General features: G+C 71.6%; 55 protein-coding genes (2 of these 55 running past the window's edge). 33 read left to right on the top strand and 22 right to left on the bottom strand.

The window, feature by feature from the left end; genetic code table 11:
• The 3 genes in view from J2X46_RS04065 to J2X46_RS04055 are tightly spaced (each overlapping or abutting the next) and all read left to right on the top strand, a layout consistent with a single transcriptional unit that may run on beyond the window.
• Window positions 1-2391, top strand: the 3' portion of a protein-coding gene (locus J2X46_RS04065) for a xanthine dehydrogenase family protein molybdopterin-binding subunit (protein WP_310247198.1). 57 nt of this gene lie to the left of the window's left edge; the window shows 2391 of its 2448 coding nt (coding positions 58-2448); its start codon lies beyond the left edge, outside the window; the stop codon is at window positions 2389-2391.
• Window positions 2388-3233, top strand: a complete 846-nt coding sequence (locus tag J2X46_RS04060) for a xanthine dehydrogenase family protein subunit M (RefSeq protein WP_310247195.1) — start codon at window positions 2388-2390, stop codon at window positions 3231-3233. Before J2X46_RS04065 ends, J2X46_RS04060 begins: the two co-directional genes overlap by 4 nt.
• Complete coding sequence (locus J2X46_RS04055) at window positions 3234-3923, top strand: SRPBCC family protein (protein ID WP_310247192.1); 690 nt, start codon at window positions 3234-3236, stop codon at window positions 3921-3923.
• A gap of 131 nt (window positions 3924-4054) precedes the next feature.
• Here the strand turns inward: J2X46_RS04055 and J2X46_RS04050 are convergent, their stop codons facing one another.
• Complete coding sequence (locus tag J2X46_RS04050; RefSeq protein ID WP_310247189.1) at window positions 4055-4666, bottom strand: alpha-ketoglutarate-dependent dioxygenase AlkB; 612 nt, start codon at window positions 4664-4666, stop codon at window positions 4055-4057.
• Window positions 4667-4785: 119 nt separating this feature from the next.
• Here J2X46_RS04050 and J2X46_RS04045 point away from each other — a divergent pair, with 119 nt between their 5' ends.
• Window positions 4786-5508 carry a GntR family transcriptional regulator gene (locus tag J2X46_RS04045; protein ID WP_310247186.1) on the top strand — a complete coding sequence of 241 codons (723 nt, stop codon included), beginning with the start codon at window positions 4786-4788 and terminating at the stop codon, window positions 5506-5508.
• 1 nt (window position 5509) lies between these two features.
• Here J2X46_RS04045 and J2X46_RS04040 read toward each other — a convergent pair whose 3' ends face one another.
• Together J2X46_RS04040 and J2X46_RS04035 are read right to left on the bottom strand one after the other, a co-directional pair.
• Window positions 5510-6088 (bottom strand): hypothetical protein, encoded by a 579-nt coding sequence (locus J2X46_RS04040; protein ID WP_310247184.1) that lies wholly within the window; start codon window positions 6086-6088, stop codon window positions 5510-5512.
• The gene (locus J2X46_RS04035) at window positions 6085-6972 is read right to left on the bottom strand and encodes an oxygenase MpaB family protein (protein ID WP_310247181.1); all 888 of its coding nucleotides are present in this window, start codon (window positions 6970-6972) and stop codon (window positions 6085-6087) included. Before J2X46_RS04035 ends, J2X46_RS04040 begins: the two co-directional genes overlap by 4 nt.
• 69 nt (window positions 6973-7041) lie before the next feature.
• Between J2X46_RS04035 and J2X46_RS04030 the strand changes: the two genes are divergently transcribed.
• The 3 genes from J2X46_RS04030 to J2X46_RS04020 are packed head-to-tail and all read left to right on the top strand — an operon-like array spanning window position 7042 to window position 9013.
• The gene (locus tag J2X46_RS04030; protein ID WP_310247179.1) at window positions 7042-7398 is read left to right on the top strand and encodes a hypothetical protein; all 357 of its coding nucleotides are present in this window, start codon (window positions 7042-7044) and stop codon (window positions 7396-7398) included.
• 59 nt (window positions 7399-7457) lie between these two features.
• Window positions 7458-7916 (top strand): MerR family transcriptional regulator, encoded by a 459-nt coding sequence (locus tag J2X46_RS04025; protein ID WP_310247177.1) that lies wholly within the window; start codon window positions 7458-7460, stop codon window positions 7914-7916.
• Window positions 7917-7972: 56 nt separating this feature from the next.
• Window positions 7973-9013: an NAD(P)-dependent alcohol dehydrogenase gene (locus tag J2X46_RS04020; protein ID WP_310247175.1), complete on the top strand. Its 1041-nt coding sequence runs from the start codon at window positions 7973-7975 to the stop codon at window positions 9011-9013.
• Window positions 9014-9121: 108 nt separating this feature from the next.
• Here the strand turns inward: J2X46_RS04020 and J2X46_RS04015 are convergent, their stop codons facing one another.
• From J2X46_RS04015 to J2X46_RS04005, 3 genes are read right to left on the bottom strand one after another with little or no spacing between them, the layout of a single operon-like run.
• Window positions 9122-10771 carry a DNA repair helicase XPB gene (locus tag J2X46_RS04015; protein WP_310247173.1) on the bottom strand — a complete coding sequence of 550 codons (1650 nt, stop codon included), beginning with the start codon at window positions 10769-10771 and terminating at the stop codon, window positions 9122-9124.
• Window positions 10772-10781: 10 nt separating this feature from the next.
• A complete protein-coding gene (locus J2X46_RS04010) occupies window positions 10782-11306 on the bottom strand; it encodes a CGNR zinc finger domain-containing protein (protein WP_310247171.1) in 525 nt (174 codons plus the stop codon).
• Window positions 11307-11340: 34 nt separating this feature from the next.
• On the bottom strand, window positions 11341-13608 hold the full coding sequence (locus J2X46_RS04005; protein ID WP_310247169.1) for a helicase C-terminal domain-containing protein: 2268 nt from the start codon (window positions 13606-13608) through the stop codon (window positions 11341-11343).
• A 72-nt stretch (window positions 13609-13680) separates the two neighbouring features.
• On the opposite strand from J2X46_RS04005, the gene J2X46_RS04000 reads away from it, so the two are divergent.
• From J2X46_RS04000 to J2X46_RS03975, 6 genes are all read left to right on the top strand, one after another.
• Complete coding sequence (locus tag J2X46_RS04000; RefSeq protein ID WP_310247166.1) at window positions 13681-14496, top strand: protein phosphatase 2C domain-containing protein; 816 nt, start codon at window positions 13681-13683, stop codon at window positions 14494-14496.
• On the top strand, window positions 14493-15707 hold the full coding sequence (locus J2X46_RS03995) for an FHA domain-containing protein (RefSeq protein WP_310247163.1): 1215 nt from the start codon (window positions 14493-14495) through the stop codon (window positions 15705-15707). Before J2X46_RS04000 ends, J2X46_RS03995 begins: the two co-directional genes overlap by 4 nt.
• An 11-nt stretch (window positions 15708-15718) precedes the next feature.
• A complete protein-coding gene (locus J2X46_RS03990) occupies window positions 15719-16798 on the top strand; it encodes an RDD family protein (RefSeq protein ID WP_310247161.1) in 1080 nt (359 codons plus the stop codon).
• 46 nt (window positions 16799-16844) lie between these two features.
• Window positions 16845-18680, top strand: a complete 1836-nt coding sequence (locus tag J2X46_RS03985) for a helix-turn-helix domain-containing protein (protein ID WP_310247158.1) — start codon at window positions 16845-16847, stop codon at window positions 18678-18680.
• Window positions 18681-18777: 97 nt separating this feature from the next.
• The gene (locus tag J2X46_RS03980) at window positions 18778-19548 is read left to right on the top strand and encodes a 3-hydroxybutyrate dehydrogenase (RefSeq protein WP_310247155.1); all 771 of its coding nucleotides are present in this window, start codon (window positions 18778-18780) and stop codon (window positions 19546-19548) included.
• 47 nt (window positions 19549-19595) lie between these two features.
• Complete coding sequence (locus J2X46_RS03975) at window positions 19596-20966, top strand: MFS transporter (protein ID WP_310247152.1); 1371 nt, start codon at window positions 19596-19598, stop codon at window positions 20964-20966.
• Between the two features lie 57 nt (window positions 20967-21023).
• On the opposite strand, the gene J2X46_RS03970 is transcribed toward J2X46_RS03975, so the two are convergent.
• Window positions 21024-23138: a S8 family serine peptidase gene (locus J2X46_RS03970; protein ID WP_310247149.1), complete on the bottom strand. Its 2115-nt coding sequence runs from the start codon at window positions 23136-23138 to the stop codon at window positions 21024-21026.
• Window positions 23139-23341: 203 nt separating this feature from the next.
• Here J2X46_RS03970 and J2X46_RS03965 point away from each other — a divergent pair, with 203 nt between their 5' ends.
• A complete protein-coding gene (locus tag J2X46_RS03965) occupies window positions 23342-23737 on the top strand; it encodes a cold-shock protein (RefSeq protein WP_310247147.1) in 396 nt (131 codons plus the stop codon).
• 12 nt (window positions 23738-23749) lie between these two features.
• Here the strand turns inward: J2X46_RS03965 and J2X46_RS03960 are convergent, their stop codons facing one another.
• Complete coding sequence (locus J2X46_RS03960; protein WP_310247145.1) at window positions 23750-25228, bottom strand: MFS transporter; 1479 nt, start codon at window positions 25226-25228, stop codon at window positions 23750-23752.
• Window positions 25229-25326: 98 nt separating this feature from the next.
• Here J2X46_RS03960 and J2X46_RS03955 point away from each other — a divergent pair, with 98 nt between their 5' ends.
• Complete coding sequence (locus J2X46_RS03955; RefSeq protein ID WP_310247142.1) at window positions 25327-26121, top strand: DUF3027 domain-containing protein; 795 nt, start codon at window positions 25327-25329, stop codon at window positions 26119-26121.
• Window position 26122: 1 nt separating this feature from the next.
• Here the strand turns inward: J2X46_RS03955 and J2X46_RS03950 are convergent, their stop codons facing one another.
• Entirely contained in the window at window positions 26123-26788 is a 666-nt protein-coding gene (locus tag J2X46_RS03950; protein ID WP_310247139.1) for a methyltransferase domain-containing protein, read from the bottom strand.
• Window positions 26785-27084 carry a DUF2530 domain-containing protein gene (locus tag J2X46_RS03945; RefSeq protein ID WP_310247137.1) on the bottom strand — a complete coding sequence of 100 codons (300 nt, stop codon included), beginning with the start codon at window positions 27082-27084 and terminating at the stop codon, window positions 26785-26787. The genes J2X46_RS03950 and J2X46_RS03945 overlap by 4 nt, the downstream gene beginning before the upstream one ends.
• Before the next feature lie 69 nt (window positions 27085-27153).
• Between J2X46_RS03945 and J2X46_RS03940 the strand changes: the two genes are divergently transcribed.
• The 9 genes from J2X46_RS03940 (at window position 27154) to J2X46_RS03900 (ending at window position 36833) form a co-directional block, all read left to right on the top strand.
• Window positions 27154-28641, top strand: coding sequence for an NCS2 family permease (locus tag J2X46_RS03940; RefSeq protein ID WP_310247134.1), 1488 nt, complete (start codon window positions 27154-27156; stop codon window positions 28639-28641).
• A gap of 168 nt (window positions 28642-28809) precedes the next feature.
• Complete coding sequence (locus J2X46_RS03935) at window positions 28810-29253, top strand: MarR family transcriptional regulator (protein WP_310247130.1); 444 nt, start codon at window positions 28810-28812, stop codon at window positions 29251-29253.
• Between the two features lie 46 nt (window positions 29254-29299).
• Entirely contained in the window at window positions 29300-30556 is a 1257-nt protein-coding gene (locus J2X46_RS03930; protein WP_310247328.1) for an MFS transporter, read from the top strand.
• A gap of 190 nt (window positions 30557-30746) precedes the next feature.
• Window positions 30747-31118, top strand: a complete 372-nt coding sequence (rpsL, locus tag J2X46_RS03925; protein WP_056906817.1) for a 30S ribosomal protein S12 — start codon at window positions 30747-30749, stop codon at window positions 31116-31118.
• The gene (gene rpsG, locus J2X46_RS03920; RefSeq protein ID WP_056906816.1) at window positions 31118-31588 is read left to right on the top strand and encodes a 30S ribosomal protein S7; all 471 of its coding nucleotides are present in this window, start codon (window positions 31118-31120) and stop codon (window positions 31586-31588) included. Before rpsL ends, rpsG begins: the two co-directional genes overlap by 1 nt.
• 74 nt (window positions 31589-31662) lie before the next feature.
• The gene (gene fusA, locus J2X46_RS03915; protein WP_310247124.1) at window positions 31663-33774 is read left to right on the top strand and encodes an elongation factor G; all 2112 of its coding nucleotides are present in this window, start codon (window positions 31663-31665) and stop codon (window positions 33772-33774) included.
• Window positions 33775-33848: 74 nt separating this feature from the next.
• On the top strand, window positions 33849-35042 hold the full coding sequence (gene tuf / locus J2X46_RS03910; protein WP_056906815.1) for an elongation factor Tu: 1194 nt from the start codon (window positions 33849-33851) through the stop codon (window positions 35040-35042).
• A 98-nt stretch (window positions 35043-35140) separates the two neighbouring features.
• Window positions 35141-35731, top strand: coding sequence for a mismatch-specific DNA-glycosylase (locus J2X46_RS03905; protein WP_310247120.1), 591 nt, complete (start codon window positions 35141-35143; stop codon window positions 35729-35731).
• Between the two features lie 37 nt (window positions 35732-35768).
• The gene (locus tag J2X46_RS03900; RefSeq protein ID WP_310247119.1) at window positions 35769-36833 is read left to right on the top strand and encodes an alpha/beta hydrolase; all 1065 of its coding nucleotides are present in this window, start codon (window positions 35769-35771) and stop codon (window positions 36831-36833) included.
• 4 nt (window positions 36834-36837) lie between these two features.
• Here the strand turns inward: J2X46_RS03900 and J2X46_RS03895 are convergent, their stop codons facing one another.
• From J2X46_RS03895 to J2X46_RS03850, 10 genes are read right to left on the bottom strand one after another with little or no spacing between them, the layout of a single operon-like run.
• On the bottom strand, window positions 36838-37257 hold the full coding sequence (locus tag J2X46_RS03895) for a hypothetical protein (protein WP_310247117.1): 420 nt from the start codon (window positions 37255-37257) through the stop codon (window positions 36838-36840).
• Between the two features lie 31 nt (window positions 37258-37288).
• A complete protein-coding gene (locus J2X46_RS03890; protein WP_310247114.1) occupies window positions 37289-38650 on the bottom strand; it encodes an aspartate aminotransferase family protein in 1362 nt (453 codons plus the stop codon).
• 24 nt (window positions 38651-38674) lie between these two features.
• On the bottom strand, window positions 38675-40129 hold the full coding sequence (locus tag J2X46_RS03885; RefSeq protein WP_310247112.1) for an NAD-dependent succinate-semialdehyde dehydrogenase: 1455 nt from the start codon (window positions 40127-40129) through the stop codon (window positions 38675-38677).
• Complete coding sequence (gene gabT, locus J2X46_RS03880) at window positions 40129-41490, bottom strand: 4-aminobutyrate--2-oxoglutarate transaminase (protein ID WP_310247109.1); 1362 nt, start codon at window positions 41488-41490, stop codon at window positions 40129-40131. Before gabT ends, J2X46_RS03885 begins: the two co-directional genes overlap by 1 nt.
• Complete coding sequence (locus J2X46_RS03875; protein ID WP_310247106.1) at window positions 41487-42839, bottom strand: saccharopine dehydrogenase C-terminal domain-containing protein; 1353 nt, start codon at window positions 42837-42839, stop codon at window positions 41487-41489. Before J2X46_RS03875 ends, gabT begins: the two co-directional genes overlap by 4 nt.
• Before the next feature lie 8 nt (window positions 42840-42847).
• Complete coding sequence (locus tag J2X46_RS03870) at window positions 42848-43708, bottom strand: ABC transporter permease (RefSeq protein ID WP_310247103.1); 861 nt, start codon at window positions 43706-43708, stop codon at window positions 42848-42850.
• A gap of 10 nt (window positions 43709-43718) precedes the next feature.
• The gene (locus J2X46_RS03865; protein WP_310247101.1) at window positions 43719-44627 is read right to left on the bottom strand and encodes an ABC transporter permease; all 909 of its coding nucleotides are present in this window, start codon (window positions 44625-44627) and stop codon (window positions 43719-43721) included.
• Window positions 44624-45724, bottom strand: coding sequence for an ABC transporter ATP-binding protein (locus tag J2X46_RS03860; protein ID WP_310247098.1), 1101 nt, complete (start codon window positions 45722-45724; stop codon window positions 44624-44626). The genes J2X46_RS03865 and J2X46_RS03860 overlap by 4 nt, the downstream gene beginning before the upstream one ends.
• Before the next feature lies 1 nt (window position 45725).
• A complete protein-coding gene (locus J2X46_RS03855) occupies window positions 45726-46976 on the bottom strand; it encodes a spermidine/putrescine ABC transporter substrate-binding protein (protein ID WP_310247096.1) in 1251 nt (416 codons plus the stop codon).
• 60 nt (window positions 46977-47036) lie between these two features.
• Window positions 47037-48482: a gamma-aminobutyraldehyde dehydrogenase gene (locus J2X46_RS03850; RefSeq protein WP_310247093.1), complete on the bottom strand. Its 1446-nt coding sequence runs from the start codon at window positions 48480-48482 to the stop codon at window positions 47037-47039.
• Between the two features lie 161 nt (window positions 48483-48643).
• Between J2X46_RS03850 and J2X46_RS03845 the strand changes: the two genes are divergently transcribed.
• From J2X46_RS03845 to J2X46_RS03835, 3 genes are all read left to right on the top strand, one after another.
• Window positions 48644-49114, top strand: a complete 471-nt coding sequence (locus J2X46_RS03845; RefSeq protein ID WP_397212774.1) for an Lrp/AsnC family transcriptional regulator — start codon at window positions 48644-48646, stop codon at window positions 49112-49114.
• Entirely contained in the window at window positions 49111-50490 is a 1380-nt protein-coding gene (locus tag J2X46_RS03840; RefSeq protein ID WP_310247088.1) for an aspartate aminotransferase family protein, read from the top strand. Before J2X46_RS03845 ends, J2X46_RS03840 begins: the two co-directional genes overlap by 4 nt.
• A 401-nt stretch (window positions 50491-50891) precedes the next feature.
• A complete protein-coding gene (locus J2X46_RS03835) occupies window positions 50892-51623 on the top strand; it encodes a tRNA (guanine(46)-N(7))-methyltransferase TrmB (protein ID WP_310247085.1) in 732 nt (243 codons plus the stop codon).
• On the opposite strand, the gene J2X46_RS03830 is transcribed toward J2X46_RS03835, so the two are convergent.
• Both J2X46_RS03830 and J2X46_RS03825 read right to left on the bottom strand, forming a co-directional pair.
• Window positions 51609-51995: a hypothetical protein gene (locus J2X46_RS03830; protein WP_310247084.1), complete on the bottom strand. Its 387-nt coding sequence runs from the start codon at window positions 51993-51995 to the stop codon at window positions 51609-51611. The genes J2X46_RS03835 and J2X46_RS03830 overlap by 15 nt on opposite strands.
• 38 nt (window positions 51996-52033) lie before the next feature.
• Window positions 52034-52744 (bottom strand): tetratricopeptide repeat protein, encoded by a 711-nt coding sequence (locus J2X46_RS03825; protein ID WP_310247081.1) that lies wholly within the window; start codon window positions 52742-52744, stop codon window positions 52034-52036.
• Window positions 52745-52796: 52 nt separating this feature from the next.
• Here J2X46_RS03825 and J2X46_RS03820 point away from each other — a divergent pair, with 52 nt between their 5' ends.
• From J2X46_RS03820 to rplB, 6 genes are all read left to right on the top strand, one after another.
• Window positions 52797-53612, top strand: coding sequence for a hypothetical protein (locus J2X46_RS03820; RefSeq protein WP_310247078.1), 816 nt, complete (start codon window positions 52797-52799; stop codon window positions 53610-53612).
• Between the two features lie 374 nt (window positions 53613-53986).
• Complete coding sequence (rpsJ, locus tag J2X46_RS03815; protein ID WP_008360994.1) at window positions 53987-54295, top strand: 30S ribosomal protein S10; 309 nt, start codon at window positions 53987-53989, stop codon at window positions 54293-54295.
• Between the two features lie 8 nt (window positions 54296-54303).
• The gene (rplC, locus tag J2X46_RS03810; protein WP_310247075.1) at window positions 54304-54981 is read left to right on the top strand and encodes a 50S ribosomal protein L3; all 678 of its coding nucleotides are present in this window, start codon (window positions 54304-54306) and stop codon (window positions 54979-54981) included.
• Window positions 54982-54983: 2 nt separating this feature from the next.
• Window positions 54984-55928 (top strand): 50S ribosomal protein L4, encoded by a 945-nt coding sequence (gene rplD, locus J2X46_RS03805; protein ID WP_310247072.1) that lies wholly within the window; start codon window positions 54984-54986, stop codon window positions 55926-55928.
• Window positions 55925-56230 carry a 50S ribosomal protein L23 gene (gene rplW / locus J2X46_RS03800; protein ID WP_210650185.1) on the top strand — a complete coding sequence of 102 codons (306 nt, stop codon included), beginning with the start codon at window positions 55925-55927 and terminating at the stop codon, window positions 56228-56230. Before rplD ends, rplW begins: the two co-directional genes overlap by 4 nt.
• A 24-nt stretch (window positions 56231-56254) precedes the next feature.
• Window positions 56255-56335, top strand: the 5' portion of a protein-coding gene (gene rplB / locus J2X46_RS03795) for a 50S ribosomal protein L2 (protein ID WP_310247067.1). Its footprint extends 756 nt past the window's final position; only the first 81 of its 837 coding nucleotides appear in the window; it begins with the start codon at window positions 56255-56257; the stop codon falls past the right edge of the window.

The following is a 56335-nucleotide window of genomic DNA, read 5'->3' as shown; positions in this document are numbered from 1 at the left end:
GAGGACCAGCGCCTCATCACCGGCCGCACCCGCTGGACCGACAACATCACGCTGCCGGGGATGCTGCACCTGGCGATGGTGCGCAGCCCGTTCGCCCACGCCACCATCACGTCGATCGACGTGGAGGCCGCGAAGGCCTCGCCCAACGTCGTCGCGGTGCTGAGCGGCAAGGACTTCGGCGAGGAGCTCGGGGTCTGCATCAACGCGTGGCCGATCACTCCCGACCAGAAGACGCCCGGCCACTCGCCGATGCCCGCCGACCGGGTCGCCTTCGCCGGTGAGATCGTCGCCGTCGTGGTCGCCCGCAGCGCCGCCGAGGCTCGGGACGCGGCCGAGCTCGTCGACGTGGAGTACGACGAGCAGCCCGCGGTCGTCGGCATCAAGAAGGCTCTCGAGGACTCGGTGCTCGCCCACCCCGACCTCGGCACCAACAAGTCCGCGCTGTGGGTCTTCGACTCCGGCGACGCCGGCACCGGCGGCGACGTCGAGGCCGCGATCGAGGAGGCCCGCACCAACGGCATCGTCATCGAGCGGGAGTACCGCCAGCAGCGGCTGATCCCCGCCTTCATGGAGCCGCGCAGCGTCGTCGTCGACCCGACCGGTGAGCAGATCACCATGTGGTCGGCGACCCAGATCCCGCACATCCTGCGCTTCGCGCTGGCGGCCACCACAGGTGTGCCCGAGTCCAAGATCCGGGTCGTCGCCCCGGACGTCGGCGGTGGCTTCGGCGGCAAGCTCCAGACCACCCCCGAGGAGTGGATCGCCTGGGCCGTGGCCCGCCGGCTCTCCAAGCCGGTGAAGTACACCGAGACCCGCAGCGAGAGCCTGATGGCGGCCCACCACGGCCGCGACCAGGTCCAGACGCTGACGCTCGCGGCCGACAAGGACGGCAAGGTCACCGGCTTCAAGGTGCACCTGGACGCCGACCTCGGCGCCTACGTCGCGATCGTCGGAGGCGGCGTCCCGGTGCTCGGCGCGTTCATGTTCAACGCGATCTACAAGTTCCCGTCGTACCGCTTCGAGTGCCAGACCGTGCTGACCAACACCACGTTCACCGACGCCTACCGCGGCGCGGGCCGGCCGGAGGCGACCTACGGGGTCGAGCGGATGATGGACGAGCTGGCCGCCGAGGTCGGGGTCGACCCGCTGGAGATCCGCGAGCGCAACTGGATCACCCACGAGGAGTTCCCGTTCACCACGGTCGCCGGCCTGGAGTACGACTCCGGCAACTACGAGGCCGCGACGGCCAAGGCCAAGGCGTCGTTCGGCTACGACGAGCTGCGGGCCGAGCAGAAGGAGCGCCGCGACCGCGGAGACCGGGTGCAGCTCGGCATCGGCGTCTCGACGTTCACCGAGATGTGCGGCCTCGCGCCGAGCCGGGTGCTCGGCAGCCTCGACTACGGCGCCGGCGGCTGGGAGCACGCGACCGTCCGGATGACCCCGCTCGGCAAGGTCGAGGTCGTCACGGGCGCGAGTGCCCACGGCCAGGGCCACGAGACGGCGTTCAGCCAGATCGTCGCCGACCGCCTCGGCGTGCCCTTCGAGGACGTGGAGGTGCTGCACGGCGACACCCAGGTCGCGCCCAAGGGCCTCGACACCTACGGGTCACGGTCGCTGGTCGTGGGCGGCGAGGCTCTGGTGCGAGCCGTCGACAAGGTCATCGAGAAGGCGAAGGTGCTCGCGGCCCACCTGCTCGAGGCCAACGCCGACGACCTCGACTACGCCAACGGCACGTTCACCGTCCGCGGCACCGACCAGGGCAAGGCCATCCAGGAGCTCGCGACCGCGACCTTCGCCGGCCACGACTACCCGGAGGGCATGGAGCTCAGCCTCGACGCCGACGCGACCTACGACCCCGTGAACTTCAACTACCCCCACGGCACGCACCTGTGCGCGATGGAGGTCGACACCGAGACCGGCGCGGTGAAGATGCGGAAGTACACCTGCTGCGACGACATCGGCAACATCATCAACCCGCTGATCGTGGCCGGTCAGGTGCACGGCGGGCTGGTGCAGGGCATCGCGCAGGCGCTCTGGGAGGAGGCGGTCCACGACGAGGCCGGAACGCTCGTGAGCGGCTCGTTCGTCGACTACCTGCTGCCGACCGCCGCCGACACGATCTCCTTCGACGTGGTCCACACCGATGAGCCGAGCGTCTGCACCACCAACACGCTCGGCACCAAGGGCGTCGGCGAGGCGGGCACCATCGCCTCCACGCCGGCGGTCGTCAACGCGGTCGTCGACGCCGTACGACACCTCGGCGTGAGCGACATCCAGATGCCGTGCACCCCCGAGCGGGTCTGGCGCGCGATCCATGCCAACGACGGGGACGCACCCACGCCGGAAGCAGCGATGCCGCACTTCGACGAGTCAGAAGGAGCGGGCCAGTGATCCCGGTGAAGTTCGACTACCTCGCACCCACGTCGGTCGAGGAGGCGCTGGCCGCGCTCGGCGAGCACGGTGACGACGCGAAGATCCTGGCCGGCGGGCAGAGCCTGCTGCCGGTCCTGCGGATGCGGCTCAACGCCCCCGAGGTCGTCATCGACCTCGGCGGCATCTCCTCGCTGCGGGGCATCCGCGACGACGGGGACGCGATCGTGATCGGCGCGATGACCACCCACCACGACGTCCGCGACGACGCGCTGGTCCAGGAGCACGCGCTGCTGGTCTCCAAGGCCGCCGCCGAGGTGGCCGACTCGCAGATCCGGCACCGCGGCACCTTCGGCGGCGCGCTCGCGCACGCCGACCCGGCGGGCGACCTCGGCGCCCCGGCGCTCGCGCTCGGTGCGCAGTTCGTCATCGCCGGCGCAGGCGGGACGAGGACGGTCGACGCGGCGGACTTCTTCGTCGACCTCTTCGAGACCGCGATCGGCGACGACGAGATCCTCACCGAGGTGCGGATCCCCAAGCACACCGGCTGGGGCGCGCACTACGAGAAGTTCGTCCGGGTCGCCCACCAGTGGCCGATCGTCGCGGTGGCGGCGACGGTCAAGGGTTCGATCGACGAGGCGAAGGTGGGCCTGACCAACATGGGCTCCACGCCGCTGCGGGCCAGCGCCACCGAGGCCGCGCTCGCCGGCGCCACGGCCACCGAGGACGGCGTACGGGCTGCGGCCGACCTCGCGTCCGAGGGCACCAACCCGCCCTCGGACCTCAACGGTGCCGCCGACTACCGCCAGCACCTCGCGCGCGTGCTGACCGGCCGCGCGGTCCTGAAGGCGGCGGGCGCCTAGATGGAGCTGAGCCACCAGTTCACCGTCCCGATCGGCGTCGAGGAGACCTGGGCGCACTTCAACGACATCGCATCCGTCGCGGAGTGCTTCCCGGGAGCCCAGGTCACCGAGGCTGACGCCGAGTCGTTCTCGGGCTCGGTGAAGGTCAAGCTCGGCCCCATCGCCCTGCAGTACAACGGCTCCGGCACCTTCGTGGAGAAGGACCCCGAGGCGCACCGGTTCGTCGTCGACGCCAAGGGCAAGGACAAGCGGGGCAACGGTACGGCCGGGGCGAAGGTGACGGTGTCGATGACCGACGCCGGTGGCTCGACCGACGTGTCGGTGGAGACCGACCTCGCCATCACCGGCAAGCCGGCGCAGTTCGGCCGGGGCGTGATGCAGGACGTCTCCGACAAGCTGCTCGGCCAGTTCGTGACCTGTCTGGAGCTTCGGCTCGCGCCACCCGCGGAGCCGTCGGGCGGTGAGCCGGCAGCCGCGTCCCCCGCGCCAGAGGCCGCCGGCTCACCGCCATCCCCGGACGCGCGGACGGCGGCGGCGCCACCCTCGCCGCCGCCTCCGCCCCCACCTCCGCGGCAGGAGGCCCTCGACTTGGGCAGCGCGGTGCTGCCGGTCGTGCTGAAGTCCTACTGGAAGCACGCGGTGGCAGCCGTCTTCGGGCTCGCACTCCTCCGCCGCCTGCTCAAGCGGTAGCTGCGCGCGCCACCGCCGTACACGTGTCCGCGATGTCGCCCTCGCCACCGCAGTCGGAGGGCAACAACTCGGACACGTGTACGACCTGGGGTCGACGCGGGCCGCGAGCAGGGCCGCGCTGACCAGGGAGCTCAGAAGACGTTGGCCGGACGGAACTGCACCGAGAGCCGCGGCCCGGAGTGCGCCACCTTGGGCACCGCGTGCTCCCACGTGCGCTGGCACGAGCCGCCCATCACGACCAGGTCGCCGTGGCCCATCGTGACCGCGATCGACGCACCGCCGCCGCGGGGCCGGAGCAGCAGCCGGCGGGGGTCGCCGACGCTGACGATCGCCACCATCGTGTCCTGCGAGCGGCCGCGGCCGATGGTGTCGCCGTGCCAGGCGACGGAGTCGCGGCCGTCGCGGTAGTAGCAGCAGCCGGCCGTCACGAACGGCTCGCCGAGCTCGGGGAGGTAGTGGGCGCTGAGGTCGGCGCGGGCCCGGTCGAGCGCCGGGCTGGGGAGCGGGTCGTCGGCGAGGTAGGTGTGCACCAGGCGTGGCACGTCGACCACGGCGTCGTACATCTCGCGGCGCTCGGAGCGCCACGGGACCCGCTCGACGAGGGCGGAGAACACCTCGTCGGGGTCGGTCAACCAGCTGCGCTGGACGTCGATCCAGGCGCCGCGCGAGAGCGCGCGGCGCTCCGGCGCGAGCGTCGTCGCGGCCACGGCGGGGTCGGCGAAGAGGGACGTCTGGAAGTCCACGGGACCGATGATACGCCTGAGTTCGAACAATCGTTCGAAGATTAAGAATTCGTCAAGGGATGACCACAGGCTCCGTCAATTCAGTGACGCCGGTCCAGCCCAGTTCTAACCTGTGTGGCATGGAACCGGTGGACCTCGTCGTCCCGCGTCAGCGGGCGCTGAAGCACGTCCAGGTCCGCGAACACGTCCGCGGTCTCATCGAAGCCCAGCCGCCCGGCTCCGCCGCGCCGTCCGAGCGGGAGCTCGTCGCGCGTTTCGGCGTTGCCCGGATGACTGTACGTCAGGCGCTCGACGCCCTCGTCGCCGAGGGTCTCCTCGAGCGGATCCCCGGGCGCGGCACCTTCGTCGCCCAGCCGCCGAAGACGGCCGGGCGCCTCACCTCCTTCACCGAGGAGATCCGTCGCCGCGGCATGCTGCCCGAGTCGCAGACGCTGCTCGCGCGCGTCGAGCAGGCCGGCCCCGGTGTGGCGCGCGCCCTCGACATCTCGCCCGGTGACCCGGTCCTGCACTGGCGCCGCCTGCGCCGCGCCGACCAGGAGATCGTGTGCGTCGAGGACGCCTACCTCAACGAGGTGCTGCTGCCGGGCTTCCTCCAGCACGGCACCCCGACCAGCCTCTATGAAGCCCTCGGCTCCCGCGGGCTGCGCCCGACGGCCGTCGAGGACTCGATCTCGGCCGACCGCGCCAGCGCCGAGGAGGCCGCCATCCTCGAGATCGCCGAGGGCGACCCGGTCCTGCGCCACTCGCGTCGTGCGGTGTCCGACGGCCGCATCGTCGAGGTCTCGCGCACCTGCTACCGCCACGACCGCTTCACGGTCTACCTCCAGCTCGCCGACCGCTGACTCAGCCCTGCGAGAGCTCCGCGATCTCGCGGTCGAGGTTGGCGCGCGCCCGCGCCTCCCACAGCTCACGTGCTCGGGCTGAGTGGAAGAGCGACGGCTTCGACGCGAGGTCCTGCAGCACAGACAGCCGGCCCGCCCGGAAGTCCTCGTCGGCGACGTGGGCGAAGTCGGCCCGCACCCCGGCGACGTAGGCCGCGTAGCGCTCGGGCTCGGCGGCCAGGATGCCCAGGTCGGCGTCGCTGAGGGCGCACCCCGCAGGGTCGTCGTCGGCCGGGCGGTGGTCGACGGTCATCCGCACCAGCCGCGCCACCTCGTCGGCGTACGGCGTCGGGAGGGCGCGTTCGGCCCACTGCGCGGACCGCTCCTCGTCGTCGGCCGCGCCGTCGTACACCCCGTCGTGGAACCACGCCGCCAGCACCACGGTGATGTCGTCGGTGCCGAGCTCGTCGAGGCGCTCGAGGACCTCGCGCAGGTGGGTCAGGTCGTGGTAGCCGTCGCGGTCCCACGCGGACAGCAGCTCGTCGCGGAGCTCGCCGTGGTCGGGGAGCGGCCACAGGTGCTCGAGGTCGACGTGGCTCATGCCCGCGCCGCCTCCCGCAGTGCGCGGGCGTGCTCGTGGCCGGAGGCCATCGCCCAGCGGATCGCGCCCGTCGACACCTTGCCCAGCGCCCGGCCGACGGTCCGGTCGAGCGCGACGTCGAGGACCGGCGGGTGCGGGAGGCCGAGCTCGCGGCGGGCCGACTCCGGCGTCAGCGACACGGCCGCGCCGACCAGCGAGAGGTAGGCCGGCCGCGCCGCGAGCGGCAGGTCGGGATGCCACACCAGGAAGCGGATCGCGTCGCGCGCGGCGTCCGTCCCTCGCAGCTCGGGTGCGTACGACGCCAACGTGGCGCGCAGCTCGTCCTCGGTCTGCGGCGCGTCGACGACCCCTAGGTGGCCGGCCGCGACGGAGGTCTGGGCGACGTACTCGTCCCGTTCCGCACCGACCAGGGGCCGGTGCCCGAACCGGTCGTGGGCGAGCAGGAAGCTGTGGATCTCCGCGGCGTGCACCCAGCCCAGGAGGTGGGGGTCGGAGGCGGTGTAGGGGGTCCCGTCGGGCATCGTGCCCGTCACGGACTCGTGCGCGCGCTGGACGGCGCGGATGATCTGGAGCGCGTCGCGCTCGGTGCCGAAGGTGGTCATCGCGATGTAGGTCGACACCTGCGCCAGCCGGCCCCACATGTCGCCGCGGTAGCCCGAGTGGTCGGCGACGCCCTGCATCGCTGCCGGGTGCAACGACTGCAGCATGATCGCGCGGATCCCGCCGACGAACATCGACGCGTCCCCGTGGACCCGGCAGATGGGCGAGCCCACCTCGAACCACCGCGGGCCGCTGGTGCCGTGCACGCGTTCGCGCTGGCGCTGCCCGTCCGGGCCGGCCACCTTGCGGAACAGCTCGGAGCCGATGCGGTCGCGGATGCTCACGTCGCCGAGCGTAGCGGCGGGCCGACAAACGCGGTGGTGCCCACGGGCGTGCCCGGCGATGCTGTCCGGGTGATCGAGCTCGCCGCCCGCGCCCGGAACCTGCCGGCCCCGCCGGGTGTGGTCTTCGAGTCCCTGACCCGGCCGGAGCGTCCCGGCGCCCGTCCGTGGCTGGACCTCGTGGATGACGAGGTGGCGCCCAGGATCCTGTCCGCGGAGGCGGATCGCCGACTCGTGTGGTCGTCGCTGTGGCCCACCCGTCCCGACGACGAGGTCCACTTCGAGCTGGCTCCCGAGGCCGGCGGCACGCGGCTGCGGTTCGTCCTGCTGACGCCGGAGGAGATGCCGTCGGACGGGGAGCTCGGCCGGCTGCGGTTCCGGCTGAACAAGATCCTGTGGGCCGACCTGCGGCTGTCGTACGGCCAGTGACCGGGTGTGACGTAGCAGACCTTTGACTTCGAGTGCTCGAAGTTCCTACGGTCGATGACGTGACCATCCACGCCACCCGCAGCTACTCCATCAAGGAGGCGGCGGCCCTCACCGGACTGCCGGCCAGCACGCTGCGCTACTACGAGCAGATCGGCGTCATCACCCCGATCAGCCGTGGTGCGAGCAGCAAGCACCGGGTCTACGACGAGGACGACCTCGACCAGCTCATGGCGGTGTCCTGCCTCGCCGCGACCGGGATGTCGGTCAACGACATGCGCCAGTACATGGCGAACTCACGGCTCGGCGCGCAGGCCGCGGCCGACCAGCAGCAGCTCCTCGAGGAGCAGCAGCGACGGCTGGCCACCGAGTCCGAGGCGCTGGTCCTGCGCCAGCGCTACGTCGCGCTCAAGGTCACCTACTGGCAGGCCGTCGCGGCCGGCGACCGGGCCCGTGCCGAGCAGATCTCGGTGCAGGCCTCGACGCTGGCCGACGAGCTGCGCCAGGTCGGCAAGGACTAGTCACGGCCCGGGACCGGAGTCCCGTGGCACCACCCCCGAGAACGAAGGACTTCAGCATGCGCGTTAACGCCTATGCAGCACCCGCGGCCGGCGAGCCGCTCGCCCCCACCACCATCGAGCGCCGCGACGTCGGTCCCCACGACGTGCTCATCGCGATCGAGTGGGCCGGCATCTGCCACTCCGACATCCACACCGTCAACGGCGACTGGGGCCCGCAGCCCTTCCCGGTCGTGCCCGGCCACGAGATCGTCGGCACCGTCACCGAGGTCGGCCCGGAGGTGACCACCCACCGCGTCGGCGACCGCGTCGGCGTCGGCTGCATGGTCAACTCGTGCGGCGAGTGCGCCAACTGCCGCAACGGCGACGAGCAGTATTGCCTCAAGGGCATGGTGGGGACGTACGCCGCCACCGACCGCGACGGCACCACCACCCAGGGCGGCTACTCGACCCACGTCGTCGTCGACGCCGGCTTCGTCCTCTCCGTGCCCGACGGCATCGACTCCGCCGCGGCCGCGCCGCTGCTGTGCGCGGGCATCACGACGTACTCCCCGCTGCGCAGGTGGAACGCCGGCCCCGGCAAGAAGGTCGCCATCGTCGGCCTGGGCGGGCTCGGCCACATGGCCGTCAAGATCGCCCACGCCATGGGCGCGGAGGTCACCGTCCTCTCGCAGTCGCTGAAGAAGCAGGAGGACGGCCTGCGACTCGGCGCCGACCACTACTTCGCGACGTCCGACCCCGACACGTTCGACGCCCTCGCCGGTTCGTTCGACCTGATCGTGAACACGGTCAGCGCCTCGATCGACGTCAACGCCCACCTCCGACTGCTTGCAGTGAACGGCACGCTGGTCAACGTCGGCGCGCCGCCGGAGCCGCTCCCGGTCAACGCGATGTCGCTCATCGGCGGCCGGCGCTCCTTCGCCGGCTCGATGATCGGCGGCATCGCCGAGACCCAGGAGATGCTCGACTTCTGCGCCGAGCACGGCATCGCGGCCGAGGTCGAGGTCATCGCGGCCGACCAGGTCAACGAGGCCTATGAGCGGGTGCTCGCCTCCGACGTGCGCTACCGCTTCGTGATCGACGCCAGCACGCTCGCCTGACGTCGTACCCCTGACGCTCCACCATGGGATGTCGGCAGATGGGCACTTGCCTGCGTCAAGTGACGTGGGCAAGTGCCCGTTCAGCCACATCCCATGGTGAACAGGCAGTCAGGCGGACTCCGCCGGCAGGTCCCCGGCGTCGATGATCCGGTAGGCGTAGCCCTGCTCGGCGAGGAAGCGCTGGCGGTTCTGGGCGAAGTCGGCGTCGACGGTGTCGCGGGAGACGATCGTGTAGAAGTGCGCGCTGCGGCCCTCGGTCTTGGGGCGCAGCAGCCGGCCGAGGCGCTGGGCCTCCTCCTGGCGCGAGCCGAAGGAGCCGCTGACCTGGATCGCCACCTCGGCCGAGGGCAGGTCGATGGAGAAGTTGGCGACCTTGCTGACGACCAGGAGGCCGATCTCGCCGGACCGGAAGGCGTTGAAGAGCCGCTGGCGCTCCTTGACCGGCGTCTCGCCCTTGATCACCGGGGCGTCGAGCAGCTCGGCGATCTCGTCGAGCTGGTCGATGTACTGCCCGATCACCAAGGTCGGCTGGCCGGCGTGCTGCCGCACCAGGTCGCGTACGACGTCGATCTTGGCGTGGGTGCAGGAGGCCAGGCGGTAGCGGGTGTCGGGGTCGCTGGTGGCGTAGGCCAGCCGCTCGCCGTCGGGCAGGGTGACCCGCACCTCGACGCAGTCGGCGGGCGCGATGTAGCCCTGCGCCTCGATGTCCTTCCACGGCGCGTCGTAGCGCTTGGGGCCGATGAGGGAGAAGACTTCGCCCTCGCGGCCGTCCTCGCGCACGAGCGTCGCGGTCAGGCCGAGGCGGCGCCGCGCCTGGAGGTCGGCGGTCATCCTGAAGATCGGCGCCGGCAGCAGGTGCACCTCGTCGTACACGATCAGGCCCCAGTCGCGGGCGTCGAGCAGCTCGAGGTGCGGGTAGACGCCCTTCCGCTTGGTCGTCAGCACCTGGTAGGTCGCGATGGTGACCGGGCGGATCTCCTTCACGGCACCGGAGTACTCGCCGATCTCGTCGGGCGTCAGCGACGTCCGCGCGACCAGCTCGTCCTTCCACTGGCGCGCGCTCACGGTGTTGGTGACGAGGATCAGCGTGGTCGCCTGCGCGTGGGCCATCGAGGCCGCGCCGACGATCGTCTTGCCCGCCCCGCAGGGGAGTACGACGACGCCCGACCCGCCGTCCCAGAACGACTCGGCCGCCTCGCGCTGGTAGGGGCGCAGCGTCCAGCCGTCCTCGGCGAGGTCGATCGCGTGCGCCTCGCCGTCGACGTAGCCGGCGAAGTCCTCGGCCGGCCAGCCGAGCTTGAGCAGCGCCTGCTTGAGGTTGCCGCGCTCGCTCGGGTGCACCGCGACCGTGTCGTCGTCGAGGCGGGCGCCGACCATGCCGGCGATCTTCTTGGCGCGCAGCACCTCCTCGAGCACCGGGCGGTCGGTGCTCGACAGGACCAGCCCGTGGACGGGGTGCTTCTCCAGCCGGAGCCGGCCGTAGCGACCCATCGTCTCGGCGACGTCGACCAGCAGCGCATGCGGGACGGCGTACCGGCTCCAGGTGAGCAGCGCGTCGACGACCTGCTCGGCGTCGTGGCCCGCGGCGCGCGCGTTCCAGAGGCCGAGCGGGGTGAGGCGGTAGGTGTGGATGTGCTCCGGTGAGCGCTCCAGCTCGGCGAAGGGCGCGATCGCCTTGCGGGCCTCGGGGGCCGACGGGTGGTCGACCTCGAGCAGGAGCGTCTTGTCGGACTGGACGATCAGGGGGCCGTCGTTCACGGGTAAGACCTCACTGGGCGGCGGCCTTCTGGCGGGCGCGGAAGGCGGCCACGTTGGCGCGCGAGGAGCAGCGGTCGGAGCAGTAGCGGCGCGACTGGTTGGGCGAGGTGTCGACGAAGACGTTGTCGCAGCGCGGCTCCGAGCAGATGCCCAGGCGGGTGGCGCCGAGGTCGCACACCAGGTTGGCCAGGCCCATCAGCGACTCGGCGATCAGGAGCTCGGCCACCGACGAGGCTCGGTTGGTCACGTGCATGTGGAGGTGCTCGGGGTCGTGGTCGGAGATCATCGGCGTCACCGGGTGGGTGGCGAGTAGGTCGTTCAGCGAGCTCACCACGAGGCGTACGTCGTCGACGTCGGAGGCCTCGAACACCGGGCGCAGCTCACGCAGGAAGGCGTGCAGGGTCGGCACGTCGGCCTCGACGAGGGAGCGGTGCAGCCACGAGCGGTCGGCCAGGTGCTCGCGCAGCGCCTCCTCGTCGGGGAGGTCGGCGTTCACCAGCGCGGCAGCACGCTCGGCGTAACGGATGAAGTCCACGGGCACCAGTCTACGGAGGTGCCCCTTACATCCGTCAGGCGCGGCGGACCCCGGTGATGCGGTGCACAGCGAACTCCCGCACGTCGTCGGCCCGGTGGTCGTACGCCGACAGCCGCCCGCCGTCGAGCCGCCGCGGGTCGACGACCCGCTCGCCCGTGGCGCCGTGGTTGTCGACGTAGCCGATGACGACGGTGCTGCCACCCTCGATCGCCTCCCGCAGCGCGGCCAGCGCACCCGAGGGCGTGGTGGTCTCCACCGCCGAGGGCCGCGACGACTCCGCGCGGTCGCCGGCGCGGATCGCGGTCGCGACCGCCTGCACCTGCGCCGCCTGCCGCGCCTCGACCGCCCCGGCCGGACGACGCCCACGGCGGCCGCGGGCGCGCTGGAGGTCGGGCCGGCTGACCCGCACGGTGCCATCGGCGGCCTCGACCACGGGTGCGGCGCCGAGCTCGCGCAACCGCGGCAGCAGCACGTCGAGGGGTGAGGTCGCGATGGCGACGGTCGGCGCGAGCAGCCGCAGCCCCAGCGTGCGGGCGCGCGGATCGTGGACGAGCGCCGCCAAAGCGGCCTCGTCGTCGGCGCGGAGGAACGCCTCGGCGTGCCCGACCCGCACCGTGCCGAAGGTGCGCGCCACGTCGTCGACGAGGAACTCGAGCGGCTGCGGGACCGGCGTCTGCGAGACCGAGGTGAGGAAGTCGCGCACCTCGAGGGCGGTCCGGCCGGCGTCGAAGCCGCGGCGCAGCGAGCCGGAGGTGAACCGGTAGACGGTCGCCCCGCCGCGCGACTCCACGTCGGCGAGCAGGTGCAGCCGGCGCGCCACCTCGGTCTCGAGCGGCCCGGGGGCGACGGCGGTGAGGTCGGCCTGGAGCAGCACGTGGTCGACCGGGCGGGGGAGGTGCGCGTCGATCGCGGACGCGGCTCCGGGCAGGTCGCCCGCGGCCACGAGCCGGCCGCTCGGCGGCAGCCCGCCCGCTCCGCTCACGCCCATCGCCGCAGCCTCCGCGAGGGCGGCGGCGACCAGGTCGGAGAACACCGTCGGTCGGCGCGGGCGCAGCCAGCCGATCCGCTGCACCACCGACGCGATGCCGGTGCCTGCTGCCAGCACCTCGCCGTCGGGCACCTCGGCGAGCACCTGCAGCGCCAGGCGGCGGGCCTCCTCGGCGAGCCCGCTCGAGAGCTCCGGTGCGAGCGCGTTCCAGGTCTTCCCGGCGGCGTCGCGGCGACCGACCAGCGACGGCACCCGGCTGCTCGCCAGCCAGCCGCCGACCAGCCGCGCCCACCGCTCGGAGATCGGGCGGCCGGACCAGACGTCGAACTCGTCGGTCGGCAGCCACGCGGGCGAGCCGTCGGGCTCGGTGCCCTCCGCGACCAGTCCGGCGGCCTGGGCCGCCTCGACGATCAGCGCGGCGCCGGGCTCGTCGACGTGCAGCTCGCGCGCCACCGCCTTGAGGTCGCGCACGGCCAGGCCGCCGCTGCGCAGCACGCCCGGCGGCTCGACGCCCCAATGGTCGAGCAGCAGCTCCACACGTCGTACGACGTCGAAGGCGGCGCCGGCCGCCGTGCGGGCGACCAGCGCGGCGTCGCGCGCGGACGTGGCCAGGGACGGCACGTCGTCAACGGGCTCCGTCGTGGTGCGGCCGCCGCGCAGCGCCAGCCCGACCTCGCCGGGGAGGACGACGCTGTCGCCCTCGCGCGGGACCAGCAGCCGACGGCTGAGGAGCTCCTCGGCGGGCGACGCGGCGTCGGCGGGGGAGACCGTACGCCGCGCGGCCCCGGTGGTGCCCTCACCGCCGTGCTCGTCGACGTGGCGCAGGAGGGCGGCGGCAGCAGGGCTGAGCTCCCCGAGCCGCGCGGCCACCTCCTTCGGTGTCGCGGGCTCCGGGCTGCTGGGCCGCAGGCCGCTGACCAGGCCCGGCATCCCACGCATCGCGTCGGCGATGCCACTGAGCGCCCGGATCCCACCGGGTGCCTCCCACGCCAGGGCGAGGTCGAGCAGTCGCTGGAGCGCGCGGGCGGTGCGGTCGGGGTCGGCGTGGACGATCGAGATCAGTCGATCCGTTGTGGTTTGACCTGCAACCAGCAGGGCATCAAGGACGGAGAGCTCGAGGCGGTCGAGTCCGTCGAGGGCGCGGTGGAGAGACGAGCGCGTGGCGGCCCGGGAGGCCAGCTGCGAGGAATCCTGAGGGGCGGGCGTGGCGAGATCGGGACGAGCCCTCAGCAGCGCGACCAGGCGCTCGTCGGGCCAGGCCCGCAGCTGGTCGGCAAGGGTGCGTGCGGGTGTCGCCCGCCCAGAACTGGACATCCCTCTTACGCTACTCGCCGGACCGGCACCGCCGCCGGTCCTCACGACAGCGGGGATCGATGAGGGCAACGCATGAAGAACGTTGATCTGCACCACGGAGCGGCGAGCGACGTCGGCCTGGTGCGCAAGGTCAACGAGGACTCCTTCCTCGTCGCGCCACCCGTCTTCGTGGTCGCCGACGGCATGGGCGGCCACTCCGGCGGTGACGTCGCGAGCCAGATGGTGGTCGAGGAGTTCCAGCGGCTCGCCGAGGCCTACGACCCGGCCCGCGGCGCCGAGCACGTCGCCGACGCGTTCGCCCGCGCGCAGGCCCGGATCATCGACTACGGCGACGCCCACCGGGCGATCTCGCCGGGCTGGCACGCCGGCACGACCGCCGTCGTCGCGGTGCTCGTCGACGACAACGGCGTGACGAAGTGGCTGCTGGCCAACCTCGGCGACTCCCGCATCTACCGGATCACCGAGGGCCGCCTCGAGCAGGTGAGCGTCGACCACTCGGTCGTCCAGGAGCTCATCGACGCCGGCGAGATCACGGTCGAGGAGGCCGCGGTCCACCCCGAGCGCCACGTCATCACCCGTGCGCTCGGCAGTCCCGAGGGCATCCACCCCGACTTCTTCCTCCTCCCGCTCGGCTCGGTCGAGCGCCTCCTGCTCTGCAGCGACGGCGTCACCGGGATGATCGAGGACAAGGAGATCGAGGAGATCCTCGAGTCGGTCGCCGACCCGCGCGACGCCGCTGACCGCCTCGTGCGGGCAGCGGTCGAGGCCGGGGGCCGCGACAACGCCACGGCGATCGTCGTCGATGTGGTGGGATTGGTGAAGGACGCCAGTTACGACTCGCAGCGGCAGCTGCAGAGTCTCGAATCCAAGCTTGGGGGACGACAGTGAGCGCAGAGGCCAGGTTCGCGCCGGGGGACTGGTACGCCGTCGTCGGCGAGCACGCGACCGTGCTCCTCCCCGCCAGCCAGCGCGCCCGTGTGGCCGCGCTCTGGGAGCTCGCGGACTCCGGCGCCGATGCAGACGCCCTGCTCGACGCCCTGCTCGCCGGCGGTCTCTCCACCCTCGACCACGTCGCGCTCGTCGCCGCGAGCGACGAGGCCACCCGCCTGATCGTGCGCGGCGCGGCCAGCGCCCACGTCTCCTCGGCCGCCGGCGACGAGGTCGTCACGGCCGCCCTCGGCACCACCTGGAGCGAGCGCGTCCTGACCGGCGCCGCCAGCGTCCGGGTGACCCTCGCCGGGGACGGAGAGGTCGAGCACGTCCTCACCCCGGGCCTCGCTCGCGTCTCCGTCGTCGAGTTCGGTACGCCGTCCGCGCCCGCCGCCGCCCCGGTGGACGAGCCGGTGGACGAGCCGGTGGACGAGCCGGTGATCGAGCCGGAGCCGGTGATGGCCGCCGAACCCGAGCCGACCCCGGAGCCCGAGCCCACCCCCGAGCCCGAGCCGCAGCACGAGCCGGTGATGGCCGCCGAACCCGAGCCGGCCCGCGACCCGCTGTCCGACCCGCTGTCCGTCCCCGAGCCGCCGACCCCGCCGGTGCCCCCGGCCGCGCCCGAGCTGGAGCCGGTCCCGGCCGCCCCACTGAGCTTCGGCGAGCCCGAGGACGACCCGACCCCGACCGGCGAGACGCCCGTGGTCGCCGATGACTGGACCGACCGCGACGGCCAGACGATGGCCGGCACGCCGCACCCCGACTTCGACCGCCCGCCGATCCCCGGCCAGGAGATCGCCCCCGACGTGGTGTCGCGCCCGGTGGCCTCGCTGGTCTTCTCGACTGGCGACGTGGTCGCCGTCGACCGCACCATCCTCATCGGTCGCGCGCCCGAGGCCCGTCGGTTCGCCTCCCACGACCAGCCGCACGTGGTGACCGTGTCGAGCCCCCACCAGGAGATCTCCTCCACTCACCTCGAGATCCGACCCGGCGCTGGCGTCGACCACGGCTCGGCGATCGCCACCGACCTCGGCTCGACCAACGGCACCGTGCTCGCGCTGCCCGGCCTCGACCCCGAGGAGCTCAAGCCCGGCATCGCCGTCAGCCTGGTCCCCGGCGCCGTCCTCGACCTCGGCGACGGTGTCACCATCCAGGTGACCAACCCCTGAGCCTGACCGCCGTGACCCAGCAGCCACACGCCATGACCTACCCGATCGCCCAGCTCGAGCGACGGTTCACCGCCTTCGCCGTCGACCGCATCCTCGCGTGGGGACTCCTCGCGCTCGTCGGCTTCCTCACCGTCGCCTTCGTCACCGACGACGTGTGGACGGTCGTCGGCGTCGTGGCCGGAGCCACGGTGCTCCTCTGGCTGGTCCTCGCCGTCCTGCTCGGAGTCGCCGGCACCTCCCCGGGCAAGGCCATGACCGGCCTCCGCGTCGTCCACCACGGCACCGGCACCCCGATCGGCGTCGGCCCGGCCCTGCTGCGCTCGCTCGTCCTCGGCGTCGCCGGCCTGCCGACCTTCGGCATCGGCGTCGCCACCCTGGCCTGGACGTCCGTCGAGGACCGCAGCCGTCAGCGTCGCGGCTGGCACGACCACCTGACCCACACCGTCGTGGTCGACGTACGACCTGTGGTGGAGGTGGCGAGCGCGGCCGTCGACGAGGGCCCGCGCCACATCGTCAACCTCACCGCGATGCGCCTGATCCCCGCGCCGCCGGTGGAGGTCGTCCGCACCCCCGAGCGCTCCGAGGTCTCGATGCGGCGCCAGCCGCTGCCGCCCGAGGTGGTCGCCCCGCCGGTCCAGCAGGCTCCGCCCCAGCAGGCCCCGCCCCAGCAGATGCCTCCGCAGCAGGCCCCGCCGCAGCACCGCGCACCCGCTCCGCAGACGGCGCCCCCGCCCGCCGCGCGACCTCAGGCCCAGCCGCCGCGCTGGCGCGTGCACTTCGACAACGGCGAGAGCTTCGTCGTCGCCGGGATGGCCCTGGTCGGCCGGCGTCCCGAGCCGCGCAGCGGCGAGCAGGTCGCCCACCTCATCCCGCTCGCCTCGGCCGACATGTCGGTGTCGAAGACGCACGCGCAGTTCGGCCCCGCCCCCGACGGCACGATCGTGGTGATGGACCGCGGCTCCACCAACGGCACGATCCTGGTGCGGCAGGGCGTCTCGCGACAGCTGGCCGCCGGCAAGCCGGCCGCTCTCGTCCACGGCGACAAGGTCGTCTACGGCGACCGCGAGATGACGATCACCCGCGAGGCCTGACCCGCCACGGGTGCGCCCGCCCGTGCCCGGCGGCCATGATGTGCGCGTGCCCTCCTTCCTCGACCTGCTCTACGACGAGGCGCCGCTCAGCGCCTTCGACGAGCGCCTCGCGCAGGCCGAGCAGGGCCTCGACGAGGGTGAGGCGGCGGTCGTCCGCTCGGAGTACGACGTCGCGCTCCGGCTGCGCGACCTGATCACCCGGATGCGGTCGCGCGAGGCCGAGCTGTCCGCGCTCTACGAGACCGCCTCCGACCTCACCGCGATCCGCGACGTCGACACCATCCTGGCCGCGATCGTGCGCCGCGCCCGGCAGCTGCTGCACTGCGACATGACCTACCTCTCGCTCAACGACGAGGGCGACGGCGCCTCCTACATGAAGGTCACCGACGGCGCCCTGACCCGCGAGTTCCAGACGCTGCGGCTGCCGCTGGGCACCGGCCTGCTCGGCCTGGTGGCGCAGACCGGGGCGGCGTACTTCACCGAGGACTACGCCACCGACGAGCGGTTCGTGCACAAGGGCTACATCGACGAGGCGGTCGCCGGCGAGCAGATCCGCGCCATCCTCGGCGTCCCTCTCGTGCTCGACGGCGTCGTCATCGGGGCCCTGCTGGCGGTGCACCGGTCCGTGCGGCGCTTCCCACAGTCCGAGGTCAGCCTGCTCACCTCCTTCGCGGCCCACGCGGTCGTCGCCCTGGAGAACGCCCGGCTCTTCGCCGAGCTCGACGAGGCCAACCGCTCGCTCACCCGGCACACCGAGGCCGTCGACGCCGCCGCGCTCGCCCACGACCGGCTCACCGACCTGCTGCTGGGCGGCGGGGGAGTGGCCGAGGTCGCCGACGTGCTGTCGGCCGTGCTCGACGGCTCGGCATCGGTCTGGACGCCCGCCGGTGAGCTCCAGGCGGGCGAGGACCCCGGCCTCGACTGGTCCACCGCCGTCCCGGCCGCGGTGTCGTCGGGCCGGTCGGTGGTGATCGACGGCGGCCTGGTCGCCGCGGCCCTCGCCGGCACCGAGCACGTCGCCACTCTGGTGCTGCGACGCGACGACCCGCTCGACCTCGCTGGTCGTCGTACCCTCGAGCGCGGAGCGCTGGTCACCGCGCTCGTGCTGCTCTTCGCGCGCTCGGTCACCGACGCCGAGGAACGTCTGGGCGGCCAGCTCCTCGTCGACCTGCTCGAGGCCGACGCCGACTCGCGTGAGCGCCTGCGCGACCGCGTCCGCCGCCACAGCGCCAGCCTCGACGGCCCGGTCGTGGTCGCCGCGGCCACCATCGACGGCGCCGACCGCCACCGTGCCAGCCGGGCCGCGGTCGCACTCGCCCGCCGGATGTCCGGCCTGGCAGGGGAGCACCGCGGCGCCGTGGTGCTGGTCGTCCCGAGCGAGGACGCCCAGAAGGTCGGTGCGGAGCTGCAGGCGGCGATCGAGGCGCTGGGAGGTACGGCGACGGTCGGCGTCGCGGCGACCAGCGACGCGCTGCACGAGGACCGGCTCGTCGCCGCCCACGGCGAGGCGCGCCGCTGCCTCGACACCCTCGTCCGCCTCGGCCGCCGCGGCGAGGTCAGCGACCCGGCCGGCCTCGGCGTGGCCCGGCTGCTGCTCGGCGACAACGATCCCGAGCACGTCAGCGCCTTCGTCGAGGCGATGGTCGGGCCGGTCCGCGAGTGGGACGCGCGCCGCGGGACGGGCCTGGTGGAGACGCTCGAGGCGTGGTTCGCGACCGGCGGGCACCTCAAGGACACCGCGACCGCGCTGCACCTGCACCCCAACACCGTCACCCAACGGCTGGACCGCATCGGGGAGCTCCTCGGCGCCGGGTGGCGCGAGCCCGGACGTGCCCTCGACCTGCAGCTCGCGCTCCGGCTGGCGAGGCTCCAGGACGTCTGACACCGCGTGGTCATGTGAACCCGACACATGGTAGGCCGTGAAGTATGGCCATCAGGGCCATGTGCCGTGCGTCACTCGGTTCCCTACGGTGGAGCGCATGACCACCGCCACCCACTCCACCCCGCCCGCCCTGAGCGGTCGCCGGGCGCTCGTGACGGGGGCCGCCAGCGGCATCGGAGCGGCGGTCGCCGCCCGTCTTGCCGAGAGCGGCGCCGAGGTCCACCTGCTCGACCGCGACGAGGAGGGCGTGGCCAAGGTCGCCGCCCAGGTCCACGGCACCCCGCACGTCGTCGACCTCACCGACGAGGCGGCGATCGGGGCCCTCGACCTCGACGTCGACGTCCTGGTCAACAACGCCGGCATCCAGCACGTCGCGCCGGTCGAGGAGTTCGACCCCGAGCGCTTCCGCACCATCCACGCGCTGATGCTGCACGCGCCGTTCCTGCTCGCCCGCCGCGTGCTCCCCGGCATGTACGCGCGTGGCTGGGGTCGGCTGGTCCACGTCTCGAGCGTCCACGGCCACCGCGCGTCGGCCTACAAGGCGGCCTACGTCAGCGCCAAGCACGGCCTCGAGGGCCTCTCGAAGGTGATCGCGCTCGAGGCCGCCGACAAGGGCGTCACCAGCAACACCGTGTGCCCGGGCTACGTCCGCACCCCGCTCGTCGAGGGCCAGCTGGCCGACCAGGCCCGCACCCACGGCATCCCCGAGGACGAGGTCCTCGACTCCGTCCTGCTCGCCCGTACGCCGCTCAAGCGCCTCGTCGAGCCCGAGGAGGTCGCCGACGCGGTGGCCTTCCTGTGCAGCCCCGCCGCCACCTCGATGACCGGCTCGTCGCTGGTCCTCGACGGCGGCTGGACCGCCGCCTGACCCCTCAGCCCACCCACCGCACCGATCTCCCCGATGAAAGGCACGCCATGACCACCGAGACCACAGCACGGGCCGGCACCGGCCCGACGGGCACCGAGCCCGGCCGCACCAACATCGTCAAGGTCGTCTTCGCGTCCCTCATCGGGACGGCCGTCGAGTGGTACGACTTCTTCCTCTACGGCTCCGCCGCGGCGCTCGTCTTCGGCACCCTGTTCTTCCCCGAGAACGAGCCCTCCACCGCCACGTTGCTGGCGTTCGGCACCTACGCCCTGGGCTTCGTCGCACGCCCGCTCGGCGGCATCGTCTTCGGCCACTTCGGCGACAAGGTCGGCCGCAAGAAGATGCTGGTCGTCTCGCTCTTCCTGATGGGGGTGGCGACCTTCGCGATCGGCCTGCTGCCGACGTACGCCTCCATCGGCGTCGCGGCACCGCTGCTCCTCCTCGGCTGCCGCCTGCTCCAGGGCTTCGCCGTCGGTGGCGAGTGGGGCGGCGCCGTCCTGATGGCCGCCGAGCACGGCGACGACTCGCAGCGTGGCTTCTGGTCCTCGTGGCCGCAGGCCGGCGTGGCGCTCGGCAACCTCTTCGCCACCGGCGTGCTGTGGGTGCTCGCCGCCGTGCAGTCCGACGCGGCCTTCGAGTCCTGGGGCTGGCGCGTGCCGTTCCTGCTGAGCGCCGTCCTGGTCGGTGTGGGTCTCTGGGTGCGCCTCTCGGTCGAGGAGTCGCCGGTCTTCGCCGAGGCGAAGTCCGAGCTGGAGACGAAGGAGACGGCCCACATGCCGCTGCTCGAGGTCTTCCGGAACTACCCCAAGGAGGTCTTCCTGGCCATGGGCATGCGGATGGCCGAGAACATCGCCTACTACCTCTTCACGATCATCTCGATCTCGTTCCTGACCCTCTACGCCGGCACCGCCGACGACAAGCCGCTGATCCTCAAGGCCCTGCTCATCGGCTCGGTCGTGCACTTCGTGACGATCCCGGTCATCGGCGCGATCAGCGACCGCGTCGGTCGCCGCCCGCTCTACCTCGCCGGCGCCATCGGCGTGGCCGCGTGGTCGTGGATCTTCTTCGACCTGATCGCCTCGCGCTCCGAGGGCAAGATCATCCTCGCGATCGTCGTCGGCCTGGTCCTGCACGCGCTGATGTACTCCCCGCAGGCCGCGTTCTTCTCCGAGCTGTTCGGCACCTCGGTCCGCTACACCGGCGCCTCGGTCGGCTACCAGCTCGCCTCGATCTTCGCCGGTGCGCTCGCCCCGATCATCGCGATCGAGCTGCTCGGCGACGCCAGCGCGGGCGTCACCAACGTCCCCAAGGTCGCGGTCTACATGACCATCGCGTCGGTGATCACCGTGGTCGCGGTGCTCTTCGCGCAGGAGACCAAGCAGACGTCGCTGCGCCACGACCGCGTGCTCAGCGACTGACCTCCGCAGTCCCACGCACGGGCCGTCGTCCCCTCGGGACGGCGGCCCGTCGCTGTCTCAGCGGGTGAGGGCGACGGGAACGCGGGTCACGCCACCGCGGGCGCCGAGCCAGACCAGCTCGCCGTCATCGAGGCGGCCGGGCGTGGTGGGACCGATGACGGTGATGGTGAAACGGGCCGTCTCACCCGGCGCGAGGCGTACGGCGAGGGGCTGGACGCGCACGCGGTGCGAGGTGAAGCCCCGCGCGGTCACCGAGAAGTACTCCGGGCGGCTGCCGACGTTGGTCACCTTGCGGACCGCCGTGGTCTGCGCCGCCGACAGGAGCAGCGAGCTGGTGTTGAGGTCGGCGAGGCGGTTGCTGCGCAGGGCGCGCCGCCACGCCGACGCCGACACGTCGAAGGCCAAGTGGGCGTCGGGGGCGCGGCTGGGTAGGGCGCCGGAGCCCTGGGCCAGCACGGACGAGCGCGGGATCGGTCGCGCGGACGTGACGACCATCGAGCGCACCACGGCGGCCGACCAGCCAGGATGCTCGGCCCGCAGCAGCGCAGCGAGCCCGCTCGCGTGGGCGGTGGCGGCAGAGCTGCCGCTGAAGACGCCCCAGCTGCGGCCGGTGCCGTCGGGCAGCGCGCCCAGCACGGCGTCGCCGTCGGCCACGGCGTCGGGCTTGAGGCTCGCGCCGCGCGGGTCGCCCGACGCGCTCCACGGTGCCGTACGACGTGCGCCCGAGGCGCCCATCACGCGGGTCATCCGGACCCGGGTGTCCGGGTGGCGCGCCACCCAGCGGCTGAAGGCGCGGCCGGCGACGGCGGGCAGGTGGACGGTCGGGACGGAGTGGAAGTCGGCGGTGACGGCGCCCGGGGTGCGGTTGACCAGCACCATCGCGCGCCCATCCGCGAGGGCGACCGCCTCGGACTTGTCGATGCGCCCGATGCCGCCGCGGCGGCAGACCACGATCCGCTTCGCGACGAGGCGCGAGTCGAGGGAGCCCTGCCGGCACTGGCCGGCGTCGTGGCGCGAGGCGCCGGGTGCGGCGGCGTCCTGGGCGAGCACGGCGCGGCCGCGCACGGCAACCGGGCGACCCCCTCCGGTCCACGAAGCGCCGCCCGGGACGCTGACCCGGCCGCGCGACATCCGCCCGATGGCCGAGCCGACGGTGGTGACCCAGGGGGAGGCGTGCGCGGCGAAGGCCGAGCGCGAGGAGTTGCCGGACGCGCCGACGACCACGATGTCGGCCTCGGCGGCGCCGAGCAGCGCCCGCTGGAGGGTGTCGATGCGTTCCCCGCCGGCGAGCGCGAGGTTGAGGACGTCGACGTGGTCGGCGACCGCGGCGTCGACGGCGCTCACCACGTCGGCGGTGGAGCAGCCGTCGCCCGAGGGGTCTGGGGCGCCCCAGCACGCCTTGTAGGCCGCCACCCGCGCCTGCGGGGCGACCCCGCCGAAGCGGCCGGCGTCACGGCCGTCGACCCGCACGCTCACGCCCGCGTTGCCGGCGGCGACCGAGGCGACCTGGGTGCCGTGGCCGAGGACGTCGAGGGCCGAGAACGACTCCGACGACCGGACCCGGTCGCGGCCGAAGCCCTCGACGAACCAGCGCGCGCCCACGACCTTGCGGGTGCAGTCGTCGGCGCTCCAGCCCTCGCCCTCGCTGCACGCGCCGGTGAAGCGCTCCGGGTCGGCGCCGAGGCCCGGGACGTCGGCGAAGGCGGGGGACTCGGGGGCGATGCCGGAGTCGACGACGCCGATCACGATGCCGGCGCCGCCCCTCAGTCGCGGGCTGGCGGCGCTGCCGCGGACGGCGGCGAGCGACGTACGGCCGGCGAGCGGACGGACTGCGTCGGCCTCGATCGCGGCGATGCCGGGCTGGTGCTCGAGGGTCGAGACCTGCGCGTCGGTCAGCGGGGCGGCGAAGCCGTTGAGCGCGGTGGTCCACCGGTAGACGGGCTCGCCGGCGCCGATGGCGGCGAGCAGCGCGTCCTGGCGGGCGAGGAGGTCGGCGGCCTCGCGGGTGCCCGCGGACGTGCCGGGGCCCTGCAGCGTGACGAGGGTCAGCCCGGAGGCCGGCGCGGGCGACGGCGCCGCGTCCTCACCGAGGGCCGCGGCCGTGCCGGTGAGCGCCAGGGACAGGGCGAGGACGCCGCTCCCCAGGAGCCGCCAGGCAGGTCGTGCCCGCACGGTGCCACCTCACTTCATCGCGATCGGTCCGGTCCACCGCCCGTCCGGCGGGCCCACGAGTTTTCCATGGTCCCAGCACGGGCGTGAGCAAATCAAAGCCGATGGACCCCGAACCCGTTGGTGGTGGGCTGGTCCGGCCGCCTATCCTGTGCCGCGCCCGTGAATCCGCGGGCGGCAGAGCAAGAGTTGAGTGGAGCGGTCCTGTGCCCAGTGGCAAGGTGAAGTGGTACGACGCGGAGAAGGGCTTCGGCTTCCTCTCCCAGGAGGACGGACCGGACGTCTACGTCCACTCCGACGCGCTCCCCGAGGGCATCAGCACGCTCAAGGCCGGCACCAAGGTCGAGTTCGGCATCGCCCAGGGTCGCCGCGGCGACCAGGCGCTCCAGGTGCGTGTGCTCGACGCCCCGGCCTCCGTCACGCGCAACCAGCGCAACGCCCAGCGCAAGAGCCCCGAGGCGATGGTGACCATCGTCGAGGACCTCATCAAGATGCTCGAGGGCGTCGAGGAGGGCTACCGCCACGGCCGCCACCCCGAGCGCGCCGCGGCCCGCGGTACGGCGAAGGTGCTGCGCGCCCTCGCCGACGAGCTCGAGATCTGACGCGACCCGGGCTCAGGCCCGGGCGGGCGGCGCGGCCGGCGTCCGGCGCGGCCGGCTGACCAGCACGAAGGTCGCCCACACCCCGAGCACGCCCGCGGCGATGCCGAGGCCGAGCTGGGGCATCAGCGGCATCGCGATGCCCACGAACCCGCCGATCACCCAGGCCAGCTGGAGCGTGGTGTCGGAGCGGGCGAACGCGCTCGCCTGAATCCGGCTGGGGATGTCGCGCTGGATCGTGGAGTCGAGCGACAGCTTGGCCAGCGCCTGCGCGAGCCCGGCCGTCAGGCCGAGCAGCACCAGCGGGATAAGCCCGTAGAAAAGGGCGGCGATCACCGCGACGACGGTGTCGGCGAGCAGGGCGAGCACCACGGTCACCGACGGGTTGAGCTTGCGCAGGAGCGACCCGATCGTGATGCCGAGGGTGTTGCCGAGGCCGGCCGCGCCGATCACCAGGCCGAGCAGGACCTCGGGTCGCCAGTCGCCGATCGGGTTCTCGCGGAGCAGGAACGCCATGAACATGGTGAGGAAGCCCGAGAGCCAGCGCGGTCCGCAGTTGGCCCGCAGGGCGAACGCCACCGCGGCCGGGATCCGGGTCTTGGTGCGCCGGCCCCTGCCGGTCTCGTCGGTGCCGCCGGCCAGCACCAGGTCGCCCTCGCCCTGGCTCGCGTCGACCTTCTCCGGCAGTCGGATCGCCCAGATGGTGGCGACCACGAAGATGAGGAAGCCGTAGCGCAGCGACCACTCGGGGCCGAACGTCGAGGCGAGCACCGCGAGCGGGGCGGAGATGCCCGCGCCCACCACGCCGGCCAGCGAGACCCGGGCGTTGGCCTTGACCAGGGTCAGGTCGCGCGGGACGAGGCGTGGCACGGCGGCAGCGCGTGTGACGCCGTAGGCCTTCGAGGCGACCAGCACCCCGAGCGCGGCGGGGAAGAGCCAGTAGGACTCGGTGGCCACGGCGGTGGCGAGCACCCAGCAGAGGAAGGCCCGGATCGCCATCGTCGAGCCGATCGCCCACCGGCGGCCGTGGCTGAAGCGGTCGAGGAACGGGCCGATCAGCGGCGCGACGATCGCGAAGGGGAGCATGGTGATGCCGAGGAAGAGCGCCACCTGGCCGCGCGCCTCGCCGGTCGGCACCTGGAAGAACAGCGTGCCCGCCAGCGAGATCGCCACGGCCGCGTCGCCCGCGGCGTTGAAGGCGTGCAGCTCGATCAGCCGGGAGAGCCCGGAGTCGCCGGCGCCCTCGGCGCGCGCCGCCCGGCGCGCCTGGGTGACCGCGAACTGGCCGGCCGTGCCGGCTCCCCGCCCGGCCACGCGTGCGCCCCGGCCCGCCGCGCGAGCACCGCGGGCGGCGCCGGACAGCGAACGTCGTACGGCACTCGGGCGGGGTGGGGCAGCCGGCCCCGGGTGGGACTCCGAACGGGTCTCCGACCGCGTCTCCGAGCGGGTGTCCGACTCCTGCCCCGGCGTCGGGTCGGGGCGGTCGGTGGTCACGACACCATCTTGACCTACCGACCCGACAGCGCGGGTCAGGACGTCCTGGCTTGCGCCTCGACGGGACAGGACCACCAGGCGTTTGGCAGGATGCGCACGTGATCGCTCTTCCCGCCCGTGCCGGCAAGCCGGACTCTGCCCTCGCCAAGGCCGTCGACCTTGCGCGTGGCATCGTCCTCGAGGTCGCCGAGCCCACCGAGGTGGGCGACCACCTCGGGGCCCACGCCGAGGACGAGCGCGTCGTCACCCACCACTTCGCGTGCGTGCGGCCGGGCTACCCGGGCTGGTACTGGTCGGTCACGCTGACCCGCGCCAAGCGCGCCAAGGACATGACCGTCAACGAGGTCGTCCTGCTGCCCGGCGACGAGGCGATCGTGGCCCCCGCCTGGCTGCCCTACAAGGAGCGCATCCAGCCCGGCGACCTCTCGCCCGGCGACCTGCTGCCCGTCGAGGACGAGGACGCCCGGCTGGTGCCGACCTACCTCGTCGGCGACGACCCGCTCGACCCGCCGCTCGACTCCGACGCCAAGGCGCAGGTGCGCCGCGTCGCCGAGGACCTCGGCCTGGGCCGGGTCCGCACGCTGAGCCGCGAGGGCCTCGACATGGCCGCCGAGCGCTGGTACGCCGGTCTGGGCGGGCCCGACGCGCCGCTGGCCAAGAGCGCTCCCGACAGCTGCTACTCCTGCGGCTTCCTCGTGCGCCTCAACGGCTCGCTGGCCGACACCTTCGGGGTCTGCGCCAACGGCAACGCCAACGACGACGGCCGCGTGGTGACGCTCAACCACGGCTGCGGCGCCCACTCCGAGGTCAAGCTCGCCCGCAAGCAGCAGCCGCTGCCGCTGCCCGACCACGTCCTCGACACCCTCACCGACGACGAGATCGACAAGCTCTGACTCAGGCCTGGGCGGGCGGGTTCGGCCCGAGTGCGTGGCCGAACCACGTGGCGGCGGCCGGCGCGTCGTCGCGGGCCAGCACCCAGACGGCGTACTCCGGCGTCGGCGGGTGGAGCTCGTAGGAGCCGGCGCGCAGGTCGACCCGCAGGCCGCTCGCGACGACGTCGGCTACGAACTCCTCCGGCGGGTAGGTCCGCGCGGTCGCCGGGCCGTCGACCGGGTGGAAGCCGACCAGCACCCGGCCGCGGGGTGCGAGCTGGTCGCGGATCCGGGCCAGGACGTCGCGCTCGGTCCCTTCGGCGAGGAAGACCATCACATTGCCGACGACCACCGCGAGGTCGAACCCGCCACCGAGCTGGTCGGGGTCAACCCCCAGCACGTCGGCCTCGACGACCTCGAGGTCGGGGTAGGTCTGGCGCGACTGGGCGACCAGGCGGCTGTCGGGCTCGACGGCGACGACCCGGTGGCCGCGCGCGACGAGGGCCGCCGACACCCGGCCCATGCCGGAGCCCACGTCGAGGATCCGGGCGCCGCGACCGACCAGCACGTCGGCGAGACGGGCCTCACCGTCGACATCCTCGCCGTCGGCCACCATCCGGCCGAACTTCTCGCCGTAGCCGAGGTTGTCCTCACCCGCGAGCTCCCACCGGGTGGGAGGCAGGGTCATCCGGAGCTCCGGCGGCGACCGCCCTGGGCGGTGCGCTCCTTGCGGCGGCGCCGGCAGTACTCCAGGCCGCAGAGGCCGAGGCCGAAGCCGGCCAGGCAGGTCCACAGCCACCAGGTGCGGCCGTTGTCCTGCAGGGTGCCCCAGAAGGGGAGCAGGCCGAGGAAGCCGAGCAGCCACAGGGCGGTGCCGACCTCGGTGGTGCGCACACCGTCGACGTCGAGCGGCTCGACCTGCGCCACGATGTAGGTGCGGCTGCCGATCTCGTGCTGCGTCGGCTGCTCGTCACCCAGGTCCACGCCGACACGCTACAACGCGCCGCACGCGTGAAACACGCGCGTCACAGGGTTCTGCCAGACTGCGGTTTCGTGAGCGAGGAGACCAGGACAGCGACCCAGCCCCCGAAGGCCTCCGGCCTCGATGGCTTCTTCAAGATCAGTGAGCGCGGCTCGAGCGTCGGCCGGGAGGTGCGCGGCGGCCTGGTCACCTTCCTGACGATGGCCTACATCATCGTGCTCAACCCGCTGATCCTCGGCTTCGTGCCCGACTCGACCGGTGCCTTCCTCGGCGGTGGCGCCGAGCCCGGCAGCGGCATCCCGGCGATCGCGGCAGGCACGGCCCTGGTGGCCGGCATGCTGACGATCCTCATGGGCGGCTACGCCAACTTCCCGCTCGCGCTCGCGACCGGGCTGGGCCTCAACGCCTTCGTCGCCAACTCGATCGCGCGCCAGTCGACCTGGGGTGCAGCGATGGGACTGGTCGTCCTCGAGGGCATCCTGATCCTCGCGCTCGTCCTCACCGGCTTCCGCAAGGCGGTCTTCCACGCGGTCCCGCAGCAGCTGAAGGTCGCCATCTCGGTCGGCATCGGCCTGTTCATCGCGCTGATCGGCTTCGTCGACGCGCGCGTGGTGACCCGCATCCCCGACGCCTTCCTGACCACGGTCCCCGTCCAGCTCGGCACCGACGGCCACCTCGGGGGCTGGCCGGTCCTGGTCTTCTGCATCGGCCTGGCGCTCGTGGTCGCGCTGTGGGTGCGCAAGGTGCGCGGCGCGATCCTGATCTCGATCGTCGCCACGACCGTGGTCGCGGTCATCGTCGAAGCCGTCGGCGACATCGGCGCCTCGTCCGCGGACAACCCGAAGGGCTGGTCGCTGAGCGTGCCGACGTTGAGCGGCGACGTCGTCGGGCTCCCGAAGTTCGACACCCTCGGCGACTTCGACCTCTTCGGAGCCTTCGGCGACGCCGGTACGGGCGTGCTGGCCGCCGTGCTGCTGGTCTTCTCGCTCCTGCTGGCCGACTTCTTCGACACCATGGGCACGATGACGGCGATCGGTGCCGAGGCCGGCCTGAACGACGCCGAGGGCGTGCCGCCCCACGCGCAGCGGATCCTGGTCGTCGACTCGGTCGCCGCGATCGCGGGTGGCGCGGCCGGCGTCTCGTCCAACACGTCGTACATCGAGAGCGCCTCGGGCGTCGGCGAGGGCGCCCGGACAGGCCTGGCCTCCGTCGTGACCGGCGCTCTCTTCCTGCTCGCCACCTTCTTCACGCCGTTGGTCGCCGCGATCCCGTCCGAGGCCGCGGTCCCGGCCCTCGTGCTGGTCGGCTTCCTGATGATGCAGCAGGTCACCGACATCGACTGGCGCGACCTCGAGGTGGCGATCCCGGCCTTCCTGACGGTCGTGCTGATGCCGTTCACGTACTCCATCTCGGTCGGCATCGGCGCCGGCTTCGTGGCCTACGTCTTCATCAAGGCGGTCGTCGGCAAGGTGCGCGAGGTGCACCCGCTCATGTGGGTCGTCGCCGGTCTCTTCGTCATCTACTTCGCCTACACGCCCATCAGCGGCTGGCTGTCCTGACCTCGACAGCCTCCGTGTCGTCTTCAGCGATCCCCGGCTGACCGGGGATCGCTGAAGTTGTCGGCCCGTGCACGGCCTGACATGTTCAGCGAAGGCCTGACAAGTGGTGGCGGGGGAGGGTCTCGTACGCCGGAATAGTTAGCAGAGGTAATGAGTTATGCTAACGACATGCCGACCACTGACCTCCGCACCGACGCCGGGCTCGCCTCCGAGCTCCGCGCCGGCGTGATGCGCCTGCGCCGCCGCCTCGTCTCCGAGCGCCACCCGGACAACACGCTGAGCATCCCGCAGATGGTCGTGCTCGGCCTGCTCGTCAGGCTCGGCGACCAGACCGTCGGCGAGCTGGCCCGCGCCGAGCGCGTCCAGCCCCCGTCGATGACCCGCACGGTCAACTGCCTCGAGGAGGGCGGCTTCATCGAGCGCCGACCCCACGAGACCGACGGCCGCCAGGTGGTCGTCTCGATCACCGACGCCGGCCGGGCCGCCGTGCTGGCCGACCGCCAGCGCCGCGACGCCTGGCTCTCCCAGCGCCTCTCCGGGCTCACCCCCGCCGAGCGCGCGACCCTCCGCGAGGCCGCCCCGATCCTGGCCCGCCTCGCCACGACCGACTGACCGCATCACCGACTGAGGAGTCACCACGAGCCCCACCTTCCGTTCCCTGGCCAACCCGAACTACCGCCGCTACGCCGCCGGTGGTGTGGTGTCCAACACCGGCACCTGGATGCAGCGCGTCGCGCAGGACTGGCTGGTCCTCGAGCTCGCCGCAGGCTCGGGCGCGACCGCGCTCGGCATCACGACGGGCCTGCAGTTCCTGCCCTTCCTCCTGCTGACGCCGTTCGCCGGCCTGGTCGCCGACCGGATGCCCAAGCAGCGGCTGCTTCAGCTCACCAACCTCGGCATGGCCCTGCCCGCGGCCGTCCTCGGCGTCCTGGCCGTCACCGGCACCGCCGAGGTGTGGCACGTCTACGTCCTCGCGCTCCTGCTCGGCGCCGCCTCGGCGTTCGACGCGCCCGCGCGCCAGTCGTTCGTCTCCGAGCTCGTCGACCCGGTCGACCTCACCAACGCGGTCGGCCTCAACTCCGCGAGCTTCAACGCCGCCCGCCTCGTCGGCCCCGGCCTGGCCGGCGTGCTGATCGCGGCCTTCGGCGGGGGAGCAGTCGCCACCGGCTGGGTCATCCTCCTCAACGCGCTGTCGTACGCCGCCCCCATCTGGTCGCTGCGCCACCTCGACACCAGCCGCATCGACGCCGCACCCGCCAACCGGGGTCCGGGCGCGATCCGCGAGGGCGTGGCCTACGTCCGCGCGCGGCCCGACCTGCTGCTCGTGCTGAGCCTGGTCTTCTTCGCCGGCACCTTCGGCCTCAACTTCCAGATCACCTCGGCGCTCATGGCCACCGAGGTCTACGGCAAGGGCCCCGAGGAGTTCGGCCTGCTCGGCACGGTCCTGGCGATCGGCTCGCTGACCGGGTCGCTGCTTGCCGCGCGGCGCACCAACGTGCGCCACCGCCTCGTCGTCGGCGCCGCGCTGGCGTTCGGCACCATGGTCGTGCTGTCCGGTCTGATGCCGTCGTACCTTACGTTCGCGCTGCTCGCGCCGGTCACCGGCCTCACCGCCCTGACCTTCATCACCAGCGCCAACACCTACATGCAGCTGCACACCGACGCGGGCGTGCGCGGGCGGGTGATGGCGCTCTACATGATGATCTTCATGGGCGGCACGCCCCTCGGCGCACCCATCATCGGCTGGATCGGCGAGGAGTACGGCGCCCGGTGGACCTTGGTGGGCGGAGGTACGCTGACGATCGTGGGCGTGGTGGTCTCCGCCGCTGTCCACCTGCGGCTGGATCGGGCACGACGTGAGCGTGACGACGTCGTGGACGAATCGGCCGTCCGGACGGCCTCTGCGGCATTTTGACCCTGCATTGGCGCCCGAGTAGCCTCTTTCCTTGTGTCTGGCACGTCCGGACGCATCCGCATGCTCTGAATGCAGCGGCCCGTCCAGGCGCCGCTCCCAGCAGGTCGCAGGCACATCGCAACACCGCACGACACCCGAGCCCGGCACCGCGCCGGACCGTGACGAGAAACCAGAGAGAGGGAACCACCCGGTGCCCACCATCAACCAGCTGGTCCGCAAGGGCCGCCAGGACAAGGTGTCCAAGAACAAGACGCCTGCCCTGAAGGGATCCCCGCAGCGCCGTGGCGTCTGCACCCGCGTCTACACGACCACCCCGAAGAAGCCGAACTCCGCCCTCCGCAAGGTCGCCCGCGTGCGCCTGAGCAGCGGCGTCGAGGTCACCGCCTACATCCCGGGTGTCGGTCACAACCTGCAGGAGCACTCGATCGTGCTCGTGCGCGGCGGCCGTGTGAAGGACCTTCCCGGTGTCCGCTACAAGATCATCCGCGGCTCGCTCGACACCCAGGGTGTCAAGAACCGCAAGCAGGCCCGCAGCCGCTACGGCGCGAAGAAGGAGAAGTAATGCCTCGCAAGGGTCCCGCTCCCAAGCGCCCCCTCGTCGTCGACCCGGTCTACGGCTCGCAGCTGGTCACCCAGCTCGTCAGCAAGGTCCTGCAGGACGGCAAGAAGGCTGTGGCGCAGCGCATCGTCTACACCGCTCTCGAGGGCTGCCGCGACAAGACCGGCACCGACCCCGTCGTCACGCTCAAGCGCGCGATGGACAACGTCAAGCCGGCCATCGAGGTCAAGTCCCGCCGCGTCGGCGGCGCGACCTACCAGGTCCCCGTCGAGGTCAAGGCCAACCGCTCCACCACGCTGGCCCTGCGCTGGCTCGTGGGCTACGCCCAGGACCGCCGCGAGAAGACCATGGCCGAGCGCCTGATGAACGAGATCCTCGACGCCAGCAACGGCCTGGGTGCCGCTGTGAAGAAGCGCGAGGACACGCACAAGATGGCCGAGTCCAACAAGGCTTTCGCCCACTACCGCTGGTGATCGGTGCGGGGCTCCGCTGACGGAGCCCCGCCCCCACCAACCCCACCAACTCTTACGAGGGACTGAGACTTTCAGTGGCTGTCGACATCACCACCGACCTCAACAAGGTCCGCAACATCGGCATCATGGCGCACATCGACGCCGGCAAGACCACCACCACCGAGCGCATCCTCTTCTACACCGGCATCACCTACAAGATCGGTGAGGTCCACGAGGGTGGCGCCACGATGGACTGGATGGAGCAGGAGCAGGAGCGCGGCATCACCATCACGTCCGCCGCGACGACCTGCTGGTGGAAGGACCACCAGATCAACATCATCGACACCCCCGGCCACGTGGACTTCACGGCCGAGGTCGAGCGCTCGCTGCGCGTCCTCGACGGCGCCGTGGCGGTCTTCGACGGTGTCGCCGGCGTCGAGCCGCAGACCATGACCGTGTGGCGCCAGGCGAACAAGTACGCCGTTCCCCGCATGTGCTTCGTCAACAAGCTGGACCGCACCGGCGCGGACTTCTTCCGCTGCGTCGACATGATGGTCGAGCGCCTCAACTCCACCCCGCTCGTCCTCCAGCTGCCCATCGGCGCGGAGTCCGACTTCCTCGGTGTCGTCGACCTGGTCGGCATGCGTGCCCTCACCTGGCGCGGCGAGACCAAGATGGGTGAGGACTACGACGTCGAGGAGATCCCGGCCGAGCTCGCCGAGCAGGCCGCGGAGTACCGCGAGAAGCTGCTCGAGACCCTCGCCGAGGCAGACGACGAGATCATGGAGAAGTTCCTCGAGGAGGGCGAGTTCACCGTCGCCGAGCTCGAGGCCGCGATCCGTCGCGCCACGCTCGCCGACAAGCTCAACCCGGTCCTGTGCGGCACCGCGTTCAAGAACAAGGGCGTCCAGCCCCTGCTCGACGCGGTCGTCAAGTACCTCCCCTCGCCCCTCGACATCGACGCGATCATCGGCCACTCGCCGCGCGACGAGGAGGAGCAGATCTCCCGGAAGCCTTCCGACGACGAGCCGTTCTCCGGCCTCGCCTACAAGATCGCCTCCGACCCGCACCTCGGCAAGCTGATCTACGTCCGCGTCTACTCGGGCAAGCTCGAGGCCGGTTCGACCGTGGTCAACTCGGTCAACGGCAAGAAGGAGCGGATCGGCAAGGTCTACCAGATGCACGCCAACAAGCGTGAGGAGATCGCGTCGGTCGGCGCCGGCCAGATCGTGGCCGTCATGGGTCTCAAGGACACCAAGACCGGTCACACGCTGAGCGACCCCAACAACCAGGTCGTCCTCGAGTCGATGACGTTCCCGGCCCCGGTGATCGAGGTCGCGATCGAGCCCAAGACCAAGGGTGACCAGGAGAAGCTCGGCACCGCGATCCAGCGTCTCTCCGACGAGGACCCGACCTTCACGGTCAAGACCGACGAGGAGACCGGCCAGACGATCATCGCCGGCATGGGCGAGCTCCACCTGGAGATCCTCGTCGACCGGATGAAGCGCGAGTTCCGCGTCGAGGCGACCGTCGGCAAGCCGCAGGTCGCCTACCGCGAGACCATCCGCAACAAGGTCGAGAACCACAGCTACACCCACAAGAAGCAGACCGGTGGTTCGGGCCAGTTCGCGAAGGTCGTCATCTCCCTCGAGCCCAACATCGACCCCGAGACCGGGACCGGTGCTGGCTACGAGTTCGCCAACAACGTCAGCGGCGGCCGCGTGCCGAAGGAGTACATCCCCTCGGTCGACCAGGGCGGTCAGGAGGCCATGGAGTTCGGCGTGCTCGCCGGCTACCCGATGGTCGACGTGAAGTTCTCCCTCGAGGACGGCGCCTACCACGACGTCGACTCGTCCGAGCTCGCGTTCAAGATCGCCGGCAACCAGGCGTTCAAGGAGGCCGCGCGCAAGGCCAAGCCGGTCCTGCTCGAGCCGATGTTCGCAGTCGAGGTCACCACCCCCGACGGCTTCCTCGGCACGGTCATCGGCGACATCAACTCGCGCCGCGGCCAGATCCAGGCGCAGGAGGAGCGTCACGGCGACATGGTCGTGAACGCCCTTGTGCCCCTGTCGGAGATGTTCGGGTACGTTGGCGACCTGAGGTCCAAGACCTCCGGCCAGGCGTCGTACTCGATGGAGTTCGACTCGTACGCCGAGGTTCCTTCGAACATCGCCGACGAGATCGTGAAGAAGGTCCGCGGCGAGTGATCGCCGCCGGATCCTCGGCACCCAGCACCACCCCACACCCACGAGTCAAGTAACAACAATCAGGAGGAGCCCCAGTGGCTAAGGCGAAGTTCGAGCGGACCAAGCCGCACGTCAACATCGGCACCATCGGTCACATCGACCACGGCAAGACGACGCTGACCGCGGCGATCACCAAGGTGCTGCACGACAAGTACCCGAATCTGAACGAGGCCTCGGCCTTCGACCAGATCGACAAGGCTCCCGAGGAGCGTCAGCGCGGCATCACGATCTCGATCGCGCACGTCGAGTACCAGACCGAGGTGCGTCACTACGCGCACGTCGACTGCCCCGGTCACGCCGACTACATCAAGAACATGATCACCGGCGCGGCTCAGATGGACGGCGCGATCCTCGTGGTCGCCGCCACCGACGGCCCGATGCCGCAGACGCGTGAGCACGTGCTGCTCGCCCGCCAGGTCGGCGTTCCCGCCCTGGTCGTCGCGCTCAACAAGTGCGACATGGTCGACGACGAGGAGCTCATCGAGCTCGTCGAGATGGAGGTGCGCGAGCTCCTCTCCGAGTACGAGTTCCCGGGCGACGACATCCCCGTGGTCCGCGTTGCCGCCTTCCCGGCGCTCCAGGGCGACGAGAAGTGGGGCGAGTCGGTCGCCGAGCTCATGCAGGCCGTGGACGACTACATCCCGACCCCCGAGCGTGACACCGACAAGCCGTTCCTCATGCCCGTCGAGGACGTCTTCACGATCACCGGTCGTGGCACCGTCATCACCGGTCGCATCGAGCGCGGCATCGTCAAGGTCAACGAGGAGGTCGAGATCATCGGCATCCGCGAGGGCTCGCAGAAGAGCACCGTCACCGGTGTCGAGATGTTCCGCAAGCTCCTCGACGAGGGCCAGGCCGGCGAGAACGTCGGTCTGCTCCTCCGTGGCACCAAGCGCGAGGACGTCGAGCGCGGCATGGTCGTGATCAAGCCCGGCACCACCACCCCGCACACCAACTTCGACGCCTCGGTCTACATCCTGTCGAAGGACGAGGGTGGCCGTCACACGCCGTTCTTCAACAACTACCGTCCGCAGTTCTACTTCCGGACCACGGACGTGACCGGCGTCGTGACCCTCCCCGAGGGCACCGAGATGGTCATGCCGGGTGACAACACCGAGATGTCGGTCGAGCTCATCCAGCCCATCGCGATGGACGAGGGCCTCCGGTTCGCCATCCGTGAGGGTGGCCGCACCGTCGGCGCCGGCCGCGTCACCAAGATCACCAAGTGATCTGAGCGCCTGAGGGCGCACACTGCACCATCCGAGACCCCGTCTCCCGCAAGGGAGGCGGGGTCTCGTGCGTGTGTGGGCGCAGGCAGGATGGCGGCATGGGGTTCACGAAGGCGGAGCTGGAGTCCTACCGGGACGCGGTGGTCCCCGACCTGCTGCCGGAGGACGGCCAGCCGCTGCGGCTGCTGTTCGTGGGCATCAACCCGGGACTGTGGACCGCCGCCACCCAGAGCCACTTCGCCCGGCCGGGCAACCGGTTCTACCCGGCGCTCCTGCGGGCCGGGATCGTGCCGCGGCCGATCGACGCGTCGGCCGGCATGACAGAAGAGGACCGTGACGAGCTGCGGCGTCGCGGCATCGGGATCACGAACGTCGTCGCCCGGGCCACCGCCCGCGCCGACGAGCTCACGCCCGAGGAGCTGCGCGAGGGCGGTGCGCAGCTCAGGGACCTGGTGGCCCGGCGACGCCCGACCGTGGTCGCGGTGGCCGGGGTGACCGCCTACCGCGCGGCCTTCGCGCAGAAGAAAGCGATGGCGGGGGAGCAGCCCGAGCGCTGGGGCGACTCGCGGGTCTTCGTGGTGCCGAACCCCTCGGGGCTCAACGCCCACGAGACCGTCGCCTCGCTCGCCACGGCGTACGCCGACGCGGCTCGGGCCGCGGGAGTCCTGGGGGAGGCCCCGCAGCCCTGATCCGCGACCACTCTCGGGACGTGGGAGCATGCGGCCCATGGATGCCAAGGCCCTCGAGGCCACACTGTCCCGGGCCGTGGTCACCGTCGTGGGCCGCGCACCCGACCGGGTGCAGACGCTGCTCGGCGGGCGCCGGGTCAACCGCGCCGGTGCCGCGATGGAGCCCGAGGTCGCGGCAGCGCTGCGCCTGCTCGACGCCCTGCCCGACAACGACTTCACGCAGCTGCCGGTCGAGGACGCGCGCCGCCAGGTCGAGGAGGAGGCGGCGCTGTTCGGTGGCAAGCCGCTGCCGATGGCGCTCGTCGAGGACGTGGAGATCCCGACGTTCGCCGGTGGCATCGCGGCCCGCCGCTACCTCGCCCACCCGGCAGACGCCGACCGGCTCCTGGTCTACTTCCACGGTGGTGGCTTCGTCGTCGGCTCGCTCGACAGCCACGACACGGTGTGCCGCTTCCTGGCGACCTACGCCGGGGTGTCCGTGCTGGCCGTCGACTACCGCCTCGCGCCCGAGCACCCGTTCCCGGCCGCGCCCGACGACGCCAAGGCGGCCTTCATGTTCGCCGCGTCGCGGGCCGAGGCCTGGGGCCACGACGCCCACCGGATCGGCGTCGCCGGTGACAGCGCCGGAGGCAACCTGGCGACCGTGCTGTGCCAGGACCTCCGCGGCGCCGCGGTCCGCCCGGCCTTCCAGCTGCTGTTCTTCCCCGTCACCGACGTGAGCCGGCACAGCGACTCCTACCGCGAGTTCGCCGAGGGGCACTTCCTCACCGAGCACCAGATGGACTGGTACACCGCGCGCTACCTCGGCCCCGACGCCGACCGCACCGACCCGCGCGTCTCTCCGCTGCTCGCCGAGGACGTCTCCGACCTGCCGCCCGCCTACGTCGCCGTCGCCGGCTTCGACCCGCTCCGCGACGAGGGCGAGGCCTATGCGCGGAGGATGGCGGAGGCGGGCGTGCCGGTCGCGCTGCGGCGCCACGACGGGCTGATCCACGCCTTCGTCAACAGCACCGGCGTCGGGCGCTCGGGTCGCGAGGCGATGCTCGAGGCGTGTGGAGCGGTGCGGATGGGCCTCGGCGCCGGGCTCCAGCGGCACGCCTGAACGGTCAGGCGGCCCACGGCCGGGGCAGCAGCCCGGCGTCCTCGAGCAGCATCTCGACCCGCTCGCGCTCGCGGTCGAGCTCGGTGCCGGGCGGCAGCACCTCGAGCAGGTGCGCCAGCTCGACCATGTCGGCGGCCTCGCCGAGCACCTTGTCGTAGGCCTGCCGGCAGGCCTCGTACTTCGCGAAGCGCAGCCCGTCGCGACGGAAGGATGCCTGCAGCCGGCGCAGGTCGGCGCCGACGTCCTCGATCGGCCGGCGGAGGGGTACGACGACGGCGCGAGGTCGCCGGACCCGCTTCACCAGGCGGGTGGCGACGCGCCAGCTCCGCCGCTGGTCGAGCTCGCCGAACAAGGCCGCCATCCCGATCGTGAGGATGGCGTGCAGGACGAGCACCGCACCGAAGACCTGGAGCCAGCCCCGCATCCCTCCACGGTACGCCGATGGGCGGGCGCCGTCAGCCGGTCAGTGCCTCCACGGCACCCCGGAAGGCCGAGGTGTGTGCGTCCACGTCGGCCATGGTGTGGAACGGCGAGAACAGCGACATGTTGTGGAACGGCGCCAGCAGCACGCCACGGTTGACTGTCCAGAGGTGGAAGAACGCGTCGAGCTCCTCGTCGACGGCCGCGGCCGCCTCCGCACCGGCACGCGGTGGCGGGCAGAACCAGTACTCGGCACGGCAGCCCAGCCGCTGCACGTGCCAGGGCAGGTCGTGATCGTCGATGACGCCCTGGATGCCGTCGGTGAACGAGGCGGCCAGAGGGATCGCGACGTCGAAGTCCTTCTGGCGCAGCGCGGTCGACAGCGTCGCCCGCACCGCTGCCATCGCCAGCGCCGACCCGGAGAGCGTGCCGCCGACGCCCGCGACGTCGATGTCGTGGCCCAGCATCGGACCCTCGAGGCGAGCGGCGATCTCCGCGCTCATGCCGTAGGCCGCGACGGGGATGCCGCCGCCGATGGGCTTGCCGATGACGACGAAGTCGGGGTCGAGGTCCCACGCGGCGGTCGCGCCACCCGGGCCCGCACAGATGGTGTGCGTCTCGTCGTTGACGAGCAGCACGCCGTGGCGGCGGGTGATCTCCCGGACTCCCGCGAGGTAGCCCTCGTCGGGGAGCACGATGCCGATGTTGGTCAGCGCCGGCTCCATCAGCAGGCACGCGACGTCACCCTCGGCGAGGCGCCGCTCGAGCGCGTCGAGGTCGTTGAACGGCACGACTGCCGTGGTCTGGGCGACGTCGACCTGCGGCCCGAGGGCGCCGGGCCGGGGCACCACCCGGTCGCCCGCGCGACCGTGCTCGAGCACGCCGAGCGTCTCGTCGACGGTGCCGTGGTAGCACCAGTCCATGACCGCGATCCGCGGCCGTCCGGTGAGGTGCCGGGCGAAGCGGAGCACGAACCGGTTGGCGTCGGTGGCGGTCATCGCCATCTGCCACCGGGGGAGCCGGAAGCGGCGGCTCAGCTCGGCGGCCACCCAGGCGGCGTCGGTCGAGGGCAGCATCGTGGTGATGCCCCGCTCGGTGCGCTCGCGGACGGCCTCGGCCACGGCCGGCAGGCAGTGGCCGGTCATCGACCCGGTGTCGCCGAGGCAGAGGTCGACATAGTCGATGCCGTCGACGTCGGTGAACCGCCCACCACCGGCGGACTCGACGAAGAGCGGGAACGATCCGGGCCAGCGGGTCATCCACGGCATCGGCACGCCGGCGAGCAGGTGCTCCCCGGCCTCGGCCGCCAGCTTCTTCGAGGTCGGGTGGAGGTCGACGAAGCGCTGCTCCTCCTCGGCGTGCAGCGCGGCGAGGCGCGCGCGGTCGATGCCGCTCATCGGGCGGGGCTCATCGGGTCGGGCTCACAGCGCGCTGCCGACGTACTTGGTCTCGAGGTACTCCTCGATGCCCTCGAAGCCGCCCTCGCGGCCGAAGCCGGACTGCTTCACGCCGCCGAACGGTGCCGCCGGGTTGGAGACGATGCCGGTGTTGAGCCCGACCATGCCGAACTCCAGCGCCTCGCTCACGCGGATCGCCCGGGCGTGGCCCTTGGTGAAGACGTAGGCCACCAGGCCGTACTCGGTGTCGTTGGCGCGCTCGATCGCCTCGGCCTCGCTGTCGAAGGTGGTGATCGGTGCGACCGGTCCGAAGATCTCCTCGCGGAACACCCGCGCCGAGGGAGGTACGTCGACCAGCACCGTGGGCGGGTAGAAGTGGCCGGGACCGTCGGGGACCTCGCCGCCGACGACCGCCTTCGCGCCCGCGGAGACCGCGTCCTGGACGAGCTCGTGCACGCCCGTGCGTGCCTTCTCCGTGATGAGCGGCCCGACGTCGACGCCGTCCTGCGTGCCGTCGCCGACCTTCAGCGCGCCCATCCGGTCGGCGAAGCGCTGGGCGAACTCCTCGGCCACCGACGAGTGCACGAGGAAGCGGTTGGCCGAGGTGCAGGCCTCGCCGATGTTGCGCATCTTGGCGAGCATCGCGCCGTCGACGGCCGCGTCGAGGTCGGCGTCGCCGAAGACCAGGAAGGGCGCGTTTCCGCCGAGCTCCATCGACACCCGCAGCAGCTGGTCGGAGGCCTGCGAGACGAGCCGCTTGCCCACCGCGGTCGAGCCGGTGAAGGTCAGCTTGCGGAGGCGGGAGTCCTTGATGATCGGCTCGCAGATGCCGCCGGAGTCGGTGGTGGTGACGACGTTGAGGACACCGGCCGGCAGGCCGACCTCCTCGAGCAGCGCGGCCAGCGCCAGCATCGTCAGCGGGGTCTCGTGGGCGGGCTTGACCACCATCGTGCAGCCGGCGGCGATGGCCGGGCCGATCTTGCGGGTGCCCATCGCGAGCGGGAAGTTCCAGGGCGTGATCATCAGGGTCGGGCCGACGGGGCCCTTCATGGTGATCAGGCGGGTGTTGCCCATCGGCGCCTGGGCGTAGCGGCCGTGGATCCGCACCGCCTCCTCGGAGAACCACCGGAAGAACTCGGCGCCGTAGGCCACCTCGCCCTTCGCCTCGGCCAGCGTCTTGCCCATCTCGAGCGTCATCAGCCGGGCGAAGTCGTCGGCCCGCTCGGTGAGCAGCTCGAAGGCGCTGCGCAGGATCTCGCCCCGCTTGCGCGGCTCGGTCGTACGCCACTCGCGCTGGGCCTCGGCCGCGGCCGCGAGGGCCTTCTCGCCGTCCGCCGGAGTCGCGTCGGCGATGCTGGTGAGCACCTCGTCGTTGGCGGGGTTGGTCACCTCGAAGGTCGCGCCGCCGGTGGCATCCACCCACGACCCACGGATGAGGAGCTGGGTCGGGACGGTCTGGGTCTGCGTCAGGTCGGCCATCACTCCACCTTGCCACCCGTGCCCGAGACGGCCTGGTCGAAGGCGGCCTCGAAGACGTCGAGGCCCTCGGCGAGCAGGTCGTCGCCGATCGCGAGCGGCGGGAGGAAGCGGAAGACGTTGCCGAAGGTGCCGCAGGTGAGCGTCACCAGGCCCTGGGCGGAGCACGCCCGGTGGACCGCGCCGGCCAGCGCCGCGTCGGGCGTGCGGCCGGGCCCGTCGGAGACCAGCTCGACCGCGAGCATGGCGCCACGGCCACGGATGTCGCCGACCCGGTCGGGGTGCCGCTCGGCCAGCGCGCGCAGGCGCGGGAGGAAGGTCTCCTCGATCTCCCTGGCCCGTTTGGGCAGGTCCTCGGCCTCCATCGTCTCGATGGCGGCCAGCGCGGCCGCACAGGCGACGGGGTTGCCGCCGTAGGTGCCGCCGAGCCCGCCGACGTGCACGGAGTCCATCACCTCGGCGCGGCCGGTGACCGCGGCGAGCGGGAGGCCGCCGGCCATGCCCTTGGCGGTGGTGACCAGGTCGGGCACGACGCCCTCGTGGTCGCAGGCGAACCAGTCGCCCGTGCGGGCGAAGCCGGTCTGGATCTCGTCGGCGATGAAGAGGATGCCGTGGTCGCGGCACCAGTCCGCGACCCGGGCCAGCCAGCCCGGCGGCGGGACGATGAAGCCGCCCTCGCCCTGGATCGGCTCGATCAGCACGGCCGCACAGTTGTCCTCGCCGACCTGCGCGTGGACGGTCGAGACGAAGGCGTCGAACGCCTCGTCGGCGCACGCCTCGGCCCCGCCAGGCCAGCGGTAGGGGTAGGCCATGGGGGAGCGGTAGATCTCGCCGGCGAAGGGCCCGAAGCCGTGCTTGTAGGGCATGTTCTTGGCGGTCAGCGCCATCGTGAGGTTCGTCCGGCCGTGGTAGGCGTGGTCGAAGACGACGATCGCGTCACGCCCGGTGTGGTGGCGGGCCACCTTCACCGCGTTCTCGACGGCCTCGGCGCCGGAGTTGAAGAGCGCGGAGCGCTTCTCGTGATCGCCCGGCGTGAGCTCGGCGAGCTTCTCGCACACCGCGACGTACTCCTCGTAGGGCGTGACCATGAAGCAGGTGTGGGTGAAGTCCGCGACCTGGCGCTGCACGGCCTCCACCACGCGCGGCGCGGCGTTGCCGACCGTGGTGACCGCGATGCCCGAGCCGAAGTCGATGAGCTGGTTGCCGTCGACGTCACGGAGGATGCCGCCCCCGGCCTGCTCGACGTACACAGGCAGGGTGGTGCCGACGCCTGCGGAGACGGCAGCGACCTTGCGAGCCTGCAGCGCCTGCGACTTCGGGCCCGGGATCTCCGTGGCGAGGATGCGTTCCTGGGTGAGCGTCATCGTTTTCCTTTCGGGGTCCCCGCGGCGTTGTTCGGGGGAGCGGAGCGGGGGAGAAGAACGTCGTGGGGTGTTCTGTCCTCCATTCCCCACGGGGATCCGTACCCCTCGGGCTTCGGTGCGGCGAGCAGGTCGAGGAAGGGCTTCGGGGCAAGCGCCTCCGGGCCGAGCACACCGGTGCCCGACCAGGTGCCGTCGGCCAGCAGCTCCAGCGCGACGACGGGGTTGATCGCGGTCTGCCAGACCACGCACTGCGCGCCGTAGTCGCGCATCGAGTCGGCGTTGTCGACGACGTGGAAGAGGTACGTCGACCGCGGCGCGCCGTCCTTGCCGGTGCCGGTCACCCAGAGCCCGGCGCAGGTCTTGCCCTCCATCCGCGGGCCGATGGTGGCCGGGTCGGGCAGGCAGGCGGCGACCACGTCGCGCGGGGAGACCTCGACGCCCTTGACGCGGACCGGCTCGGTCGAGTCGAGGCCGAGGGTGTGCAGCGTGCGCAGGATGCCGATCATCTCCTCGCCCAGGCCGTACTTGAAGGTGACCCGGTCGGCCTCGACCCAGCGCGGCATGAGGAGGACCTCCTCGTGCTCCACGTGGACGCACTCGACCGGGCCGATGCCCTCAGGGAACTCGAAGACCTCGGGCTCGGAGAAGGGCGGCAGCGTGAAGAACCCCGACTCCAGGTCGCCGCCGCCCCTCTTCCTCTCCCACACCACGGGCGGATTGAGGCACTCCTCGATGATCGTCCACATCGAGAAGCCGGGTGCGAACACCTCGTTGCCGTCGTCGTCGCGGATCACCAGGTTGGCGCCGTCGCGGGTGCCGAGCTCGTCGATGTGGTCGAACAGCTCGTCCGCGGCGTAGCGGGCGAACACGTCCGAGAGCCCCGGCTCGACGCCGATGCCGAGCAGCGCCAGCCGGCCGGCCGACTCCCACTGGCCCGCCATCGCGAACTGCTCGTCGCCGAGCTTGACCCCGACCTGCTCGTAGGGCGCGTCGGGGTGGCGCACGGACAGGCTCATCGCCATGTCGAGGTAGTCGGCGTCGGCCGCGAGCGCACCGGTGAAGATCGGCATCACGAAGCGCGGGTCGACGGCGTTGAAGACGTGGGTCGCGCGCACCTCGCGCGCCAGGGCGGCGACCGCGTCGGCGTCGGAGGCGTCGACCTGCGCGGCGCTGAACCGCCCCTCATCCGTACGACGCTCGCACGCCGCGGCGACGGTGCGCTCGGCCCGGCCGAGGTCGTAGTCGGCGACGACCCAGGCCTCGAAGTAGTCGCGCTCGACGGCGATCCGGGCGGCGGCGTCACCGACGCCACCAGCCCCGACCATCAGCACGCGCATCGGTCCTGCCACTGCTCAGCTCACTCCTTGAGGCGGGAGGCCCGCACGTTGCTCACGACCTGTGCGCCGACCACGAGCAGGACGGCGATCACGAACATCGAGAAACCGATCACGTTGGCCTCGGCGGGGATGCCACGCCGGGACGCGACGTAGACGAACTTGGGGAAGGTCGACTCGTTGCCCGAGACGAAGTTGGTGATGATGAAGTCGTCGAAGGACAGCGAGAAGGCCAGCATCGCGGCGCCCAGGATGCCCGGCAGGATCAGCGGGAAGGTGACCTTCCAGAAGGTCTCCATCGGGCCGGCGTAGAGGTCCTGCGCCGCCTCCTCGATCCGCGGGTCGAGCGACTGGATGCGCGCCTTCACCGTGACGACCACGAAGCTCAGGCAGAACATGATGTGCGCGAACACGATCGTGCCGAAGCCCAGGCTGATGCCGATGTTGGTGAAGCCCTGGACGAAGATCGTCAGGAGGGCGGCGCCCATCACGATCTCCGGCGTGGCCATCGGCACGAAGATCAGCACGTTGCTGGCCGCCTTGCCGCGGAAGCGGTAACGCACCATCGCCAGCGCCATCAGCGTGCCGAGCACCGTCGCGACGAGCGTCGAGATCGCGCCCACCTGCAACGAGGTCACCAGCGACTCGCAGGCGCCCGCCACCCGGCACGGGTCCTTCCAGTGCTTCCACGTGAACCCCTGCCACACGATGTTCGTCTTGCCGTGGTCGTTGAAGGAGAACGCGAACGTGTAGGCCACCGGCAGGAACAGGTAGAGCAGCACCGCGATCGCCGACATCATCACGAAGTGGTCGGCCAGCCAGAACTGCACCCGCTTGGCCGTCGACGGCCGGTAGGCGGTCGAGGAGGTCGGTCGGTCCGTCATCGTGGCCACGTCACACCAGCTCCTCGGTGCCGAACCGGCGTACGTAGAGGAAGACCATCACCAAGATGGCGGCCATCAGCGTGAACGACAGCGCGGCCGCGACGGGATAGCCGCCCGGGATGGCCAGGAACTGGTCGTTGATGACGTTGCCGACCATCTTGCCGCGCTGGGGGCCGAGCAGCTCCATGTTGACGAAGTCGCCGGCCGCCGGGATGAAGGTGAGCAGGGTGCCGGCCAGCACGCCGGGCATCGACATCGGCAGCGTCACCGTGCGGAAGGTCGTCAGGCCGTTGGCGTACAGGTCGCCGCCGGCCTCGATCACGCGCGGGTCGGCGCGCTCGAGCGAGGCGTAGATCGGCAGCACCATGAACGGCAGGAAGTTGTACGTCAGGCCCGCGACGACCGCGATCGGGGTGTTGATGATGTGCCCGCCCGGCAGCAGGTGCAGGAAGTCGAGCGTCTTCACCACCCAGCCCTCGTCGGCCAGGATCTGCGACCACGCGAACGTGCGCAGGATGAAGGACGTGAAGAACGGCGCGACGACGCAGATCATCATCAGGTTGCGCCACTTGCCGGCCTTGAACGCCATCGCGTAGGCCAGCGGGTAGGCCACGACGAAGGCGAGGAACGTCGCCAGGCCGGCGTACACGAACGAGCGCAGGAAGTGCGGCGCGTAGTCGGTGAGCGCGCTGACGTAGTTGTCGACGTTGACGTCGCGGTAGTAGTAGCCCGGGAAGCCGGGGTAGCGGCTCTGCAGGCTCACCGTCGCCAGCTGCACGAGCGGCAGCACGAAGAAGACGCCGAGCCACAGCGCACCCGGGAGCAGCAGCAGGTACGCCGTCCAGCTCCGCTTGGTGGTCTCGTCGGGCGGCGGCGTGGAGGCCGCCGGGTCGACGGCCGCGTGGGCGAGGGCGCTCATGCCGTGTCCACGGGTACGCCGAACGCGTGACCGGGGTTCCACGTCAGCCAGACCTCGTCGCCCGGCTTCAGGTCGACCGGGTCGACGTCGAGGTTCTGCTCGTAGCAGCTCCACGTCGTGCCGCTCGGCATGTCGACGAGGTAGCTGGTCGCTACGCCCAGGAACGACACGTCGCGCACGACGCCCTTCACGTCGTTGCCGACGCCGTCGGGCTGCTTGCGCGACACGGTCACCTTCTCGGGCCGTACGCCGAACAGGACGTCGCCCTCCTGCACCTGCGAGCGCGACTTCTTGATCTTCACCTTGGTGCCGAGCACCTCGGCCACCAGGTGGTCACCGTCGGTGCCCTCGATCGTGCCCACGCCGGTGTTGGCCTGACCGAGGAAGTTCGCCACGAAGCGGGTGCGGGGGAGGTCGTAGAGCTCGGCCGGTGCGCCGAGCTGCTCGATCTTGCCCTTGTTCATCACCGCGACCGTGTCGGCCATGGTCATGGCCTCTTCCTGGTCGTGCGTGACGTGGATGAAGGTCAGGCCGACCTCGGTCTGGATCCGCTTGAGCTCGACCTGCATCTCACGACGCAGCTTGAGGTCGAGCGCGCCGAGCGGCTCGTCGAGCAGCAGCACCTCCGGGTGGTTGACCAGCGCCCGGGCCAGGGCCACGCGCTGCTGCTGGCCGCCGGAGAGCTGCGCCGGCTTGCGCGCGGCGAACTGCGTCATCTGCACCAGCTCGAGGGCGTCGTCGGCGCGCTTGGCGGCGTCGGAGACCTTGCGGCGCTTGGGCCCGAAGGCCACGTTGTCGCGGATGGTGAGGTGCGGGAACAGGGCGTAGGACTGGAACACCGTGTTGACCGGCCGCTCGTAGGGCCGCGAGCCGGTCAGGTCGGTGTCGCCGATCATCACGCGCCCGGCGGTCGGCTGCTCGAGGCCGGCGATCATCCGCAGCGAGGTGGTCTTGCCGCACCCGGACGGACCGAGCATCGCGAAGAACGAGCCGCGGGGCACGTGGAGGTCGATGTCGTCGACGGCGGTGAAGTCGCCGAAGGACTTGGTGACGCTGGCGAGGCGGAGGTCGCCGCTCGCTTCCCGGAATCCGGCCATGTCAGTTCCCCATCACCTTCGTGGACCAGAGGTCGGCGAACTCGATGTCCTCGTCGGCGTCGAGCGCCCGGAAGGACTGGATGTTGTTGTCCGCGATGTACTCGGCCGAGGGGAAGATGAACGGGCTCTCGGCGAGGTCCGGGTCGATCTTCTCCATTTCGGCCTTCGCGCCGTCGACGGGACACACGTAGTTGACCCACGCCGCGACCTGGGCCGCCACGGCCGGGTCGTAGTAGTAGTTCATCAACGTCTCGGCGTTGCGGCGGTGCGTGGAGGTGATCGGCACCATCATGTTGTCCGACCAGAGGGTGCCGCCCGACTCGGGGACCGTGAAGGTCCAGTTCGGGTCCCCGGTGTCGGCCGCGAGGACGAAGATGTCGCCGCTCCAGGTGATGCCGGCGACCGCGTTGCCGCTGGTGAGGTCCTCCATGTAGGAGTTGCCCTTCACCTTGCGGATGTAGCCGTCCTCGATCTTCTGCTCGATGAAGTCCAGCGCCGCCTCGAACTCGGTCTTGCCCCAGTCGCCGTCGATGTCGACGCCCTGCGACTGCATGACCAGCCCGGCGGTGTCGCGGAACTCCGAGAGCACCACGATCTTGCCCTTGAGGTCGTCGCTCCAGAGGTCGTCGAGCGACTTCAGCTCCCGCCCGACCTTCTGCTTGTTGTAGCCGATGCCGGCGAAGCCGCTCTGCCAGGTGATCGAGTGCTGGCGGCCGGGGTCGAAGGACACGTCCTTGAGCGGCTGGAGCAGGTTGTTGACCACGTTGGGCATCTGGATCAGCTCGAGCGGCTGGCACAGCTGGTCGCGGATGACACGGGCGGCCATCCAGTCGGTCAGCGTGAAGATGTCGCGGTCGATGCTCTGGTCGGCGCGCAGCTGCGGGGCGACCTTCGCGTAGTAGGAGTCGTTGTCGTCGATGTCCTCGGTGTAGCTGACCTGGATGCCGGTCTTCTTCATGAAGGCCTCGAGGGTCGGGGAGCTGGTCTCCTTCCCGTTCATGTCGAGGTACGCCGTCCAGTTGGCCCACTTCACGGTCTTGTCGCTGTCGGAGACGTCCTTCGGCAGCTTGACCGCGGCGGGGCCGCCGGTCGGGGGCGACGGCGGGGCGCACGCGCTGAGCGCGAGCCCGGCGCTCGCGGCCACTCCGGTGCCCAGGAGGCGGCGTCGGCTGAGGCCGCCCGAGGCCGCCGCGACGACGGCCGCCGCCGGTGGCGACAGCGGGCGCCGGTCACGGCGCGGGATGGGTGTCATCAGTGAAGTCCTCCGCTAGGCCCGAGTCGCTCTGGTGGTCGTGCGTGGTGCGGGTGGTGCTCAGCTCTCGATGTTCGCCATCACGTGCTTGATGCGGGTGTAGTCCTCGAAGCCGTACATCGACAGGTCCTTGCCGTAGCCCGACTTCTTGTAGCCGCCGTGGGGCATCTCCGCGACGAGCGGGATGTGGGTGTTGATCCACACGCAGCCGAAGTCGAGCGCCTTCGACATCCGCATCGCGCGGCCGAAGTCCTTGGTCCAGACCGACGACGCCAGGCCGTAGTCGACGCCGTTTGCCCAGCGGATCGCCTCGTCCTCGTCGGTGAACCGCTGCACGGTGATCACCGGGCCGAAGATCTCGTTCTGGATCGCGTCGTCGTCCTGCCGCAGGCCGGAGAGCACGGTGGGTTCGAGGAAGAAGCCGTCCCCGAGGTCCGTACGACGGTTGCCGCCGGCCGACACGGTCGCGTGCGACGGCAGGTCCTCGATGAACCCGCTGACCCGCGCGAGCTGGTTGGCGTTGTTGACCGGGCCGAAGAGCGCGTCCTCATCGTCGGGCAGGCCGACGGGAGCCGAGCTCCTCGCGTAGTCGGCGAGCGCGGCCACGAAGTCGTCGTGGATCCCCGGCGCCGCGAGCACGCGGGTCGCGGCGGTGCAGTCCTGGCCGGCGTTGAAGTAGCCAGCGATGGCGATGCCCTCGACAGCGGCCTCGATGTCGGCGTCGTCGAAGACCACGACCGGAGCCTTGCCGCCGAGCTCGAGGTGGACCCGCTTCAGGTTCGGGGCGGCGCTCGCCGCCACCTCCGCGCCGGCGCGCACCGAGCCGGTGATCGCGACCAGGCCGGGCGTCTTGTTCTCCACGACCAGCCGGCCGGTCTCCCGGTCGCCGGTGACGACGTTGAGGGTGCCGGCGGGCAGGAACTCCGAGGCCAGCTCGGCCAGGCGGAGCGTGGTCTCGGGCGTCGTGTCGCTCGGCTTCAGTACGACGGTGTTGCCGGCCGCCAGGGCCGGCCCGATCTTCCAGACCGCCATCAGCAGCGGGTAGTTCCACGGCGTCACCTGGCCCACCACGCCGATCGGCTCACGGCGGATCCAGGAGGTGTGACCGGCCATGTACTCGCCCGCGGCCTTGCCCTCCAGCACCCGAGCCGCCCCGGCGAAGAACCGGAGCTGGTCGACCATCGGCGGGATCTCCTCGCTCGCGGTGAGCGCCTTGATCTTGCCGGTGTTCTCGGACTCGAGGGCGATCAGCTCCTCGGCGTGCTCCTCGATCGAGTCGGCGAACTTGAGCAGCGCCTGCTGGCGCTCGCTGGGCGTCGTACGACCCCACTCGCCGAAGGCGCGCTGGGCCGCGTCGTAGGCCGCGTCGACGTCCTCCGCGCCGCTGACCGGTGCCTTCGCCACGACCTGCCCGGTCGCGGGGTTGACGACGTCGCTCGTCGACCCCGAGCCGGCGTCGACGTAGGCGCCACCGATGAAGTTGCGCAGCGTGCGTGGGCTGGTCACGTGGGTCCTCCCGGTCGAGTGCGGTGAAGGGAGACTAGGACGACAACCGGGCCAATCTCCATAGCTGGGACCAAAAGAAACTGCGGGAAACGCAGAATTAACCCGTCGAAAATGCGGAATCCGCGCTGAAGTAGTTGCATGGAGACGATCGGCACAGCACGATGGGCCCCATGAGCGAGGGAGCAGCTGTCCGGCTGGATGCCACAGCGAAGCGGATCATCGAGCTCCTCCAGGAGGACGGTCGGATCTCCTACGCCGCGATCGCGAAGGCGGTCGGCCTCTCCGAGGCAGCCGCGCGGGCGCGGGTCCAGAAGCTGCTCGACTCCGAGATCATGCAGGTGGTCGCGGTCACCGACCCGACCCAGGTCGGGTTCACCCGGCAGGCGATGATCGGCGTGCGCACCGAGGGCGACCCGATGAAGGTCGGCGACCTGCTCGCGCAGGTGCGCGAGGTCGACTACGTCGTCACCACGGCCGGCAGCTTCGACCTCCTCGTCGAGGTGGTGTGCGAGGACGACCCGCACCTGCTCGACGTCATCCGACAGGTCAGGGAGCTCGAGGGAGTGGTCTCCTCGGAGACCTTCGTCTACCTCAAGCTCAACAAGCAGCACTACAACTGGGGCACCCGATGAGCACCGACGCGTCCTTCGACTACCAGGCTGCCGGCCGCGACCACCTGTGGTTGCACTTCACCCGGCACTCGACCTACGAGAACGGCGGCGAGATGCCGCTCATCGTGAAGGGCGAGGGCCACAAGATCTGGGACTCCCACGGCCGCGAGTACATCGACGGACTCGCCGGCCTCTTCGTCGTCCAGGTCGGCCACGGCCGCGAGGAGCTGGCCGAGGCGGCCGCCAAGCAGGCCAAGGAGCTCGCCTTCTTCCCGCTGTGGTCCTTCGCGCACCCGCGGGCCGTCGAGCTCGCCGACCGGATCGCCGCGATGGCCCCGGGCGACCTCAACCGCGTCTTCTTCACCACCGGCGGCGGCGAGGCCGTCGAGTCGGCCTGGAAGCTCGCGAAGCAGTACTTCAAGCTCACCGGCAAGCCGAACAAGCACAAGGTCATCTCGCGCGCCGTGGCCTACCACGGCACCCCGCAGGGCGCGCTCTCCATCACCGGCATCCCGCCGCTGAAGGAGATGTTCGAGCCGCTGGTCCCGGGCGCGCACAAGGTGCCCAACACCAACTTCTACCGGCGCCCCGAGTTCGTCGGCGACGACGAGAAGGCCTTCGGCCGCTGGGCAGCCGACCGGATCGCCGAGGCCATCGAGTTCGAGGGCCCCGACACCGTCGCCGCCGTCTTCCTCGAGCCGGTGCAGAACGCCGGCGGGTGCTTCCCGCCGCCGCCGGGCTACTTCGAGCGGGTGCGCGAGATCTGTGACGAGTACGACGTCCTGCTCGTCTCCGACGAGGTCATCTGCGCCTTCGGCCGGGTCGGCGAGATGTTCGGCGCCGGCGAGTTCGGCTACCAGCCCGACATCATCACCTGCGCCAAGGGCATGACCTCGGGCTACTCGCCGATCGGCGCGATGATCGCCAGCGATCGCCTCTTCGAGCCCTTCAAGAGTGGTACGACGGCCTACGCCCACGGCTACACCTTCGGCGGCCACCCCGTGTCCTCGGCGGTCGCGATGGCCAACCTCGACATCTTCGAGCGCGAAGGCCTCACCGACCACGTCCAGCAGAACGCGCCGGCCTTCCGCGCCACCCTGGAGAAGCTGCTCGACATCCCCATCGTCGGCGACGTCCGCGGCCACGGCTACTTCTACGGCATCGAGCTGGTCAAGGACCGGGAGACCAAGGAGACCTTCGACGACGCCGAGTCCGAGCGCCTGCTCCGCGGCTACCTCTCCGGGGCTCTCTGGGAGGCCGGCCTCTACTGCCGCGCCGACGACCGCGGCGACCCGGTCATCCAGCTCGCCCCGCCCCTGATCATCGGCCAGCCCGAGTTCGACGACATCGAGCAGCGCCTCCGCTCGGTCCTGACCGGAGCCATGGACCACCTGTAACTGGCGCCGTGCCATTTGGCGCTCGCTCCGCTCGCGCGTGCTCGGCGCCCTGCAAGACGTCGTCTTCCCTCGTCGCTCCCGAGCTGTCTCGCTGCGCTCGTCGCGCTCGCTCGCTCCTCAGTCCAGACGACGTCGGGCGCCGAGCGCGTGTGCTGGGGAGGCTGGGGCGATCCGGGCCCGGCTCAGGGCCGCTGATCGGTGGTCGGTGTTTCGTCGCGGCGCGCCCGGGAGTGCAGGAGGAGCGGCAAAGCCGGAGGAGCGAAGCGGGGGAGGGTGCGGGCGCGACGACGAACGAGCGGGGTTACGAGCGCCGCGACATGCGCCGGAGCGAAGCGGAGGCGCCAGAAGGCACCGGGCTCGCGGATGTGCGTTCGACCCACCGAGCCGGGGATCATGGCACCGTGAACGACGCCGTACGCCCTGCCCGCCCGCACCTCAAGCTGACCGAGGACGGGCGGCGCATGCGCGAGGTGCTGACGTACTCCCGGCGGGGGAGCAGGTTCACCCCGCGGCAGGCCGAGTCGTGGGCGGCGCACCAGGCCGACTGGGTGATCCCCGACGAGGCCGTCGACCGGCCCGACTTCGACCTGGTCGAGCGGTTCGGGCGCGAGGCGCCGCTGATCGTCGAGATCGGGCCCGGCATCGGCGAGGCGACCGCAGTCCTGGCGGCCGCGCGACCCGACCACAACATCCTGGCGCTCGAGGTCTGGCGGCCCGGCGTCGCCGACTCGCTGTGGCGGGTGGCCGAGGCGGGCGCCGACAACGTGCGCTTCTGCTCGGTCGACGCGGTCTGGACCCTCGAGCACCTGATCGCACCGGCCAGCCTCGCCGAGATCTGGACCTTCTTCCCCGATCCGTGGCGCAAGACCAAGCACCGCAAGCGCCGCCTGGTGAACCCCGCCAACGCGGCCCTCGCCTCGTCGCGCCTGGTGCCCGGTGGCGCGTGGCGGCTGGCGACGGACTGGGCCGACTACGCCGAGCAGATGCGCGAGGTGCTCGATGCCGAGCCGACCCTCGAGGGTGGCCAGGTCGAGCGCTGGGACGAGCGCCCGGTCACCCGCTTCGAGCGCAAGGGCCGCGACGTCGGTCGCGACATCGCCGACTTCCTCTACCGCCGCTCAGCCGAGGGCTAGTCCGGCCTCGCGCAGGAGGTGCTCCAGCCGCAGCCGCTCGGCGTCGCGGTCGGTGCCCTCGGGGAGCCCGCTGAGCTCGTCGGGCACGCCGAGCGCCCGCGCGGCCTGGCCGAGCAGGTCGTCGTACGCCGCTGCGGTGCCGCGCCGCCGTGCCATCGCCTCGCCGGGCGCAGGCGTGAGCACCTGCGGGCGCAGCCTCCGCAGCGCGCGGGCGACGTCCTCGATCGCGGGTCCGACAGGCGCCTGGGGCGGCGGCGCGACCCGGTCGCGCACCCGGCGCCAGGCGCGGCCGATCTCCGCCTGGCACAGGCAGAGGGTGAGCACCGTGCCGAGCATCAGCGCGCAGAGGGCGACAGCGACCACGCCGGCCATCCCTCGACGGTAGGTCCGGCGACGAGGGGTGGCAAGGGCTATCCGAGCAGCCCCAGCTCCTCGTCGACGTAGGGGTCGTGCTCGCCGGCGGCCTCCAGCTCGGCCTTCAGCGCGCGCTGCATCGCGCGGGCCTCGTCGACCCGGCCGAGGTGGCGCAGCGACCAGGCCACCATCCACTTCGCGACCCGGGTGCGCGACAGGTCGCCGATGCGCTCGCGCGCCTCGAGGGCGTCCTCGAAGGCGACCAGGGCCGCGGCGTGGTCGCCGGCGTCGGCATGGGTCATGCCGATGTTGTTGAGGAGCGAGGCGTCCCAGTCGCGGGCCACCGGGTCGCTCGCCGACCGCGCACGGTCCAGCGCGACCTCGTGCGCCGCCAGCTGGTCGGCCGGGTCCACGACGAGGGCCACCATGTGGAGGGCGTCGACCTCGAGCTCCTCGAGCCCCGTGTCGCGGGCCTGGGCCGCTGCCTCCTCGAAGAGCGGACGGGCGGCGCCCGGGTCGCCTCCCGAGCGGACGAGCCGCCCGCGCTCCAGCGCGAGCCGCACCCGGACCTCCGGGTCGTCGGGGGAGAGGCGGTCGAGGACGGCGTGCCCGTCGTCGTACCTCTCCCGGAGGCCGAGCGCCCGCGCGACCTGCGTGAGGGCACAGCTCGCCTCCGGCTCGGCGGCGTCCGCTGCGAGCGTGCGGAAACGCTGCTCGCTCCCCTCCGGATCGTCGAAGTCCCACAGGTCGCGCAGCACGGTCGCCATCCTCGGAGCGTAGGTCCTCGACCTCCCGCGACGCCCTCCCTACCCTTCTGGCATGCGACGGGACGGGGGCCGCTGGGCAGCGGTGGCGCTGCTGACGGTGCTCGTCCTCGCCGGATGCTCGACCGGGGACGACGCCCCACCGGCACCGTCACCGGGCGCAGCCGTGGATGACCCCGCCGATGCGACGGCTGCGCTCCGCGAGCGCTGCGTCTCTGCCATCCCCGAGGACGCCGAGCTCGAGGCGTTCGGCTTCACGGGTGCGACCGGCGGTGACATCGAGGCCGCCCGGATCGGTCCGGAGTCCAACGACAGGGTCGCGGTCCTGCTCCCGCAGATCGGCGGGATGTGCGGATGGGGGCGCTGGGCGACGGCGGCGGCCGAGGATGCCGGACTGACGTCCCTCCTCGTCAACCCGTGCGGCTACGGGGAGTCGACGTGCGCCGACGCGGAGGACGCCGATCCGCTCAACGAGGTCGCTGCGGCCGTCGAGCTGGCGCGCACCGACTACGGGGCCGAGCGTGTGGTGCTGCTCGGTACGTCGATGGGCGGGTCGCTGACCGTGATCGCGGTCGCCGCAGGAGCCGACGTCGACGCCTGGGCGGACGTGTCCGGGCCCTCGACGTGGGACGGCGTCGACCTCGCCCCGCTGGCGTCCGACCTGTCACCCGAGGGGCTCGTCGTGATGGCGCGCAGTGACGGTGCCCAGCTCTTCCGGGCTGCACGGGCGCTCGCGCGCGACGCCGGCGTACCCTTCGTCGAGCGTCGGTCCGGGCACGGCTGGGAGCTGCTCGTGGACCCCGTCGACGGGTCCATGACCGGCACCGGACGGCGTCTGATGGACTTCGCGACGGGCGCCGGGGGAGTGTGAGGCGGACGACATCGCCCGGCCCACCATTCCGATTTGGCGTGGGCGTGCGGAGTCTGTCAAGATGTTCCGGTTGCTCCGGCGGGTCGCCGGGGTACGGCACACCTTGACTTCTGAATCGCGTCTCCTTGATCGAGCCAGTCGTCTGCGTGCGCCGCACCAGATCACCCGGTGATCGGAGACCCGACCAGATCCGCCAGCCGGCGGGTGCCACCCAGAGAAACACCGCTTCCCTTCGGGGTCGTGTCACGAGCAAGATCCGCGACACGCCCGACCGCGGGGGTCGGAGGGTGGAGGAGAGACAGGCGGCGCTCGCCCACCAGGGGCTGAGAGCCGAAACCAGACCAGGCGTACGAGATCGAAGAGGACAGGGACCTATGGCGGGACAGAAGATCCGCATCAGGCTCAAGGCCTATGACCACGAGGTGATCGACACCTCGGCGCGGAAGATCGTGGACACCGTCACCCGTACGGGTGCGAAGGTCGCCGGCCCTGTGCCGCTGCCGACCGAGAAGAACGTGTACTGCGTCATCCGTTCGCCCCACAAGTACAAGGACTCCCGCGAGCACTTCGAGATGCGGACGCACAAGCGTCTGATCGACATCATCGACCCGACGCCGAAGACCGTCGACTCGCTGATGCGCCTCGACCTGCCTGCCGGTGTCGACATCGAGATCAAGCTCTGAGGGCCGACATGTCGAACACTTTCGAACGCAACGTGAAGGGCCTGCTGGGCACCAAGCTCGGCATGACCCAGCTCTGGGACGAGAACAACAAGGTCGTCCCCGTGACCGTCATCGCCGCGAGCACCAACGTGGTCACCCAGGTCCGCCAGCCCGAGGTCGATGGCTACAACGCCATCCAGGTCGGGTTCGGCGAGATCGAGGCCCGCAAGGTCAACTCGCCCGAGGCCGGTCACTTCACCAAGGCCGGGGTCACCCCCCGTCGCCACGTGGCCGAGATCCGCACCGCTGACGCCGCCACCTACACCGTGGGCCAGGAGCTCGGCGTCGACACCTTCGCCGCCGGCGAGGAGATCGACGTCACCGGCACCAGCAAGGGCAAGGGCTTCGCCGGTGTCATGAAGCGTCACGGCTTCCACGGCGTCTCCGCCTCGCACGGTGCCCACCGCAACCACCGCAAGCCGGGCTCCATCGGCGCCTGCGCGACCCCCGGTCGCGTGTTCAAGGGCACCCGCATGGCCGGCCGCATGGGTAACGACACGGTCACCACCCAGAACCTGACGGTGCACGCCGTCGACGCCGAGAAGGGCCTGATCCTCGTGAAGGGCGCCGTTCCCGGCCCCAAGAACGGTCTCGTGGTTCTCCGCTCGGCCGCCAAGAGCTCCACCAACTCTGGCAAGGAGGCCTGAGCATGGCTGTCAAGACCGTCAAGGTCGACCTCCCCGCCGAGATCTTCGACGTCGAGGTCAACGTCCCGCTGATCCACCAGGTCGTGGTCGCGCAGCAGGCTGCCGCGCGTCAGGGCACGCACGCCACCAAGACCCGCGGCGAGGTCCGCGGCGGTGGCCGCAAGCCCTACAAGCAGAAGGGCACCGGTCGCGCCCGCCAGGGCTCGACCCGCGCTCCGCAGTTCGCTGGCGGTGGCACCGTCCACGGCCCGCAGCCGCGCAGCTACGACCAGCGCACCCCCAAGAAGATGAAGGCCGCGGCTCTGCGCGGTGCCCTCTCCGACCGGGCGCGCAACGACCGGATCCACGTGGTCGACTCCCTGGTGTCGGGCGACAAGCCCTCCACCAAGTCGGCCCTCGCCACGCTGACGTCGCTGACCGACCGCGTGGGCTACCTCGTGGTGCTCGAGCGCTCCGACGCGATCACCTGGCTCTCGCTGCGCAACGCGCCCGAGGTCCACATCGTCGCCGTCGACCAGCTCAACACCTACGACGTGCTCGCCGCTGACGACGTGGTCTTCACCAAGGGTGCCTACGACGTCTTCGTCGGTGGCGCCTCCGCCGCCCCGGCCGCCAAGGTCGAGAAGGCCGAGAAGCCCGCAGCCAAGGCTGCGAAGTCCGAGAAGGCCGAGCCGGCCGCCGAGTCCGACACCGAGATCAAGGCGTTCGCCGAGGTCCCGGCTGCCGACGAGGCCCCGGAGCTGCCGAAGGGTGCCAAGGCCCCGCTAAAGAGCGGCAAGGCGCCCAAGGGCTACGAGGTCAAGGGCAACGCCGACTCGGGCAAGTACCACGAGCCGGACGGCCAGTGGTACGACGCCACCGAGGCGGAGTTCTGGTTCAAGAGCGCCGAGGACGCCGAGGCTGCTGGCTTCGTGCGCGCCGGTGGTCCGAAGGAGGACGACAAGTGAGCACCCTGCACAAGGACCACCGCGACATCCTGATCGCGCCGGTCGTGTCGGAGAAGAGCTACGGCCTCCTCGACGCCAACAAGTACACCTTCATCGTCCACCCGGACGCCAACAAGACCGAGATCAAGATCGCGGTCGAGAAGGTCTTCGACGTCAAGGTCACCTCGGTCAACACGATCAACCGCCAGGGCAAGACGCGTCGCACCCGCTACGGCCTGGGCAAGCGTCCCAACACCAAGCGCGCGATCGTCAGCCTCGCCGAGGGCCACCGCATCGACATCTTCGGAGGTCCGGTCTCCTGACCGGGCTCCTGACTAGGAACTGACATGGCAATCCGCAAGTACAAGCCGACCACGCCGGGCCGTCGTGGCTCGTCGGTGGCCGACTTCGTCGAGATCACCCGGACC

This window comes from Nocardioides sp. BE266 (assembly GCF_031457855.1).
In the GTDB taxonomy this organism is placed as follows: domain Bacteria; phylum Actinomycetota; class Actinomycetes; order Propionibacteriales; family Nocardioidaceae; genus Nocardioides.
The sequence above is the reverse complement of the archived record's forward strand: the minus strand, read 5'-3'. Positions and strand labels throughout refer to the sequence as shown.

Excerpts from the sequence above, each read along its gene's own strand:
- J2X46_RS03855 (WP_310247096.1), bottom strand. The coding sequence starts at position 46,976 with ATGACACCCATCCCGCGCCGTGACCGGCGCCCGCTGTCGCCACCGGCG.
- gabT (WP_310247109.1), bottom strand. The coding sequence starts at position 41,490 with ATGACGCTCACCCAGGAACGCATCCTCGCCACGGAGATCCCGGGCCCG.
- J2X46_RS04045 (WP_310247186.1), top strand. The coding sequence starts at position 4,786 with ATGGAACCGGTGGACCTCGTCGTCCCGCGTCAGCGGGCGCTGAAGCAC.
- J2X46_RS03840 (WP_310247088.1), top strand. The coding sequence starts at position 49,111 with ATGAGCACCGACGCGTCCTTCGACTACCAGGCTGCCGGCCGCGACCAC.
- J2X46_RS03935 (WP_310247130.1), top strand. The coding sequence starts at position 28,810 with ATGCCGACCACTGACCTCCGCACCGACGCCGGGCTCGCCTCCGAGCTC.
- J2X46_RS04000 (WP_310247166.1), top strand. The coding sequence starts at position 13,681 with ATGAAGAACGTTGATCTGCACCACGGAGCGGCGAGCGACGTCGGCCTG.
- J2X46_RS03885 (WP_310247112.1), bottom strand. The coding sequence starts at position 40,129 with ATGGCCGACCTGACGCAGACCCAGACCGTCCCGACCCAGCTCCTCATC.
- J2X46_RS03825 (WP_310247081.1), bottom strand. The coding sequence starts at position 52,744 with ATGGCGACCGTGCTGCGCGACCTGTGGGACTTCGACGATCCGGAGGGG.
- rplC (WP_310247075.1), top strand. The coding sequence starts at position 54,304 with ATGTCGAACACTTTCGAACGCAACGTGAAGGGCCTGCTGGGCACCAAG.
- J2X46_RS04040 (WP_310247184.1), bottom strand. The coding sequence starts at position 6,088 with ATGAGCCACGTCGACCTCGAGCACCTGTGGCCGCTCCCCGACCACGGC.
- rpsG (WP_056906816.1), top strand. The coding sequence starts at position 31,118 with ATGCCTCGCAAGGGTCCCGCTCCCAAGCGCCCCCTCGTCGTCGACCCG.
- J2X46_RS03820 (WP_310247078.1), top strand. The coding sequence starts at position 52,797 with ATGCGACGGGACGGGGGCCGCTGGGCAGCGGTGGCGCTGCTGACGGTG.
- J2X46_RS03980 (WP_310247155.1), top strand. The coding sequence starts at position 18,778 with ATGACCACCGCCACCCACTCCACCCCGCCCGCCCTGAGCGGTCGCCGG.
- J2X46_RS03950 (WP_310247139.1), bottom strand. The coding sequence starts at position 26,788 with ATGACCCTGCCTCCCACCCGGTGGGAGCTCGCGGGTGAGGACAACCTC.
- J2X46_RS03830 (WP_310247084.1), bottom strand. The coding sequence starts at position 51,995 with ATGGCCGGCGTGGTCGCTGTCGCCCTCTGCGCGCTGATGCTCGGCACG.
- J2X46_RS03845 (WP_397212774.1), top strand. The coding sequence starts at position 48,644 with ATGGGCCCCATGAGCGAGGGAGCAGCTGTCCGGCTGGATGCCACAGCG.
- J2X46_RS03870 (WP_310247103.1), bottom strand. The coding sequence starts at position 43,708 with ATGACGGACCGACCGACCTCCTCGACCGCCTACCGGCCGTCGACGGCC.
- rplD (WP_310247072.1), top strand. The coding sequence starts at position 54,984 with ATGGCTGTCAAGACCGTCAAGGTCGACCTCCCCGCCGAGATCTTCGAC.
- J2X46_RS03900 (WP_310247119.1), top strand. The coding sequence starts at position 35,769 with ATGGATGCCAAGGCCCTCGAGGCCACACTGTCCCGGGCCGTGGTCACC.
- J2X46_RS03905 (WP_310247120.1), top strand. The coding sequence starts at position 35,141 with ATGGGGTTCACGAAGGCGGAGCTGGAGTCCTACCGGGACGCGGTGGTC.
- rpsJ (WP_008360994.1), top strand. The coding sequence starts at position 53,987 with ATGGCGGGACAGAAGATCCGCATCAGGCTCAAGGCCTATGACCACGAG.
- J2X46_RS04005 (WP_310247169.1), bottom strand. The coding sequence starts at position 13,608 with ATGTCCAGTTCTGGGCGGGCGACACCCGCACGCACCCTTGCCGACCAG.
- J2X46_RS04020 (WP_310247175.1), top strand. The coding sequence starts at position 7,973 with ATGCGCGTTAACGCCTATGCAGCACCCGCGGCCGGCGAGCCGCTCGCC.
- J2X46_RS03865 (WP_310247101.1), bottom strand. The coding sequence starts at position 44,627 with ATGAGCGCCCTCGCCCACGCGGCCGTCGACCCGGCGGCCTCCACGCCG.
- J2X46_RS03975 (WP_310247152.1), top strand. The coding sequence starts at position 19,596 with ATGACCACCGAGACCACAGCACGGGCCGGCACCGGCCCGACGGGCACC.
- J2X46_RS03860 (WP_310247098.1), bottom strand. The coding sequence starts at position 45,724 with ATGGCCGGATTCCGGGAAGCGAGCGGCGACCTCCGCCTCGCCAGCGTC.
- J2X46_RS04055 (WP_310247192.1), top strand. The coding sequence starts at position 3,234 with ATGGAGCTGAGCCACCAGTTCACCGTCCCGATCGGCGTCGAGGAGACC.
- J2X46_RS03895 (WP_310247117.1), bottom strand. The coding sequence starts at position 37,257 with ATGCGGGGCTGGCTCCAGGTCTTCGGTGCGGTGCTCGTCCTGCACGCC.
- J2X46_RS03890 (WP_310247114.1), bottom strand. The coding sequence starts at position 38,650 with ATGAGCGGCATCGACCGCGCGCGCCTCGCCGCGCTGCACGCCGAGGAG.